This window comes from Streptomyces sp. NPDC002790, assembly GCF_040295505.1.
Classification (GTDB): Bacteria; Actinomycetota; Actinomycetes; order Streptomycetales; family Streptomycetaceae; genus Streptomyces.
Window position 1 is genome coordinate 1 of the sequence record NZ_JBEOVM010000002.1, and the last position, 56,526, is coordinate 56,526.

Below are 56,526 nucleotides of genomic sequence, written 5' to 3' on the forward strand. Positions count from 1 at the left end.
GGCGTTCTAGGGCGTGTATCGAAAGTCCCGTCGTCCGCCCGAAGGGCGGGCCACGCGGCGTCCGGTGCGTGCGATCGCAAGGCGCCGGAGCGCCCTAATAGCGGAGCTATTCGGGCGTTTCGGCAACGCCGCGAGCGTGCGTGCCAGACGCCGCGTGACAGGCGGGACTTTCGATACACGCCCTAGGGCAGTCGGGGCCGCGCGGCGCCCTGAGTGCCGGGGTGACGGCTTCCGCCCGTGGTGCGGGACGACGCGGCACGCACGGAACGAGCCCTTCTGCGGGTCCAGTTGGCCGTTCGCGCGGTGAACTGCTGCCAGGCGCGGGCGCGTCGGGAGGCGCGTAGGTCCTCGAAGAGGGTGTCGTAGCGTGCCACGACCGGTTCGGGGTCGTAGCGGTGCGCGGACTCCAGGGCGGCGGCGCTCATCTCCTTGCGGCCCGCCTCGTCCCCGATCAGGTCGAGCATCGCCGCGGCCAGGGCACGCGCGTCGCCGACGGGGACGAGCCGCCCGTCGACGCCGTCCGTGATGATCTCGGCGGGGCCCAGCGGCGCGTCCGTGGAGACGACGGGGACGCCGCAGCGCATCGCCTCGACCAGCGTCATCCCGAAGGACTCCGCATCGGAAGCGCTGACCACCAGCGAGGCACGGGCGAACTCGGGCTCCACCGGCGCGACGGCGCCCATCAGTCGGGCCCGGCCGCCGAGCCCGAGGGCGGTGACCAGCTCGCGCAGCCGCTGGTCCTCTCCCCCGGCCCCGTAGATCCGCAGCTCCCAGTCGGGCGCCTGCGCCGATACCTCGGCGAAGGCCTCGAGGAGCAGGTCGTAGCGCTTGCCCGGCGCCAGCCTGCCCGCCGCCGCGATCACCTTCGACGTGCCGTCAGAGGCCGGCACGGGCACCGACGGCACGATGTTCGGCACGCACCGCACGCCGACACCGGGCAGCGGCATCCGCTCCCGGTACACCCGCGCGTCCGCCTCCGTCATCGTCACCACCGCGTCGAGCGAGCGGTAGTGGCGGCGCAGCACGGCCCGCAGCTTCTTGCTGTGCGCGTCGTGGCGGAGGTGCTCCTGAGCGATCCGCAGCGCGCGCTTCGGGCCCCACAGCGACACGTACACATTGATGCCGGGCCGGGTGCCGATGACGACATCCGCGTCGCAGTGCCCCTCCAGGTACTCCCGTGCGCGCTGGTCGTGCAGGAGCGTGTACTGCTTGTGGCGCTTCTCGGCGGCCGGGAAGTCCCGCGCGGGGCTGCCGAACGCGGCCAGTCGGGTGTCCTCGCTGTCCGCGCGCGTGTCCACCAGCGGTACGAGGGTGATCCGGGGGTCGACCGCGAAGCGGGGGTTGGCCCGGTGCCGGGACATCGAGACGATCTCCACCTCGTGGCCGCCGTGCTCGGCGAGCGCGGCGGCGAGGTTGAGCGTGGTGCGCACCGTTCCGCCTATGGCGTACGCGTTGTGCAGCAGGAACGCGATCTTCATGTGCAAATGCCTTCCTCGGCGGGCGCACGGCGCGGGCCCGTACGGCTCCCGATGTCCCTCGACATCGGTGACAGCGTGCGCGGCGCGGGTAACGGAGCCGCCCCTCGCCGGTGAGAGGCGGGTAAGAAGCCCTCCGGTCGGCGGCCGAGCGGTCGATCCGGGCAGGCCACGGGGGCAGACTGGGGAATGTGTCGCCACAAGCCGTTTCACCAGCCGCCCGGCCGTCCGAGGCGCTCGCGCCCGCGGTGCTGCTCGCCGAGGACGACCGGGCGATCCGGCACGCCCTCGAACGCGCCCTGACCCTGGAGGGCTACACCGTCACCGCCGTCGCCGACGGTGTCGAGGCCCTGGCCGCCGCACACCGTGCCCGCCCCGACATCCTCGTCCTGGACGTGATGATGCCCGGCATCGACGGCCTGCAGGTGTGCCGCGTGCTGCGCGCCGAGGGCGACCGCACGCCGATCCTCATGCTCACCGCTCTCGTCGAGACCCCCGACCGGATCGCGGGGCTCGACGCGGGCGCGGACGACTACGTCGCCAAGCCCTTCGACGTCGAAGAGGTCTTCGCCCGCCTGCGCGCCCTCCTGCGCCGCACCGCTCCCGTCCCCGACGAGCCGGCCGACCACCGGATCACCGCCGCCGACCTGCGCATCGACCCCGCCGCCCGGCGTGCCTGGCGCGGCAGCCGCGAACTCGAGCTCACCCGAACCGAGTTCGACCTCCTCGAACTCCTCGCCCGCAACAGCGGCATCGTCCTCGACCACGCCACCATCTACGACCGGATCTGGGGCTACGACTTCGGGCCGGGCTCCAAGAACCTCGCCGTGTACGTCGGCTATCTGCGCCGTAAGGTCGAGGAACCGGACGGCCCGCCCCTCATCCACACCGTCCGGGGCGTCGGATACGTCCTGCGGGAGGCGTGAGATGCGGGAGCCCGAAGGCACCGGGGAGAGAGCTGTGCCCGTGGGCCGGCGGCCCAAGCGGTGGCGGGCCCGCAGCCTGCGCACGACGCTCGCCATAGCGTTCGCCCTCGTCGCGGCCGGTGTCACCGCACTGGTCGGCGTCCTGTCCTACGACTCCGCCGCCCGCCTCGTCCGCGTCGACCAGGAGGCCGTGTTCGACGAGGTCGTGCACGATCTGCGCTCCCAGGTGCGCCAACAGGCCCTCACACCAGGCGACTTCACCTCCGCCGACCCGGACCACGACGGCCCCCGCGACGACCTGACCCGCCCCGTAGGCACCGACGTCCAGATCCTCGGCCCCGGTGGCACACTGATCGACAAGGGCAGTCCGCCGCTCCCGGTCGACTCCGATGCCCGCCGGATCGCCGACGCGGACACCGCCGGTTCCCACGTCGAGGACGACGACGTGCCGGTCGCCGACGACGAGTACCGGATGGCGACGGTCGCGCTGGGTGACGGACGCGGCGCGGTGCAGGTGGCGCAGGAGTTCAGCGACACCGAGGACCTGCTGCGGGAGCTGCAGAAGCGCACGTTGCTGTTCGCCGCCGCGGTCGTCCTCGCGGCGGGCCTGTTCGGCTGGTGGCTGGCGCGCCGCATCACCTCGCGCCTCGTGCGCCTCGCCGAGACCGCCGAGCGCGTGGCGTCGACCGGGCGCCTGGACGTCGCGGTGCCGGTGACCGGCAGGGACGAGGTGGGCAGCCTGGGCCGCTCCTTCGACCGGATGCTCGGCCGGCTCGCCCGTTCCAAGGACGACCAGCGCCGCCTGGCGCAGGACGCCGGCCACGAACTGCGCACACCGCTCACCTCGCTGCGGACGAACATCTCCCTCCTGCGCCGCATCGACGAGCTGCCGCCCGCGTCCCGCGACGAGCTGGTGACCGACCTGACCGACGAGTCCCGCGAACTGACCGATCTGGTCAACGAGTTGGTGAACCTCGCGGCGGGCCACCAGGACGACGAGTCACCCGTCGACGTGTCGCTCGCGGAGATCGCCGAGGACATCGCGGTCCTGGCCCGCCGCCGCACCGGCCGCACGGTCACCGTAGGCGCCGATCCGGACACGACGATCACGGGCCGCCCCGCCCAGTTGCAGCGCGCCCTGACCAACCTGGTGGAGAACGCAGCCAAGTTCGACGCCGACGGCTCCGCCCCGATCGAGATCACCGTCACCCGCATTCCGGGCGCCGGGGTCCGTATGGAGGTCCTCGACCGGGGCCCCGGTCTCGCCGAGGTCGACACGGAGCGCATCTTCGACCGCTTCTACCGGGCCCCCGCCGCGCGCAGCCACCCCGGTTCGGGGCTCGGGCTCTCCATCGTGCGGGAGGCGGCGGCGGCCCACGGCGGCGTGCCGTTCGCGGCGCGGCGGGACGGCGGCGGCGCGGTGATCGGCTTCACGGCCCGCGAGGCGGCACCGGACTGAGCCGTGGGGCGGCGCGCCGCCCTCTCACAGGCTTTGGTGCTCCTTCTGCCTCAACTGGTCGGACGAACTCTCGGCCATCGGTGTCCAGTTGGGCTCCTGCTGCCGGACGTGTGCGCTGCCGGAGTTGATGGCCCAGCGGGCGATGACGAACGAGAGGGGCGTGGCCAGTACGCCCGCGACCAGCGCCGTGATGTTCTTGTCCGTCCCCAGCGAGTGCACGCCGAGGTAGAGGAGAGCGCCGCTGCACACCATGTTCACGAGGCTCGACAAGGGGAAGCGGAAGAAGCCCTGCCAGGTCGGCTTCGTGCGGCAGGTGATGTAGCTGTTCAGCAGGAAGGAACCGACGACGCTGACCATGAACCCGATGACGTGCGCGATCAGATACGGGATCAGGCGGTTGAGCGACACGTAGACGGCCATGTACACGGCGGTGTTGACGATGCCGATCAGGCCGAAGACGACGAACTGCCGGAAGGTCCGCAGACCGGCCGTTGACCGGACCGGCTCCGTCGGCCGGACGATCACGTCCACGGTGAGCGGGAGTTCACTTCCGGGAGCGGGCACGGTACCGCCCCCGCTCACCTTCTCCTCGGTCTCGCGCACCACATAGGGCGGGCGGCGCTTTGTCTCACCGTAGATCCGGCCCACGTATTCACCGATGACACCGAGCGTGGCGAGCTGGATTCCCCCCAGGGCCACAATGGCGATCAGCAATGTGGCGAATCCGGGTACGTCCACTCCGTGCATGACCACATTGGCGGCGATCCACAGCGCATACGCGAACGCGGCGAAAGCAAGCCCAAGGCCCATGTAGATGACCACGCGCAGCGGACGGCTGTTGAAGGAGATCAGTCCGTCGATCCCGTAGTTGAGGAGGCGCCGTCCGCCCCATTTCGACCGGCCCGCGGCGCGGTTGACATTGTGGTAGGTGAAACTGACGGTGTCGAAGCCGATCCAGGAGAAGATTCCCTTGGAGAACCGGTTGGTTTCCGGCAGGGCGAGCACCGCGTCGACGGCACGCCGCGACAGCAGTCTGAAGTCCCCCTCGCCGTCGACGACATCGACGTCCATGCAGCGTCCCATGGCCTGGTAGTACGCCGAGCTGACGGTCCTTCGCAGCAGTCCCTCGCCGGACCGGTCCCGGCGGGCAACGACCTGGTCGTAGCCGTGTCGGCGCAGTTCCAGCATCCGGTACAGGAGACCTGGGGGGTGCTGCAGATCGGCGTCCATGAGGGCCACGGAGGCACCGCGTGACATGCGAAGGCCCGCGAGCATGGCCGCTTCCTTGCCGAAATTCCTACTGAAGGATGTGTAGCGGACGCGATGGTCCTCGGCGGCCAGGGCGCGCAGTTGGGCACGGGTGGTGTCGCGGCTCCCGTCGTCGACGTAACAGATCTCGAAGGAGCGCCCCGTTCCTTCCAGGACATCCATCAACGCACAGTGGAATGTGTTGATCACTTCTTCCTCATTGAAGCACGGCACAACAACTGAGATCTGGCACGCTTCCATTCGCCACCCCGGCAGGTGTGATTCCAGCATTTGCGACTACGGCCACCACCATGACCCATCAGGTCAAGACAACGGTAAGAAGGCAGGCCGAACGCGCCGGGAGCAACCCGTACCGCGTTATCTTTCGATCAGGCGGACCGGCGAAACCGAACGCCAGCACACTGCAAACCGTATTTTCGTGCCGCGGGAGATTCTTTCCCGGCACCGACCGAGAAGGGGCGGCCTGTGGTGCACGCACCGGAGAAGGCTGTTCGAGACGAGCGAGCCGATGTCGCTCCGGAGGAACGGACGGCATGGTGGCGGACGGCCGCACCGCTGGGGATTCTCTCCCTGCTGCCGCTGGCCGCGCTCGGCTACGCCGCGTGGAACGCACGCCTGGTGCGCACCGGCGGGGACGACTGGTGTTTCCTGCCGGTGGTCCAGGACGGCGGACTGCCCGCCATAGTGGAGAAGTTCTACCTCCATGACAACGGACGGATCGTCAACGCCGTGCTGGTGTGGGCGTATGCGCGTTTCGGTGAGGCGGGCCAGCAGTGGTTCGCGCCGGTCAGTGGTGTGCTCGTACTCGTGCTCCTGTGGGCCTTCACGGCCGCCGTGCTGCGTGCCGCACGGCTGCGAGTCCCCCGGGGTGTGCCGCTTCTGGTGGCGGCCATGGTGACGGCCTTGTTCCTCTTCGGCTCCCCCAACACGTACAAGACGTTCTACTGGCCGGCCGCCTCCGTCTCGCACACCCTGCCGCCGGTGTTCGTCTGCGCGGCGGCCGTCCCCGTGCTGCGCGCGACATCACGGCGCGGCAAGTTTCTCGCGCTGGGCACGGTCGCCCTCGCGGGGGTGTTCCTGGGGCTCGTGTCGGAGGAGACGAGCGTCGTCGCGCTGACTGTCCTGGCGTGCGCGTTGCTGATCAGCGGCCGTGTCTTCCCTGGAGCACGGCGGCGGTTCCTGCGCCTGTGCTGCACGGCCGGCATCGCAAGCATCGTGCTCGGCACGCTGATCCTCTACACCTCCCCCGGTGCCACGCGCCGCCGCGAGCGCAAGCACGCGTCGACGATGTTCACCCCCGACTCGCTGCTGGGCGCCCTGCACGGCTTCCTCGAGATCGCCGCCACGGTGCTCACGACCTGGTGGTACCTGGGAGCCGTCGTGGTGGGTGTCGTCGTGGGCGTGGTGTCCCCCGGCGTCATGGGCCGGGTCGCGCCCGCAAGGAAGCAGCTGCCGGTCCTGGCCGCGGGTGTCGGCGCGCTGCTCGTCTCCGGCTACGTGTGCACGGTCATCACGTACCCCGTGTTCAAGCACCACATGGTGTCGTCGACCCGCCTGTGGAACGACTACCTGCTGCTGTACCTCCTGTTCCTCGTCTTCGTCGGCGCCCTCGCCGGGCACGGCGTGCGGGGCCGGGTGCGGCGGACGGCGCCGGTTCTGGCCGCCGGGGGCGTGCTGTACGCCGTCGTGTGCGTCGCCCTGACGGCGTCACTCGCGGGCCTCGGGACCACGATGCAGGCGCATGCCCAGGACTGGGACCGCCAGGACCGCTGGATGCGCGGTCTGGCCGCGACCGGCGCCGAGGTCCTGCCGTACAAGCGGCTCCCCCAGAGCAGGATGACCGAGCCGTTCCGGCACGGCGGGAGGGCGACGTGGCCCGCTTCCTGCATTGCCACCTATTACGGCGTGCAACGCATCGAGCAGGCCCACGAGTTGCCGTGACTCAGCCCGTCCGCCCGGCCCGGCCCAGGAGGCGTCGGGCCCGTTCCAGGACGGGCTTGTCGACCATCTGTCCGTCGACGGTGGTGACGGTGTCTCCCACGGCAAGTACGGAGCGCGCCCAGGTCAGTTCGGCTTCGGTGGGCGCGAACCCTGCCGCCACGGCAGGGAGTTGGGCCGGGTGGATGCACAGCTTGCCCGCGAATCCGAGACGGCGCCCGTGCGTGACATCGGCGGCGAGGGCGTCGGCGTCCCGTACGCCGGTGGTGACTCCGTCGATCGGCGGGCACAGGCCGGCGGCCGCTGCCGCGAGCACCACCTGTGAGCGGGCGTGTGCCAGCGCTAGGTGGTCGTCGTGCGCGACGCCGAGGTCGGCGGCGAGATCCACGTTGCCGAAGGCGAGACGCACCACGCCCGGCACCCGGCTCACCTCGTGGGCGCGCAGCACCCCGCGCGCGGTCTCGATGAGGGCGACGAGCGGGCAGCGCCCTGCGGTCCGCGCCGCGATGTCCGAAAGGGCCTCCGGATCCTCGGACTTGGGCACCATCACCGGGCAGCCGTGTTCCGCCGCCATGGCCAGGTCGTCCTCGGACCAGGGGGTGCCGGGGGCGTTGACGCGCACGACCGGGCGGCGGCCCGCGATCAGCCAGGCGGCGGCATGTGCGCGCGCCGCGTCCTTGTCGGCAGGGGCGACCGCGTCCTCAAGGTCGATGATGACCAGGTCGGCGCCGGAGGCGTGCGCCTTGGCGTAGCGGTCGGGGCGGTCGCCGGGGACGAAGAGGAGGCTGCGCGCGGCTGTTGTCGCCGCGCGGCCCTCGTCGAATGCGTCGGTCATACGAAGGTCACCTCCGCGGAGGCGTGCCGCGCCTCCCGGTGCGTGGCGACGGCGAGTTGGGCGTGCTCGCCCTCAGGGACCCCCGTGGCCAGCAGGTGTTCCCCCGCGAAGGCGGGGCGGTGCAGGCGGTAGGAGAGTGAGCTCACCTGCCGCTGCGGCGCGTTGCGACGCACCAGGTCCAGCATCAGCAGCGCGAGGAGCGGGCCGTGGACGACGAGGCCCGGGTAGCCCTCGACGTCGCGGCAGTAGGGGGCGTCGTAGTGGATGCGGTGGGCGTTCGCGGTCAGGGCGCTCACCCGGAACAGCTGGCGCTCGTCCGGCTGGGCGCGTAGTTGCCACGGCGCCTCGGAGTGCGGGAGGGTCGCGGCGTCGACCGTGGTGGGGTGGCCGGCCGCCGCGCTGCGGCCCGAGCGGTAGACGATGTCCTGCTCCTCGACGAGGCAGGTGCGGCCCGCCTGGCGGAACTCGCGGCGCTCCGTGACGAAGAGCAGCTCGCCGCTGCGGCCGCTCTTGGGTGTGACGGAGGCGAGGCTGCAGATGCGTTCGGCCGGTTCGCCGAGGCGCAGCGGCTCCTCTACGTTCACGCGGCCGCCCGCGAACATGCGCTGCCGGTCGGGGATCGGCGGCAGGAAGCGGGCGTCGGCGAGGTGTCCGTCGGGGCCGAGTTCGCTCTGCGCCGGCCACTCCAGGAAGTACAGCCACTGCCACAGCGGGGGCAGCACGTCCCCCGACTTGGCGGCCGGTTCGGGCAGGTCGAGGACGGCCGAGAGGGCGGCGGCCGGGCCCGGGGGCAGGGTGTCCTCGTCCGTCGTCGCGGAGGGCGCCCAGGACTCCACGTAGGAGCCGAGGGACGGTGTGGAGGCGGCGGGTTCCATGGCGGGGCTTGCCTTCCGTTGAGGGGCGGATGTCACGCGGGGGTCGTGGCGGAGGGCTTGGCGGTGGCGGCCGGTTCGGTCTCCAGCTGGGAGTCGCGGGACGGTTCGCGCACGAGGAACGTGGCCAGCAGTGTGAGGCCGACACACCCGGTGACGTACCAGAAGAAGACGGTCTCGTGCCCGTTCTGCTTGAGGGCCAGCGCGATCGGCTCGGTCAGTCCACCGAAGGTGGCGGTGACAAGGGCGTGCGGGAGGCCGACGCCCAGGGCGCGCACCTTGGTGGGGAACATCTCGGCCTTGACGATGGCGGCGAGGGCCGAGTACCCGGTGACGAAGGCGAGGGCGAGGGTCATCAGGAGGAAGGCGACCCACGGGTTGCCGGTGTGTCCCAGGAAGGTCATCACGGGGACCGTGAGCACCATGCAGCCGATCGAGAAGCCGAACATGACGGGCCGCCGGCCCACCCGGTCGGACAGCGCGCCGATCAGCGGTTGCAGCAGCATGTACACGAAGAGGGCGGCGAAGCCGATGACCGTGACGGTCGACTGGGGGATGCCCGCGGTGTTCACGAGGTACTTCTGCAGATAGGTGGTGTACGTGTAGAAGGCGACGGTGCCGCCGATGGCGAGGCCGAACACGGCGAGCAGTTGGCGCGGGTACTCCTTGAACAGGGCGAAGAGCCCCTTGCGTTCGCCCTCGGTGGCGCGGGCCTGCTCCTTCTGGAAGTGCGCGGACTCCTCCATGGTGCGCCGCAGGTACATGACGGTGAGTCCGGCCACCGCCCCGACGACGAAGGGGATGCGCCAGCCCCAGTCGGCCAGTTGGGCTTCGGTGAGTGAGTTCTGCAGGACGATCGCCACGAGCAGGGCGGAGAGCTGGCCGAGCACGATGGACACGTACTGGAAGCTGGAGTAGAAGCCGCGCCGTCCGGGAGGCGCCACCTCGGAGAGGTAGGAGGCGCTGGAGCCGAACTCGCCGCCGACAGAAAGTCCCTGGGCCAGCCGCGCCACGACGAGGAGGGCGGGCGCCCACAGGCCGATGACATCATGTCTCGGCGACAGGGCGATGACGAGGGACCCGGCGCTCATCAGCAGCACGGAGAGGGTCAGTGCCCGGCGTCGACCGAACCGGTCCGCGTAGGCGCCGAGCAGCCAGCCGCCGAGCGGGCGCATCAGGAAGCCGACCGCGAACACCACGGCGGTGGACAGGAGTTGGGCGGTCCGGCTGCCCTCAGGGAAGAACACCGGTGCGAAGTAGACGCTGAAGGTGGCGTAGGCGAACCAGTCGTACCACTCGATGAGGTTGCCCAGACAGCCGCGCACGACGTTCGCGGTGACGCGGGAGGGTGGGCTCGATGCTGGTGTCTGACTCATCCGTGGCGTCTCCGTACTCAGTGCTCGATACGCGGTGGTCGGGCGGCTCAAAACGCCACTCATCATGAGCGCTGATGTGGGATGCGGAACAATAGAAACTCGTGATGCGTCCATGCTGTCGGCGCATGGGAGTCGGCGGGCACGGCGGTCCACCGGGTTCCCTTACATCGGAGCCCCCTTGAGAAACGCGAGGACCATCTCCCCGGCCTCCTCACGGCACTCCTCGAAGTAGGCGTGGCGCGCGTCGGGGAACAGTCGCGTCGTGGCGTCGGGGATGCGGGAGGCGAGCAGCGGCACATTGTCCGGCGGGGTGAGCCGGTCCTGTTCGCCGTGCAGGATGAGGGTGGGCGCCATGATGTACGGCAGCGCGTCCCACGCGTCGTGGCCGGTGCTGGCGCGGAGGTGGCCGCGGCGGGCGTGCGGCGGCATGCCGGGGTCACCGAGCGTGCCGTACGGGCCGGGGTGGGCGGCGCGCCAGGCGGGTGTGTACATGAGGTCGGTCAGCGCCTCCTCGGCGGCGCCCGGTTCGGTGCGGGTCAGCGCGCGGCGCACCTCCTGGTCCCGCTCCACGGCGTGCAACCCGCCGGGCGACGTGCAGCCGAGGACGAGCCGCCGGATCCGCCCGGGGTGCCGTGCGGCGGCCCACTGCGCGACCCGGCCGCCCATGGAAGTGCCGTACAGGTCGGCGCGCTCGATGCCCAGCGCGTCGAGCACGGCGATCACGTCGTCCGCGAACTGCCAGGTGGAATACCCGTCTTGGGCCTCGGGCTTGCCACTGTCACCCGTGCCCCGGTAGTCGACGGTGATGGTGCGACGGGCCTGGTGGAAATCGTCGCGCACCGCGTCCCACCAGTGGTGGTTGTTGGCCTGTCCGGCGAGGAGGACGAGCGGGTGTCCGGTGCCACGTGTCTGGTAGGCGAGGGTGGTGCCGTCGGCGGCCGACGTGGTGGCTTCGAGGCGGTCGGTGTCCGGCATGGTTCTCCTGGGTTGCTGATCGTGGAAGGTTTCGTGGTCGTCTGGTGTCATCGTTTCGCCGCCTCGTCCTCCGCCTCGGGAAGCCGCGCCGAGGGCCATCTGCCGCTCTTCACGGCGGCGTTGACCTGGCGCACGAGCTCCAGCGCGACGACGTTCACCGCGGGTGGTGTGCGCCCGGTGCGGGGTGTGCCCAGCACGATGGAGCGCCATGCGGCGGGCTCGCACAGCGGCGCCGCGCTGAGCTCACCGGCCGCGACATCCTCGGCGACGCCCACTCCGGGCAGTACGGTCCAGCCGTGTCCGGCCCGCGCGAGCTGCTTCTGTACGGGCATCGAGTTGGTCTGCGCCGCCACCTCGATGCGGACGCCGGCGCGGGCCGCCGCCGATTCGATGAGCGCGCGCAGCGCGTGCCCGGACGTCGGCATCACCAAGGGGCGCGCCGCCGCCTCGGCGAACGGGACCGGGCGCTCGGCGCTCAGCCCGGCCGACGGCGGGGCCGCCACCCACAGCCGCTCGCGCACCAGGGGCCGTACGTTCAGGGAGGGCGCGCTGTCGAGGTTGTAGAGCAGCGACAGATCGAGGTCGCCGTCGTCGAGCCACTGCTGCAGATGGCCCGAGTACGCGGTCAGCACCCTCAGCTGCACCCCCGGATGGGCCTCGCGCATGGCCGTCACCAAGGGCTCCGCGAGCAGTCCGAGGGTGCTCTCCAGCAGGCCGACGGTCACGATGCCGGACACCTCACCGGGCGTCGGCCGCACTTCCGCGCGGGCCCGCTCCAGCTCGTACAGCGCCCGCCTGGCCCGCCCCACGACGACCGCCCCGGCCTCGGTCGGCCGCATGCCCTGCCGGGTCCGCTCGAAGAGCGGCACACCCAACTCCTCCTCCAGGGTGCGGATCTGGCGGGTGACGGCGGGCTGCACGAGGTGCAGGACCGTCGCGGCCCGCGTGACACTGCCCACCTCGGCCACCGTCACCAGCGCCTTGAGCTGTTTGATGTCCAACTCGCCCCGCCCCTCCCCTGCCATCCGCGCCACGCATGACGGCATCACGATTTGCTATTTCCCGAGCATTGCCATGAAGACCCATGATGTTAGTCGTCACGGAGCTGCCGCCGCCCGGCGCCCCGTGCACCCCACATGACCACCCTCGCACCTGGAGGTCACCGCATGACAGGGCCGACCGATCGCGCCGCCGCGCCGCCGCAGCACCCGCTGTCCGGGATCACCGTCGTCAGCCTCGAACAGGCCGTGGCCGCCCCCTACGCCACCCGCCAGCTGGCCGACCTCGGCGCCCGTGTCATCAAGGTGGAGCGGCCCGACGGCGGCGACTTCGCCCGCCGCTACGACACCACCGTGCACGGCGAGTCGAGCTATTTCGTCTGGCTGAACCGCGGCAAGGAGTCGCTGACACTGGATGTGAAGTCACCGGCAGGACGCGAGGTCCTCGACGAACTCCTCGCGGACGCCGATGTGTTCGTGCAGAACCTCGGACCGGGCGCCGCCGCCCGCCTCGGCCTGGACACGGCCGCGCTGGCCGCGAAGTACCCGCGCCTGATCCCGTGCACCGTCTCCGGCTACGGCACCAGCGGCCCCTGGGCCGACCGCAAGGCGTACGACATGCTGGTGCAGTGCCAGACCGGCCTGGTCTCGCTCACCGGCACGGCGCGGGAGGCCGCGCGGGCGGGTGTGTCGATCGCCGACATCGCCGCCGGGATGTATGCGTACACCGGCATCCTCACCGCCCTGTTCACCCGCGCGACCACAGGTGTCGCGCGCGCGGTGGAGGTGTCGCTGTTCGAGGCGCTCGCGGAGTGGATGGGCCAGCCCGCCAACTACACCCGCTACGGCGGGACGCAGCCGCCGCGCATCGGCACCCAGCACGCCACCATCGCCCCGTACGGCGCCTACACCGCCCGCGACGGCAAGCAGATCCTGATCTCCGTACAGAACGAACGCGAGTGGCAAGCGCTGTGCGAACAGTTCCTTGAGCAGCCGGAGTTGACCACGGACCCGCGCTTCGCCACCGGCTCCGAGCGCGTCACCCACCGCGACGAGCTGAACGTCATCATCGCCGAGCGCTTCCTGCGGTGCGACGGCGCCGACGCCGCCGAGGCGCTCGACGCGGCGGGCATCGCGAACGCGGGCGTCAACGACGTCGCCGAGTTCCTCGACCACCCGGTTCTCGCGGAACGTGGGCGCTGGCACGAGGTCGGCACGCCCGGCGGCGCCGTCCAGGCGCTGCGTCCCCCGGCGGACCTGGCCGGAATCGCCCCGCGGATGGACCCGGTCCCCGCCCTCGGCGAGCACACCGAACGACTCCTGGCGGAGCGGGGACGCACCGCCGAGCAGATCGCGAGCCTGCGCGCGGCAGGCGCGATCTGACACCGCGGGCACGATCGCACGCCGCCCCTCCCCGGACACCGCGACAAGACAGCAAGCAGAGGAGAAGAACCCGTGAGCACCCTGGACGCCCTGGACACCGACGAACGGTTCGTCGTCGAGACCGTGCACGACTTCGTCGACAAGCACGTCAAGCCGGTCGCGCAGGAGTTGGACCACTCCAACACCTATCCGGAAGCCCTCATCGAACAGATGAAGGAGATGGGCATCTTCGGGCTCGCCGTCCCGGAGGAGTTCGGCGGCACCCCGGTCTCCATGCCCGCCTACGTCCTGATCACTGAGGAGCTCGCACGCGGCTGGATGAGCCTCGCGGGCGCCATGGGCGGCCACACCGTCGTCGCCAAGCTGCTCACCCTGTACGGGACCGAGGAGCAGAAGGCGGCGTATCTGCCCCGCATGGCGACCGGCGAGCTGCGCGCCACGATGGCGCTGACCGAGCCGGGCGGCGGCAGCGACCTCCAGGCGATGCGCACCACGGCCCGCCGCCAGGACGACGGCACGTATGCCGTGAACGGTTCCAAGACGTGGATCACCAACTCCCGCCGCTCCGGCCTCATCGCCCTGCTGTGCAAGACCGACCCGGACGCCGCGCCGACCCACCGGGGCATCTCGATCCTGCTCGTCGAGCACGGTCCCGGCCTGACCGTCTCCCGTGATCTGCCCAAGCTGGGCTACAAGGGCGTCGAGAGCTGCGAGCTGTCCTTCGAGGGGTACGTCGCCGCCGCCGGCAGTGTCCTCGGCGGGGCGGAGGGCCAGGGGTTCGGCCAGATGATGAAGGGCCTGGAGACCGGCCGTCTACAGGTCGCCTCACGCGCACTCGGCGTCGGCCGTGCCGCTCTGGAGGACTCGCTCGCCTACGCGCAGGAGCGGGAGTCGTTCGGCAAGCCGATCTGGCAGCATCAGGCGATCGGCCACTACCTGGCCGACATGGCCACCAAGCTGACCGCGGCCCGCCAGCTGACCCTGCACGCGGCCCGGGAGTACGACGCGGGCCGTCGGGTCGACATGGAGGCGGGGATGGCGAAGCTGTACGCGTCCGAGGCGGCGATGGAGATCGCGCTCAACGCCGTGCGTATTCACGGCGGTTACGGCTACTCCACCGAGTACGACGTCGAACGCTACTTCCGCGACGCGCCGCTGATGATCGTCGGCGAGGGCACGAACGAGATCCAGCGGAACGTGATCGCGGCTCAGCTCGTCAAGCGAGGGGGCCTGGACTCGTAAGAGGGGCCCAGGTGTAGCGGACGCGCACGCCGTGGTCCTGGAGCCAGCTGGTCTCTCTGTGCCGCAGTTCGTGCGCGGACTCCGGGGCGATGGCGCTGGGCCACCGGACCAGGACCGCGGTGACGTCGCCGGTCTGCACCAGCTGCCGCACCCGGCGCCAGCCGGTGCGGCGGGCCGGGTCCGGCTCGCCGTAGGTGTCGGTGACGACCTCGGCGATCGTCAGGCCGCGCTCCTGGGCGAACGCGCGGCCTTCGGTCTGCGCGCACTGCACGGCCGCCCCGGAAGCGCCCGGGGCCCGGTCGGCACATACGTACAGCACGGCCGGTGAAGCGGTGTCGACGTGGGGGGTCATGGGCGCCTCCTGTAGATGGATCGAGGAGAATGGATTCCTCGCCGCGCGAAGGTGAAAGGGCGGGGCCGGGCGGCCCCTGCCGGTCTCCATGGGCTCAGGAAAAGGCCGTCAACTCGGCCCAGACGACCTTTCCTTCGGCCCGTGTCGAGCGCGCCGAGCCCCAGCGGTCCGCGAGCTGCTGGACGAGGAACAGGCCCCGCCCGCCCTCCTCGCCGGGTCCGGCACGGCGCTCGGGCTGCTGGACCGGAGTCGGGTTCTCGTCGTGGAGTTCGATCCGCAGACTCCGCTCGTCCCCGGTCAGTTTGAGGCCGCACAGGACCTGGTCGCTGTCGGTGTGCAGCAGCGCGTTCGTGGTCAGCTCGGACACCAGCAGCACCGCGTCGCAACAGGTGTCGCCGGGCACCTGCCAGGATCGGAGCCGCTCCCGCACGGTGTCGCGGGCCGATCTCGCGCTCGTGCGCAGCGCGGGCAGCCCGAACCAGAACTCCCGGCCGGGCGCGGTGGTGGCTAAGGCGGGGGACGGTGCCGGGGCCAGGGGCGTGGGGAGAGTCACGAATGTCGCCTTCCAGTGCCTTCCGCGGGGCGGGCGCGGTGTGGGGGTGCGGGCTACAGCTCGAGCTGTGAGCGGCGCAGGCCCAGGCGGGCACCCCGGGGTGGGACGCCCACGACGGCATCGGCATCGCGGGTCCCCGCAGGGGCGGATGCTGCGTCAGAGCCGTGACTTGACCGCTCACAGTGCAACTATGCGCGTGATCGTGCTCACGCTGCAACCGACTCCCTGATAATTTCATCTTGCGGGGTATCACTCTGGCGTCATCATCAAGTCGCTGCAAGAATGGTCTTGTTGATGAACTCTCAGGAGGTTGGGCGTGAGTGAGGCCCGTTCTGGTACCAGCGCACCGACAGTGCTGCGCATGATCCTCGGCCGCCGGCTGCAGGACATGCGACTGGCTGCCGGTGCCTCGTTGGAGGACGCGGCAAGAGCTCTACGTGTGAAAACGCTGACGATCCGTCGGCTCGAAAAGGCCGAAGTCGCCCTGAAGCCTCTCTACGTGGAGAAGCTCCTGGAGACCTTCGGCGCGGACCGCCAGGAGATAGACGAGTTCGTCGACCTGGCCGAGCGGGCCAACGAGCCGGGCTGGTGGCACTCCTACCGGGACGCCGTCCCCGGCTGGTTCACCGCCTACGTCAGCCTGGAGACCGACGCCAAGACTCTGCGCACCTACGAACCCCAGTACGTCACGGGCCTCTTGCAGACCCCCGACTACGCGCGCGCGGTGCTGCGCGGCGGACTGCCGAACGGCAGCGAGGAGGACCTCGATCGCCGCGTGGAGCTGCGGCTGCGCCGCCAGGGCCTCCTGGACAAGGAGGACGCCCCCACGCTGTGGGTGGTCATGGAGGAGGCCGTCCTGCACAAGGAGGTGGGCAGCGCCGACGTGATGCGGGAGCAGATCGAGCGCCTCCTGGACTTGTCCGAACTCGCCCACATCAGCCTGGACGTCGTGCCCTTCTCCGCGGGCGCGCATGTGGGGGCTTGCGCCCCGTTCACGTACTTCCGGTTCGAGGAACCCGAGCTGCCCGACATCGTCTACAGCGAACTCCTGTCCGCATCCGTCTATTTGGACCAGCGCGCGGACGTGGTCGCCCATCTTGAGGCGCATTCGCGTATGTCGCTGCTGACGTCGTCGGATGACAGCAGGGCGCTCTTGAACCGTATGCGCAAGGAGTACTCAACATGACGGTCGTCGAAGAGGGCGTCTACAACGGGATGCCGGCCCGCCAACTCGGCGAGCAGGGCTGGGAGCGTCCCTGGAGCGGGCCCAACGGTGGGCAGTGCGTCGAGACGAAACTGCTCGCCGACGGCCGCGTGGCCGTACGGCAGTCGACCGATCCGGCCGGCCCCGCACTGATCTACACGCCTGACGAGATCGCCGCGTTCGTCCGCGGCGTCAAGCAGGGCCTGGCCGATCACCTGGCCGCCGGATGAACGGGCGGGCGGCGACGGGGACGCCGACACCGGTCGCGTTCCCGGCCCGCGGATCGACCGACATACAGCCGACAGTCACACCTATGAAGGGGAGCACATGACCACCAGGCAGTCCGGCCGGGACCTCGACACGAGCAAGGCCCACTCGGCCCGGATGTACGACTACTTCCTCGGTGGCAAGGACCACTTCGAGGTCGACAAGGAGGCGGCCATGGTCGCCGCCAAGGCCCACCCCGGCCTGCCTGTCACCGCCCGCGAGAACCGCGCGTTCATGCACCGCGCCACGCGCGTGCTGGCGCGGGAGCACGGCATCCGCCAGTGGCTCGACATCGGCACCGGCATCCCCACCGAGCCCAATCTGCACCAGGTCGCCCAGTCCCTCGTCCCCGAGGCCCGCGTCGTGTACGCCGATAACGACCCGCTCGTCCTCAAGTACGCCGAGCGCCTCATGCGCAGCACCATCCAGGGACGCACGGCCTACGTCGAGGCCGATGTCACCGACCCGGACTCGCTGATGGACGCCGTGCAGGACGCCGAGGTCCTGGACTTCGACCGGCCCATCGCCCTCACCCTCAACGCGCTGATGCACTTCGTCACCGACCCGCACGACCCGTACGCCATCGTGCGCCGGCTGCTCGAGCCGCTCGCGCCGGGCAGCGCCCTGGCCATGAACCACTGCACGCCCGACTTCGACCCCGAGACGTGGAACGGGGTGGCGGAGGCGTACACCAACTCCGGGACGCCGGTGCAGTTCCGCTCGCACAGCGACGTCCGCCGGTTCTTCGACGGGCTCGACCTGATCGAGCCGGGCATCATCTGCTGCCACCGCTGGCGCCGCGACAACCCCGAGGACGGCACGGAGATCGCGGACGCCGAGATCAGCCTGCTGGCGGGCGTGGGCATCAAGCACTGAGCGGGACGGGGGGGCGGGGCCGCGTGTGCGGCCCTCAGCCGCGCCGGTTCCTCACGTACCGGCGCGCCAGCACCGCACCGGCCGCGAAGACCACGACGCCGCCCGCGACCGCCCCGCCGATCGCCAGCGGGGAGGTCCGCTCGCGGCCGTTGATGTCGGTCGACAGCGTGACGCTGTCGTTGCCATGGGTTCGGTCGTACTTGCCGATGACTCGGACTGTGCCGCGCGCACCGGGCATGTTGTCGTCGATACGGATGCGGACGGTCACGGTCGTGCGCGCGCCCTTGCGGCCGTCGATCTGCTCGAACGCGTCACTGCTCAGGCCGCACCGCCACGCGCGCGATCCCTTGGCCGGGCGCTTGCACCCGTTGTCCATCGGATCGCCGTCCACCGTGTAGGGCGTGCCGGTGATCGTGGTGCCCTCGGGCGGGACGATCTCGAAGCGGTCCGGGCTGATGCCGGGCAGCTTGCCTCCGTTGACGTTGCGTGCCCCGATGCGCACCGTCACGGTCTGTCCGACCTTGCCGCGGACGGCGCCCTCGACGACGGGGGCGTAGTCCAGCTGCGCGGTGCCGCGAACGATCAGTGAGCCCGAGGTGGTGTCCGACGTGATGTCGCCCGCGGGAACGCGTTCCAGCTTCAGCTCGGGACCGCTCCCTCGCCGCGAGTAGGTCGCCTTGTCCCGTACTTCGTAGGGCAGTTGATAACGGACACTCTCCGCAGGCATGTCCTTTTGCAGGTGGCCGATCATCGGCTGGGCGATCCGCCAGGCGCTGTGCGGAGGCAGTGGTGTGTCGAACTCGCACCAGGCGAGGTCATTCCCATGGGGCTCCTCGTCCACGGGCCCGTCGTTGCCGGCGGTGTACCAGCAGTTGCGATACTTCCGATCCACTGTCATGTGGCCGCCATAGGTGCCCAGCTTCAGCGCGAACCGGTCGGCCCGCCGGCTGCTCTCGTTGGCGAGGCCCGGCCGCAGTTCGATCGGCTCCCCGGGCTTGACGAGACCGGGCACCCGCTCCACCCCGGCGGAGGTCAGGTCCGGAGGCTGGACCTCCATCCGCACGTCCGCCCGCACCGCTTCGGCGTTGTCGGCGCGCGCGGTGAGGTGCACGGTCCCGCCGTCCCCCGGGGCGGCGCCGTCCTTGCCGCGCAGATGGAACGGGCTGAAGTGCGTCGCGTAACGCAGGGAGCGCGGGTCGAAGCGGCAGCGGAACACGTCGTCGTCACCTGTGCACCGGTGCCCGGGAGTCATCGTGCCGGCGTCCCTCAGTTCCCGGGCGTCCACGGTGATCTCGACGTTGCGGGCCACGCCGCCGTGCGGCTCCACCAGCATCTTGGGAGCGTCGAATCTCGCGTCGGCGCCTTCGTCCGCGTCGTACAGTCGGGACGCCTCGGGCACGTCGAGCGTGAGCCGGGCCCGGCCGTCCGGGCTCTCCGCGGCGAGGACCGGTGCCACCGCCGCGGTCGTGGCCAGCAGCGCCCCTGTGACCAGTGCCGCGGCCCGGGCCCCGAAGCGTCGGCCATGTCCGCGTATCCGCAATGCCACTCCCCCCGTGCTCACTCCTTCAACAGCCCTGTTGATCCACGAGGCTTCAGAGCACCCTACGAGACACCGTCCGGGCAACCGATGACTTTCGGCGCACCGGACGGTCCACACCTTCGAACGACTGGAACGCGCGACAGCGCCCGCATCCTCCGGAGGTCCCATGTCCACCACCACCGGCAACGCCCTGCCGCCCGTCGTCGACCGCTCCACGTGGGAGAAGGAACTGGCGGCGCTGCGGGTCCGTGAGAAGGCCGCCACACGGGAGCTCGACGCCATCGCCGCGCAGCGGCGCCGACTGCCGATGATCGAGATGCCCGACTACGTACTGGAGGGCGAGGACGGCCCGGTGCGGCTCGCCGACGTCTTCGGTGAGCACCCGCAGTTGATCGTCTACAACCACATGTGGCACGAGGGCGAGGAGTGGCAGTGCGGCGGCTGCACCGGCTTCACGTCCCAGTTCACGCGGCTCGCGGGGCTCGAGAAGTTCGACGCCCGCTTCGTGATCGTCACGCAGGGGCCGATCGACGAGGCGCTCGCGTACCGGCGCAAGGTCGGCAACACGATGGACTGGTACTCCACCGCGAACAGCCCGTTCGGCGCCGACGTCGGCGCACCGCCGAACGCCGGGTTCGCGGTCAACGTGTTCCTGCGCGACGGCGACACCGTGTACCGCACCTGGCACACGGACGGTCGCGGCACCGAGCAACTGAGCTATCTGTTCGGCCTGGTCGACCTGCTGCCGTACGGCCGGCAGGAGGAGTGGCAGGACTCCCCCGCGGGTTGGCCCAAGTCACCGACGTACAGCCGGTGGGCTTCACCGCAGGAGATCGCGGCGGCGTACGGCGAGCACGCCTGAAGCCGGGCCGACGTCAGGCGTCCTCGACACCGAGCACGCGGTGCACGGTCTGCTGGGCTTCGTAGAAGTCGGTGTCGGAGACGTCCGGGTCGTCCTCGGTCTGCTCGAGCCAGTCCGACATCTCGTCGGGCGACCAGCGGTCGAAGTCCTTGGGGATGTCCAGTGTCGTGGTGTTCATGCGCAGCCGGGCGACGGCTGTCGCTTCCTCGACGCTGATGGTGTTCACTTCGGTCATCGCGCCCCTCCCATCGGGTCTTCACGGGATCGGACGGGTGACCTTGCCAGACGCGCCCCACGAGTGTCCAACTGTGACGTCACGCACAGTGAGGAGCGTCCGCCGAGTCCCGGCCCGGAGTGCCCGGTTGACCTCCACAAAGCCCGTTGGCAGCCCTGCCCGTGATCATCCGCGCAGATAGCGCGTGAGCATGGCGGCCAGCTCGTTCTCCAGCCGGTCGACCGGTACCGGGTGCGGGTCGGCCATGAGCTGATGCGTATTCAACTCGACCGTTCCCACCACCAATTGTGCGGCCACGTCGAGGTCCAGTACGCAAACGTCCGGGTGCCGGTCGAGCACGTCACGGATCTGGGCGACCCGCGCCTCGCCGTGCCGGTCCATCGCCTCGATCAGCTCGCTCGAGACCGGCGCCTGCTCGATCATGATGCGCAGCAGTTCCGGGTCGTCGCGATGATGGTCGATGGCGTCGCGGACCAGGGCCCGCACCGTCTCCTCCAGGCTGCCGGGGGCGAGGTCGAGCTCATCGGCCCCCGTCCAGGCGCCTCGGTCGATGTGCCGCACCAGAAGCTCGGCGAGGATCGCGTCCTTGTTGGGGAAGTACTGGTACAGCGAGCCGATGGACATACGGGCGTGGTCGGCGATGCGGTTCGTGGTCCCCGCCGCGTAGCCGTACTCCGCGAAAACGTGAGCAGCGGCGGCGAGGATGCGCTCGCGGGTGAGCTCGGCACGCACCTGGGTGGGCCTGCGACGTGGGGTGAGACGGCGGTCGGAGGACGACATCCACTGATCCTTCCGGGGCGCGAAAAGCGAGTGGCGAAAGAGGTGAGCTTTTACTCAGAATACTGCCATGACCTGCGAAAACAAGAACATCAGCGCAACCGGGCCCCGGCCGTGAACCCCACCGAGCGCCCCCGAACCGGCGACGTCCCTCCACCGCACCCCACGCATCGCCTCACCTCCGCCGAAGAGGTCGAGGCCGTCATCGGCCGGCCCGCCGCGATGATCCTGCGCAAGGAGATCGGCGCCCTGGACGAGGGCTGCCGCGCCGTCCTCGCCCACAGCCCGATCGCCGCCTTCGGCTACCGGGACGCCGACGGCGCCGCCCGGACCACCTTCGTCGGTGGCACGCCCGGGTTCACGCGCGTCCACTCCTCGGCCCGGATCTCCTTCGCCGTCCCTGGACCGCGTGTCTCGCGCGGCCCGGTCTCGCTGTACTTCCTGCTGCCGGGCGTGGGGGAAGTGCTGCGCGTCAACGGCACGGCGACGGCCGGCAGGGGCGCGGAGACGACCGTGAGCGTCGCTCAGGCCTATGTGCACTGCGCGCAGGCGGTCATCCGCTCCGGCCTGTGGGAGCCGCCCTCCGGCGCCGCGGTGGCCGCACCGGTGTCCGGGGAGGGCCCGTTGAGCAGTCCCGGCGTGGCCGACTTCCTGGCGGCCTCCCCCTTCCTCGCCCTGTCCACCTGGGACACCCGTGGAGGCAGCGACACCAGTCCGCGCGGGGACCGGTCGGCGGTGGCCCGCACCCTGGACGGCCGTACGCTCGTCCTCGCCGACCGCAAGGGCAACAAGCGCGCCGACTCCCTGCACAACCTGCTGGAGGACGACCGGCTCTCCCTCGCCGCGCTCGTGCCCGGCCGCAGCGGCGTGCTGCACCTGCGCGGACGCGCCGCGATCACGGACGATCCCGCTCTGCTCGAGACGATGGCACTGCGCGGGGCGCCGCCCCATCTGGCGCTCCTCATCGACGTCGAGCACGCCGAGGTCGGGACCAGCGAGGCCGTGGCGGCGGCGCGCCTGTGGGCCCCGGAGGGACGGCGCGGTCGCGGCCCGGCGCTCGACATGATGGCCGTGGGCAGCGCCCACCTCTCCGCCAACTCCGGCCGCACGTCCGCACGCCTGGTCGGGCTCGTCACCTCCCTCCCCGGCGTCAACCGGCTGCTCCGCAAGGCGATCGACCGCGCCTACGTCGCCGGTCTGCGCAAGGAGGGCTACGACGGCGTCCGCTCCCCCATGGGTGCCGGGCACGGCGACGGCGCACCGGAGGCCGGGACACCCGAGAGCCCGCTGCGGCAGGTGCGCATCGCCGAGGTCCGTGAAGAGACGCCGAGTGTCCGCACCCTCGTACTGGAGGACGCGGCCGAGGACCGGAAGCCGTTCGACTTCCGTCCCGGCCAGTACTTCACCCTCGTCACGGACATGGAGGGCACTCCGGTGCGGCGCGCCTACTCGGCCTCCTCGGCTCCCGGCAGCACGCGCCTGGAGATCACCGTCAAACAGGTCGAGGGCGGCCGGGTCTCCACCCACGTACACCGCGCTCTACGCACCGGGGACCGCCTCGCCCTGCGCGGACCCTCCGGCACCTTCCACACTCCGGAACGGCCCGCCGGACAGCTCGCCCTCATCGCGGCGGGAAGCGGCATCACCCCCATGATGAGCATGCTGCGCGCCCACCTGTCCGCCCCAGAGGCCGACGCCCGCATCGCCCTCCTGTACAGCAGCCGCACCTCCGAAGATGTCGTCTTCGCGGCGGAGTTGGCCCGCATGGAGCGGGAACACCCCGACCGGCTGACGGTCACCCACGTGCTGAGCCACCGGGACGGCCGCCTCGACGCCGACAGCGTGTGCCGATGGGTCATCGCCCTGCCCCCGGACAAGGACACCCACCACTACGTCTGCGGACCCGAACCGCTGATGGACACCGTCCGCGACGTGTTGCAGAACCTCGGCGTACCGGACGAGCGCATGCACCGAGAGCGGTTCACGGGTGCCGCAGCCGTCGCCCCAGCGGAAGCCACGACACCACAGGAGTTGACCATCGAGCACGATGGCGACCTCGTGGGCACCGCCGTGGTCGAGCCCGGCCAGACCCTGCTGGACGCGGGCCTCGCCGCAGGACTGTGGATGCCGTACTCCTGCACGATCGGCAACTGCGGCGAGTGCCTGGTGCGCCTGCTCAGCGGGAAGGTCACGCAGCCCGAAACCACGAGTCTCACAGCGGAGCAGCGGGCAGCGGGGTACGTGCTCGCGTGTGTCGGCTGCCCGCTGACGAGCGTGACCCTCGACGTGGCGGACCCGTCGGGCTCCGACTGACGGCGGACCCGCGCTCCTGCCGAGTGCCGACCTCACACACTCGACAACCAGGCGCAACTGCCAAGGCTTGTGCACCGATCGAGGTGTCGGCGCACCGCCCTGGGCGACCCCATCGCCCCGCACGACGCGGTCACCGTCGAACAGGCCCTGTACGCCCACACGGTGGGCTCAGCGCACGCCGTCCGCGAGGAGCACCGTGGGGCGCCCTGCGTCGCGGCATGCTCGCCGACTTCGCGGTCCTCGACGACGACCCACGCGTCGCGCCCGAACGCATCCAGGCCGTGGGGGTCGTGGGCGACGGTGGTCGGGCGGGGAGGTCGCGTACGCGGAGGAGCGGCTCGCTACGGGGGGACGCAAGGACCGTGGCGTTGGGGCGTGCCCGCGCTGCCGGGTCAGCGGTGCTTGATGCCGGGCCGGGCGTTGGGGGCGAGGGTCGGCCGGGTGACGGGCGCGTCGCCGAGGGCCTCGTCGACGGCGACCAGCAGGTCGGCGGACAGGTCCACGCCGGAGGCCGCGGCGTTTGCGTGGACCTGTTCCGGGCGGGAGGCGCCGGTGATGGCGGACGCGACCTCGCCGCGGCGCAGGACCCAGGCCAGGGCCAGGGTGGGCATGCTGATCCCGGCGTCCTCCGCGATCGGGACGAGCCGCTGGACGGCTTCGAGGATGGCGTCGCTGTAGACGAGGTCCTGCGAGACGGCCATGTCCGCGGAGGCGAACCTGCTGCCCTCGGGGACGGGCTGTCCGGGCTTGTACTTGCCGGTCAGCACGCCTTGGGCGAGCGGCGACCAGACGATCTGGGAGATGCCGTTGCCGGCGCACAGGCCGAGGACCTCGGTCTCGGGGGCCTGCCAGAGCATGGAGTACTGCGGCTGAGAGGAGACGAACAGGTCGGGTCCCGCGATGTCGATCGCGGCCTGGATCTGCTCGGGGGTCCACTCACTGAAGCCGAGGTGGCGCGCCTTGCCCTGTTCGACGACCTTCTGCAATGCCTCGATCGTGTCCTCGATCGGAACGTCGGGGTCGAAACGGTGCGCCTGGTAGAGGTCGACGTAGTCGGTCTTCAGGCGGGTGAGGGAGGCGTCGATCTGCTTGGCGATCTGCGCCGGGGACAGCCCCTGGTCGGCCGGGTCGTCGGACATCCGGCCCCACACCTTGGTTGCCAGGATGTACGAGTCGCGGGGGTGGCCGGAGAGGATCTCGCCCCAGGCCGTCTCCGCGGCGCCCTGCCCGTAGACGTTGGCGGTGTCGAAGAAGTTGATGCCCGCGTCGAACGCCGCCTCCGTGCAGGCACGGGTCTTGTCGGCCTCGATCCCACCGGCGAAGGTGAGCCAGGATCCGAGCGAGATCTCCGACACCCGGAGGTCCGAATCGCCGAGCTTGCGGTACTGCATGGTTGCTCCTTCTTACTTGTGCAATGGCGCGGTGGCGGTGCGGTGCCGTGCGGTGGGAAGAGTCGGGCCGTGAACCCGTCCAGCGACATCGCCCTGTTCATGACCACTTTGCCGGTGCCTGGTGCAGGGCGAGCATCGCCTCGCCGACCGCACCGACGTCCGCGTCGCGGATCGCGGTGGCGGCCTCATCGAGGACGAGTAGCCGTGCCCCGGGAATCTCGCGCGCGATCGCCTCACCGTTGCCCACAGGGAAGAACGGGTCGCAGCGGCCGTGGACGACGAGCGTGGGCACCTTGATCTCCGGCAGGCGCTCGCGCCAGCGGGGTGTGCAGTCGAGCCGGGAGAACACCATGCCCAACTGGTTGGCCATCTGGACCTGGGGCGCGGTGCCGGGCGTGCGGTCCCAGACACGCGCGGCTACTGCGCGCGCGGCGGCGGGGTCATTGCCGAGGACCTCCGCTCCTGCGGCGGCGAACTCCGCGACCGCCTCCCGGTCGGCCCAGTCGGGCATCGGACTGGAGAACATCCGGCCCATCGTCGCCTGGTCGTGATCGGGGAGGTCGTCGTCGACCGGTCCGGGCGCGACCGCGCGGGTGCCTACCAGGGTGAGCGCCGAGAACGCTTCCGGATGGTCGAGCGCGCCGACCTGCGCGACCATTCCGCCGACACCGATCCCCGCGAGGTGCGCGGGGCCGCCGCGTCGGCTGCCAGGTCACGCAGCGTGTAGGCGGGCGCTTCCGGGTCCCCGGTCGTGGACTCGCCGCTGTCGCGCAGGTCGTAGCGCACCGCACGGCGCCCGCCCGCGGCGAGGCGTTCGCACAGCGCGTCGGGCCAGGACAGCATCGTCGTGCCGCCCACGAGCAGGACGAGTGGCGCGTCGTCGGCCCCGAACGACTCGATACCCAGGGTGATGTCATTGGCGTTGACAGTGGTCATACCAGGGCAGACCCCGTCCGATGCCCGAAATCATCGCTCGGTGTCGTACTGACCCTTTGACCTAGGTCTTCGGGCCTCGTCCGGAAGTCCGCGGCCATCGTTCACGGGGCCGATGCAGTGCGCGGCCGGAGCGGGCAACCTTGCGGTGGATCGGACCTGCCGACAAGGAGCACACCATGTCGTACTTCCCGAACATGCAGTACCCGGAGCCCCGCTACCACGGCGACAAGGGAGAGGTGAGCGCGTCCTTCCGCCCGGCCGACACCCCGCCGGAGGTCTCCTCACCCGGCGGATCCACCGGCTACCTCGCCACCCAGGAGTCGACCGGCGGCGAATTCGGGCTCTACAAGGGCGTGTTGGGCCCGCGGTCCGCGGGCGCGAAGACCCACTTCCACCGGGCGATGTCGGAGTCGTTCTATGTCCTGTCCGGCGAACTCGAGCTCTATGACGGCGACAAGTGGGTGACGGGCCGGGAGGGCGACTTCCTGTACGTACCGGCCGGCGGTCTGCACGCCTTCAAGAACGTGACCGACGACCCCGTGTCCATGCTCATGCTCTTCGCCCCCGGCGCTCCGCGCGAGGACTACTTCGAGCGGGTCGCGGAGATGTCGCAGCGCAGCCCCGAGGAGCTCAAGGAGTTCCGCGTCCGGCACGACAGCTACTTCGTGGAGGACTTCGACTTCGGGGCAGGGCGGGCGCCGTCCTGAACCGCGCGCGGTGAGCGCGCATGGCGTAGGCAGACTGGCCCGCCCGGGCGACGGCACGGAGGCTGAGGGGCACCGACCCCGTCGCGCACAGGAGGCACTCCCCCGTATGGACGCCACCTCACCGGTGCCCGACGCCCGCACACACCTGGCGCTCCAGTCCATCCGGGAACTCCTGCGGGCCCAGCGACGACGGATCAGGAAGTACGCGGAGTCGTATCAGGAACATGCGCAGGACCAGGAGCAGGAGCAGGAGCAGGAGCACGACCGGGATCGGGACCAGGGCCACGGCCATGAGCACGACACGGTCGCGTCGACCGCCCCCGTCTCGTCCACCCCCCTGCCGCCCTCCCCCTCCGACCGCGAGGTCCTCGACGCCATGCCCGTGCCGACGCTTCTGGTGGCCCCGCTCCGGGACGGCGAAGGCCGCATCCGAGACGCCCTCTACGTCGCCCAGAACGCGGCGGCCCGCACCTACGCCGCCGACCGCCTCCCCCATGGGGGTCTCCCACGGTGGCAGGGCCCCTTGTCGCTGTTCGAGCGGTTCCCCTCCCTGGCCGGGACTGCGCTGCCCGGCATGCTGGCCGATGCCCTGAACGAGCGTTCCCCGCAAGGGCCCACATTGATCGAATGGGTCGTGAGCACGTCGCGCGGGCCGGTCCGGGTCAATGATCAGGTCCGGGTCGCCCCGTGCGGAGAGCAGCACCTGCTGATCACCTGGGACCGCGGCCACCGCGTACACATGGCGGCCGCCGCCCAGCAGCTGGTGCGGACCTGCTGGGCGGAGTGGAACCTGGGTGACGGCGGCGTCGACCCCTCGCGCGGATTCCGGCGGGTGCTGGGCCTCGGCAGTCAGGCGGCCGTCCCCACGCTGTCCGGCCTGGCGGCGGCCGTGGCTCCGGACAGCCTGCCCGACCTGTACCGGACGCTCTACGACGTCATCCTGCGCAAACGCACGGGCGTCTGTGAGCTGCGCCTGAACGGAGCCGGTTCCCGCGTGATCCGGATGACCTCCGAGCCCGTGAGCATCGCCCCCGGCAGCCTGGTGTGGGCGCTGCGGGCCGTGCTCACCGACGTGACCGCCGAGCGGCGCCGCCGCGCGAGCGCCGAGCGTGCGGAACGCGAGGCGCGGCGCCAGCGCGAGCGCGCCGAGGCCGTCGCCGAGGTCGCAGGCGTGCTGCGCGAGGCGATCCTCCCGCATTTCCAGGGCGAACCGGCCGCCTCCGGCCTCGAGGCCACCGCCGTGTACCGGCCCGACGCCCGGGAGGCCGGGGTCGGCGGCGACTGGTACAAGGCGCGCACGCTCCCCGGCGGTCGCCTGCTCGTCGCGCTCGGCGACGCCCGTGGGCACGGTCTGGCCGCGGTCACCCTCATGGCGAAACTCCGCTACGCGCTGGCGGGCCTCGCCTACACCGAGCAGCGCGTCGAACAACTCACGCAGTGGCTCAACGAGTTGGCCTGCGCCGACGGCGTCGAGTCCACCGCGACCGCGATCATCGCCAGCTACCACCCGGAGCGGGCCCTGCTGCGCTGGACCTGCGCGGGCCATCCGCGCCCGGTCCTCGTCCGCGACGGTACGGCCTGCCAACTGCCGGACCCCGAGGGCGGCCCCGGCCTTCCGCTGGGTGTCCTGCCGGGTACGCCGTACACGGCGGCGGGGGCGCACCTGCGCGTGGGCGACATCGTCCTGATGTACTCCGACGGGCTGACCGAGCGCCGCGACAGCGACCCCGACCTCGACACGCGCCGCTTCCTCGACGCGGCGCAGCGGTGCCTGGACGGCGCCGCTCCCGGTGCGGGGCACGAAGCGCTCCAGGAGTACGCGGAGTGCCTCGTCGGCGAGCTCGACGGCCCGCACCGGTCCGACGACGCGACACTCCTGGTCCTCCGGCGTACGTCGACGTCCCCCTCGGCGCCTTAACGACCGCTCAGCACCCACCCCCGCGACGTCGGCCCACCTGGCCGGAACAACCACCTTTCGCGCCATGGGGGTTGTCGGGGGGCCGTGGGCCTCTTAACGTTCGATCAGTCCTGGATCGGGCCCCCGCACAGGCCGTCGCGGCGGGGTGACCCGGGCCGTCCGGCAGCCGTCGACGGGAGACCGCGTGTCCTTCGTGCCCGACACACGTGACGCAAGTGCCGCAACTCATGCAGCCGACGCAACCGACTCCTCAGGTTTCACGACTTCGCTCAACGCCGGTCGCCGCCTCTCCCTCGCCCACCAACTGGCGCGCCAGGCGCGGAGAACGCCCACCGCCCCCGCCTTGCGCCACCGCGGCCGGGAGATCGTCTACGCCGCCCTCGACGCGCGGGTGAACCGCCTCGCGCGCGCCTACGCGGCGCGTGGCGTCGGGCGAGGCGATCGGGTCGCAGCGCTCACCACCAACCGGATGGAGACGGTGGAGGTGTGGTTCGCCGCGCTGCGGCTCGGCGCGATCGCCGTGCCGATCAACTTCCGCCTGGTGCCCGCCGAAGTGGCCCACGTCCTCGTCGACTGCACGCCGACCGTGTTCGTGGTCGACGAGCAGCTGACCGAACTCGGCCTTGAAGCGAGGCGCCTGGCGGGCTCCGACGACTGCCGCGTGCTGCACCTCGGGGACGGCGAGGACAGCGCGCCGGACGGCACGGAGAGCCTCACCGCGGTGCGCGACGCGTACGACGACGGGCCCGTCGAGGCCGACGTCGACGAGAACGATCCGGCGTTCCTGATGTACACCTCGGGAACCACGGGACGTTCCAAGGGCGCCGTGCTCAGCCACCTCAACCTGATCGTGAACACCCTGCACATGGTGGAGGTGCAGGCACCGCAGCCCACCGACCGGAGCCTGCTCAACATCCCGATGTTCCACATCGCGGGCGTCGACTCGGTCGTCGCTTCCATGCTCTACGGCACCTGCACGGTCATCGGCGCCACCGTCGGCTTCGACGCCGCCGAGACGGTCGACCTGCTGGAGCGGGAGCGGATCACCGGCTGCTTCCTCGTGCCGAGCCAGTGGAAGGCGATCTGCGAGGTGCCGGGCATCCGGGACCGCAAACTCGTGCTGAACAGCCTGAGTTGGGGTGCGTCCGTCGCCCCGCCGTCCGTCCTTGAGGCGATGAACGAGACCTTCCCCGGCGTCGTGATCCGCAGCGCCTTCGGCCAGACCGAGATGGCTTCGGTCACCTGCTACCTCGGCGGCGAGGACGCGGTGCGCAAGCTCGGCTCCGTCGGCAAGCCCGTGCGCCACGTGGACGCGCGGATCGTCGACGAGGAGATGCGGGACGTGCCCGTGGGCGAGGTCGGCGAGATCGTCTACCGTGGCGGCAACCTCATGCTGGGCTACTGGAACAACCCGGAGGCCACCGCCGAGGCCTTCGAAGGGGGTTGGTTCCACTCCGGCGACCTGTGCCGGATGGACGACGAGGGCTACATCTACGTAGTCGACCGCAAGAAGGACATGATCATCTCGGGCGGCGAGAACATCTACTCGGCGGAGGTCGAGTCCGTCATCGACCGGCACCCGAAGGTCGCCGAGGTGGCCGTCGTGGGCGTGCCGCACCCCGAGTGGGTGGAGACCCCGCGCGCGTACGTCGTGCCGAGGGATCCGGCCGACCCGCCCACCGAGGCGGACATCACCGAGCACTGCCGCGAGCGGCTCGCCTCGTACAAGAAGCCGACCTCGGTCGCCGTCATCGAGGCACTCCCGCGCAACGCCGCCGGGAAGGTGCTCAAGGTGCGGCTGCGCGAGGCCGCCCGCGACTGACGGCACATCCCCTCCCTCTTCCCGGCTGATGGGAGGCACCCGCCCCCGCTCCCGCCCTCCGACTGGACGGATCCGCATGCCTGACCGGACACATGAAGACCTGACGGAACTGCGCTCCCGCATGGCCGCCTTCATCAACGACGAGGTGATCCCCGCCGAGAAGGCCCTCGGCGGCCGCACCCCCGAGGCCCGCGCCACGCTCGCCACCTTGCAGGAGCGGGCGAAGAAGCTGGATCTGTGGATTCTCGGCCACCCGGTCGAACTCGGCGGCAAGGGACTGCCGTTGTACGACTTCGCGCTCCTCAACGAGATCATCGGGCGCTCCGAGTACGGGCAACTGGCCGTCGGCACGTACACCATGCAGGACTCGATCATGCTCGACCTGTACGCCTCGCGGGCGCAGCGCGAGCGCTGGCTGGGGCCACTCGCCAACGCCGAGCTCAGTCCTAGCGTCGGCCTCACCGAACCGGAGGTGGCCGGGTCCGATCCCACCCGGATCGCGACGACCGCCGTGCTCGACGGCGACGAGTGGGTGATCAACGGCCACAAGTGGTTCACCACCGGGGCCAGCCGGGCCGCCTTCACCACGGTCTTCGCGCGCACCGACGAGGACGCCGCGAGCCCGCACGGCACGGTCTCCGCGATCATCGTGCCGGCCGGTACACCGGGCCTGGAGATCTCCCGCGTTCTGGAGACGATGGGTGACACCGAGGGTGACCACTGCGAGCTGCGCCTGACGGATGTGCGGGTGCCCGCCGACCATCTCCTCGGCGAGCGCGGCGAGGGGTTCACCATCGCGCAGCGCCGGCTCGGGCCCGGCCGCATCTTCCACTGCATGCGCTGGCTGGGACAGGCCCAGCGCGCCTTCGAGTTGATGGTCGCGCGCGCCAACACTCGTTACGCGCACGGCTCGTTGCTCGCCGAGAAGGGCGAGATCCGGCGTTACGTCGCCGAGTCGGCCGCCGAGATCCAGGCGGCCCGGCTGATGACCCTGGACGCGGCACGCCGCTACGACCAGGACGGGCAGGCCCGCCTGGAGATCAGCATGGTCAAGTTCTGGGGCGCCCAGGTGCTGCACAACGTCGTCGACCGTGCCATCCAGGTGCACGGTGCGCTCGGTGTCACCGCCGACACACCGCTGGAGGCCATGTACCGGCGGGCCCGCTACGCGCGCATCTACGACGGTCCCGACGAGGTGCACCGCATGGTCGTCGCGCGCAAGCTGCTCGCCGATGTGAGCAGGGCGCCGTGGGCGGGGCTGCCCGCGTGAGTGAACGGTTGGAGGAGGGACTGCGGGCCAGGCTGGCCGATTTGTGGGGCGAACCCGTGTCCGTGGAGGGCTGGCGGCGCCTGTCCGGTGGCGCCAGCCGGGACACCTTCTCCCTCGATGCCACGGTGGCCGACGGCGCCTCGCACCCTCTGATCCTGCGCTGCGACCCGCCGGTCAAGCCGAGTCCCGAGGTGATGGCGCGCGAGGCCGCGGTGCTGACCGCCGCGGCGGAGGCGGGGGTACCCGTGCCCCGCCTCGTCGACCATGGCACGGGGCTCGGTCGCGCCTACCTGGTCATGGAGCGCGTCGAGGGCGAGACGATCCCGCGCCGCCTGCTGCGGGACGCCCGGTTCGCGGCCGTGCGACCGAAGCTGGTGCGGGAGCTAGGCCGGATCCTCGCGCGCATCCACACGATCCCGGCCACGTCCGTCCCCGATCTGCCCGAGGTCGACCCGCTGAACCAACTCACCGACCTCTACGGCCAGTTCGACGACCCGCGTCCGGCGGTCGAACTCGGCCTGCGTTGGCTGGCCGACCACCGCCCACCGAACGCCCGCCCCACCTGCGTCGTGCACGGGGACTTCCGCAACGGCAACCTGATGGTCGACGAGACCGGCGTACGCGCCGTCCTCGACTGGGAGCTCACCCATCTCGGCGACCCCGTCGAGGATCTCGGCTGGCTGTGCGTGAAGGCCTGGCGGTTCGGCTCCGCCGAGCCGGTGGGCGGCTTCGGACCGCGCGAGGAGCTGCTCGCCGGGTACGCCGAGATCGCCGGGACCCGCCCGAGCGAGGCCGAACTCCACTGGTGGGAGCTGTACGGCACGCTCCGCTGGGCAGTGCTGTGCCGCATACAGGCGGAGCGGTTCCTGTCCGGCGCCGAACAGGCCGTGGAGTGGGCCGTGTTGGGGCGCAAGGTCTGCGAACAGGAGTACGACGTGCTGCTCGCGCTCGGCGTCACCGAACCCGCCCCCGTACCCGACGTCCTCACCGGCCGCGACGGGACCGCCGCCGCTCCCCCGCACGACCGGCCCGGCGCCGACGCACTGCTGCGCTCCGTCCAGACCTTCCTCACCGAGGAAACGGCGGGCGATCCCCGACTGCGCTTCCTGTCGAAGGTGGCGGGCAACGCGGTCGCCATCGCCCGCCGCGAGGCCCTGCTCGCGCCCGCCCAGGCCGAGGCGCACGCCCGCCGCCTGTCCGCGCACGGCCTCGCCGACGATCGCGCCCTCGCCGAGGCGATCCGCGACGGCGCCGTGGCGGCGGACGACGCGGCGGTGGTCGACGCCGTACGCGGGGGCGTCCTGGACAAGCTGACGGTCGCCAACCCGGCGTACGCGGCACAGACGGCCGGGTGAGCACACATACCCGTACACGCACAGAGAGCTTGAGGACCCACGCATGACAGACACCCACCAGGCCGCCACCGCGACCGGCACCGAGCCCGACTTCACGGAGATCCGGTTCCAGGTCGCCGACCACATCGCCACCATCACCCTGCACCGGCCCGAGCGCCTGAACGCCTTCACGCACACCATGGCCGCCGAACTCATCACCGCCTTCGACCTGACCGACGCCGACGACGACGTGCGGGCCGTGGTCCTGACCGGGTCGGGGCGTGGCTTCTGCGCGGGCGCGGACCTGGCGGGCGGCGCGGCCACGTTCGACCACGACGCCGCCGGGCGCGCCGGCGGGCGCACGGACTTCGGCACCATCGACGGCGTGCCGCGTGACGGCGGCGGGTGTGTGGCGCTGCGCATCGCCGAAAGCGTCAAGCCGGTCGTCGTGGCGGTCAACGGCCCGGCAGTGGGCGTCGGTTCGACGATGACGCTGCCCGCCGACATCCGCATCGCCGCAGAGTCGGCCCGCTTCGGCTTCGTGTTCGCACGGCGTGGCTTGGTGCCGGAGGCGGCGTCGAGCTGGTTCCTGCCGCGGGTCGTGGGGATCTCGCAGGCGATGGAGTGGGTGGCGACGGGCCGCGTCTTCGACTCGGCGGAAGCCCTTGCCGGGCGCCTCGTCTCACGCGTCGTCCCCGACGCCGAACTCCTCACCACCGCCTACGCGTTGGCTGCGGAGATCGCCGAGAACACCTCGGCCGTCTCGGTCGCGCACTCACGCCGGCTGATGTGGTCGATGCTCGGCGCGTCCTCCCCCTGGGACGCGCACCGTCTCGACTCGGCGGCCATGCAGCGACTCGGCCAGGGGCCCGATGCCGCCGAGGGCGTCATGTCGTTCCTGGAGAAGCGGCCCGCGAAGTTCCCTGCGATGCTCGCCGACCACGAGGACACCCTGCCGTCCTGGCCCGGCCGCCCGGAGGACGTGCGGTGAGCGCGGCACCGGAGCGGTGACCTACCGGCCGTCGAGGTCGCGCACCGCCTCGTGCGCGGCCTCGCTCTGCCGCAACACCTGCCGCCGCAACTCCCCGACCGGAAGCTCGTTCTCGCCCATCACCCCGGCCGCGAACCGGGCCGCCACCCCGGATCCGATGCACGCCGAACGCCACCGTGAGAACGCCACGTAGTACGGCAGGTCCGACACATCGAGCCCCGACAACTTGGCGTAGGCGTCGACGAGTTCGGCCCGGTCGCAGAAGCCGGGCGCCGCACTCGGCCCGTCCGTCGTAGGCGGCACCGTGTCGCCCGGCTGCTCCCACGTGGAGACGAGCCAGCCGAGGTCCGCCAACGGGTCGCCCAGCGTGGCCAGTTCCCAGTCGAAGACGGCGACCACCGTGCCGTCGGGACCGAAGGACAGGTTGCCGGGCCGGAAGTCACCGTGCACGATGCCCGAGCGCTGCTCCGGCACCCGGGCGAGCAGCGCGTCGTGCACCGTGTCGAGGAGCTCCAGGTCGGGTGCGCCGGAGCGGTGCACCTGCCTTTGCCAGCGGTGCAGTTGGCGTTCCACGTAGCCGCGGGGGCGGGCCATGTCGCCGAGGCCGGCCGCGAGCGGGTCGATCCGGTGCAGGTCGGCGAGGACCTCGACGAGGCTCGTGCCCGCCCGGCGCCGGGCGTCTTGCGGCCAGTCCTCCACGGCGTCCCGGTCCGCGCCCACTGTGCCGTCGACGAAGTCCATGACGTAGAACTCCGCGCCGGTCACCGAGGCGTCCGCGCAGTAGGCGAGCGGTTCGGGCACCGGTACCGCGGTCGGCGCGAGAGCGGTCTGGAAGCGCCACTCGCGGCTCATGTCGTGCGCGGTGCTGAGCACGCCGCCGGTCGGCGGCCTGCGCAGCGCCCGTACGGTGCCGATGGCGTCGGTGACCCGGTAGGTGAGGTTGGATCGGCCGCCGGAGACGAGGTCGAAGGTGAGCGGTGGCACGAGGCCGGGGACGTGCGCGGCCAGCCACTCGCCGACCGCGGGCTCGACACCCGTGCTCATGAGTACCGCGCCTTGAGTTTTCCCTTGACCAGCTTGCCTGTTGGGGTGCGTGGCAGCTCGTCGACGAAGTCCACGCTGCGGGGCGCCTTGTAGTGGGCGATCCGTTCCCGTACGTACGCGATCAGGCGCTCCTCCAGGTCGGGGTCCGGTGTCACGCCGGGGGCGGGCTGTGCCACGGCCTTGACCGCCTCGCCCATCACCGGGTCGGGGACGCCGATCACCGCGACATCGGTGAGGTCGGGGTGGAGCGCGAGGACGTTCTCGATCTCCTGCGGGTAGATGTTCACCCCACCCGAGATGATCATGAAGCTTCTGCGGTCGGTGAGGAAGAGATAGCCGTCCTCGTCGAGGTGGCCCACGTCGCCGAGGGTCACCCAGTCCGCGTGCTGCGGGTGCTGCGCGCCCTTGGTCTTGTCGGGGTCGCCCAGGTACTCGAAGCTGCCGTCGCCCTCCCGAGCGAAGTAGACGGTGCCGGTCTCCCCCGCGGGCAGCACGTGCCCCTCGTCGTCGCAGATGCGCGGCTGTCCGAGGATGGGCCGGCCGACCGAGCCCGGTTTCGTGAGCCACTCCTCGGAGGTGATCAGCGTCATGCCGATGCCCTCGGTCGCGGAGTAGTACTCGTACAGCTTCGGGCCCCACCAGTCGATCATCGCGCGCTTGACGTCCGGCGGGCACGGCGCGGCGGCGTGCACGACGACCTTGTGGCTGGAGAGGTCGTAGGCGGTGCGGGTCTTTTCGGGAAGCCGCAGCAGACGGATGAAGTGGGTCGGCACCCATTGGCTGTGCGTGATCCGGTAGCGCTCGATGGCGCGCAGCGCGTCCTCGGGGTCGAAGCGCTCCATCATGACGACCGTGCCGCCGAGCGCGTGCACGGAGGCGCCGTAGCGCAGCGGCGCGGCGTGGTAGACGGGCGCGGGCGACAGGTACCTCGCGTCCTGGTCGAAGCCGTAGAACAGGCGCAGGAGTTCGACGAGCGTGTCGCCGGGCTCGCCGACCTGGCGGTCCGGGAGTTCGGGGCGGATGCCCTTGGGGCGGCCCGTGGTTCCGGAGGAGTAGAGCAGGTCGGCGCCGCGCGGCTGGTCGGCGGGCGGTTCGGCGGATGCCCCGGCGAGGGCGGTCGCGTAGTCGTCGTAGCCTTCGACGGCGCCGCCGTAGGCGAGCCGTACGCGGACGGAAGCGGGGACCTGCCCGGCGACGTCCCGGGCGAGGTCGGCCAGGGCGCCCGACACCACCAGGGCCGCGGCTCCCGAGTCGCCCACGATGTACGCGATCTCGGGCGCGGAGAGGTGATGGTTGACGAGGGTGATGTAGAAGCCGGAGCGGACGGCCGCCCAGTACACCTCGTACGCGTGGATCGAGTTGTCGGTGAGCAGAGCGACCGCGTCGCCGCGGCGCAGGTCCGCCTCCCGGAACACGTGGGCGAGCCGGATGGAGCGTTCGTCCAGCTCCCCGTATGTCAGCTGTTCGCCGGTCGACGCCATGACGACGGCGGGGCGCTGCGGATCGGTCTGGGCATGGGCACCTGGATACACGGGACGCCTTTCGCATGGACGTGAACGCCGGTGGCCGTGGACTCTTTCTAAGTCACCCCGCGAGGCGGCAGCAAGACATGCGACGCAATGAATTGATCGTTCGTTCAGGGCGGACGCGCGGGTCTCAACTCCCGTCGGAGCGGCCGGAGTCCGCGGCCGTCCAGCGGCGGAAGGCCCGCATGAAGCTCGACGGCTCCGAGTAGCCGAGCCGGTGTGCCAGCTCGGCGGCGGACAGCCGCTCGTGCCGCAGCCCGTCCTGTACGAGGGTGAGCCGTACGTCGTCGAGCAGCCGCCGGTAGGTGGTGCCCTCGGCGGCGAGTTTGCGGCGCAGGGTGCGCGAGGTGACGTTCATGCGGCGGGCGATGTGCTCGATGCCGGGGTCGGGTCCGCCGCCCGCCAGCAGGTGTCTGCGCACCGTGCGGGCCGCGCCGCTGCCGCTCGCCCGCTGTGCCACGAGGCGCTCGCACAGCTCCTGGCAGATCTGCGCGGTGTGCGGATTGCCGTGCGGCAGCGGACTGTCGAGGATGCCGCTGTCGTAGACGAGGGCCGTCGTCCCGGCGCCGTAGCGGACCGGCGCGTCGAGCACCGTGGGCGGCGCGGCGCCCGGCGGCCCGGGGAAGGCGAGGTCGACGCGGCGCAGCGGGACGGGCGGGCCGCCCGCGAACACCTGGCGGCCGAGGACGATGTTGGCGGCGCAGTCCCGTTCGACGAGGAAGCGCCGGACGTCGGCGGGGATCCGGCCGCCGTCCATCCGGTGCTGGACGTCGCCCGCCGCGTCCACCACGGCGCTGTGCCGGGCGAAGCCGAAGGTCAGCGCCGAGTACCGCAGCCCGTACCGGAACACCTCGCGCATCGTCGGGGCGCTGAGCAGCGCGTAGCCGAACAGGCCGAACGTGGTGACGTGGTAGCGGGCGCCGACCTCGATGCCGAGCCCCGGGCGGTCGCCGAGCGCGTGCAGGAGGTTGCGGACGACGGCGATCTCCTGCGAGGCCTCGACGAGATGGTGCGGATCACGCAGCGCGGCCGTGTCGATGCCCGAGCCGGCGAGGCAGCCGGCCGCGCCCAGGCCGCGTTCCGCGGCGAAGTCGAGGAGCAGGACGACGCCCGAGGCGGCGCGCGGGAAGTCCCAGTCGGTGAAGCCCTCGGCGATGACCTTCGGCTGCGCGGCAGCCGTGTCCACCGACACGGTCATGACCGGCCCTCCGTTTCCCGCCGTCACGCTGCCAACGCCCCTATCCGTCAGGGGAGTTCATGACAGCACGGGCTCCCGGCGGCCACAACCCGGCTGCGTGTCCGAATCTGTCCCGGCGTTGTCCGCTTTGGTCATGGAGGCGGTCGGGCGTGCCGCCATAACTTGAGGCAAGTGTGTCCGGCCCTGTCCGACCGTCCGGTTTGGTGACGAGGACGCGGTCGGGCGCGGCAATGGTGCCGAGGCAAGGAGAATGCGCATGCAGACCAAGGGAGCCCTGCTCCACAAGCCCGGCGAGGACTGGACGGTCGAGCCGATCGAGGTCGGCGACCCGGTCGCGGGCGAGGTGCAACTGCGCCTGGCTGCTTCGGGTTTGTGCCACTCCGACGAACACTTCCGGGGCGGGGCGAACCTTGCCGCCACCTATCCGCTCCTCGGTGGTCACGAGGGCGCGGGCGTCGTGACGAAGGTCGGCCCCGGTGTCTCCGGCGTCGAGGTGGGCGACCACGCGGTCCTCGGCTTCATCCCGGCCTGCGGTGTGTGCCGCCCCTGTTCGCAGGGCCTGCAGAACCTGTGCGACCAGGGCGCCAACCTGCTCACCGGGCAGTCCATCGCCGACAACACGTACCGCACGCGCACGGCGGGCGGGGACCCGGTCACGCCGATGTGCCTGCTGGGCACGTTCGCCCCGTACGTCACCGTCAGCCAGTCCTCCGTCATCAAGATCGAGAAGGATGTGCCGCTGGAGACGGCGGCGCTCCTTGGCTGCGGCGTCTCCACGGGCTGGGGCTCCGCCGTCTCCATCGGCGACACCCGGCCCGGCGACACGGTCGTGATCGTCGGTGTCGGCGGCGTCGGCATCAACGCGGTGCAGGGTGCGGCGGCGGCCGGGGCGCGGTTCGTGATCGCGGTGGACCCGGTCGAGTTCAAGCGGGACAAGGCACGGGAGTTCGGCGCCACGCACACCTTCGCCTCGATGGAGGAGGCCGCGGGTCCCGTCGCCGAGCTGACCTGGGGCGCGCAGGCCCACACCGTCATCCTGACCGTCGGCGAACTCCAGGGCGACCAGCTGGCCCCGGCGCTCGCCATGACCGCCAAGGGCGGCCAGGTGATCGTGACGGCCATCGCGGACATGACGCAGATCGACGCCAAGGTCGGCCTGTTCGACCTGGCGCTGATGCAGAAGCGGATCCAGGGCGCCATCTTCGGCGGCATCAGCCCGCGCACCCAGATCCCCCGCCTCCTTGAGCAGTACCGCGCCGGGCTGCTCAAGCTGGACGAACTCACCACGCGCACCTACCGCCTGGAGGAGATCAACCAGGGCTACCAGGACATGCGGGACGGCAAGAACCTGCGCGGCGTGGTCCGCTATACCGACGCCGACTACTGAGCCACCACAGGACCGATACGGGCAGGCCGAAGTCGGCCCGCCCGCTCCCCATCCACGTACCGTTCACCACCCCGAGGGAACCCGCAGATGCCCGACACCAGCAAGCTCTACATCGGCGGCCGCCCGACCGCCTCGGCCGGCACCGGCACCATCGACGTCATCAGCTCCAGCACCGAAGAGGTCATCGGCGCCGTCCCGGACGGTGTGCCCGCCGACGTGGACCGTGCGGTCGCGGCGGCCCGCGAGGCGTTCCCCGGGTGGTGGGCCACGCCGGTCGAGCAGCGGGCGAAGTATCTGGAGGAGATCGCGGGCGGTCTGATGGCGCGCGCCGACGAGTTGGCCGCGCTGATCTCCTCGGAGATGGGCGCGCCGCTGTCCTTCGCCAAGGCGATCCAGGTGCCGCTGCCGGTCAACAGTTTCGCGCAGGCCGCGGCGGTCGCCCGCACGTTCGCGTTCGAGCGGGAGGAGGGCAGCACGACGATCGTGCGTGAGCCGTACGGCGTCGTCGGCGCGATCACCCCGTGGAACTATCCGCTGCACCAGATCGCCGCGAAGGTCGCGTACGCGCTCGCCGCGGGCAACACCGTCGTCGTCAAGCCCAGCGAGGTCGCGCCGCTGAACGCCTGGGTGCTTGCCGAGATCGTCGACGCGGCGGGCCTGCCTCCGGGCGTCTTCAACCTGGTCTCCGGCACGGGCCCGGTCGTCGGCGAAGCGATCGCCGCGCACCCGGACATCGACGTGGTCTCCTTCACCGGCTCGACCCGCGCGGGCAAGCGCGTGGCGCAGCTCGCGGCCGACACCGTCAAGAAGGTGGCCCTGGAACTCGGCGGCAAGAGCCCCAACGTTTTGCTGCCCGACACAGACTTCGGGGCCGCCATCCCACAGGCCGTACAGGCCGCGATGATCAACTCCGGTCAGACGTGCTCCGCCCTCACCCGCCTCCTGGTGCCGCGCGAACGCCTCACGGAGGCCGAGGAACTGGCCCGTACGATCGTCGAATCGATCCCGGTCGGCGCCCCTGGCGACGACAAGACCGTGCTCGGCCCGCTTGTCTCCGCGACTCAACTGGAGCGCGTACGCGGCTACATCGACCGCGGCGTCGCCGAAGGCGCTCGGCTGGTCACCGGCGGCAGCGACCCGCTCCCCGGCCTGGATGCGGGCTACTACGTCAAGCCGACCGTGTTCTCCGACGTCACCACCGACATGGTGATCCACAGGGAGGAGATCTTCGGCCCGGTCCTGTCCATCGAGCCGTACGACGACGAGGACGACGCCGCCCGCATCGCCAACGACACCCCGTACGGACTCGCCGGCGGAGTCTGGTCGGCGGACCCGGACCGCGCCCGCGCCTTCGCGCGCCGCATCCGCTCGGGTCAAGTACAGGTCAACGACGGCCAGTTCAACCCGAACGCCCCCTTCGGCGGCTACAAGCAGTCCGGCATCGGCCGCGAGTACGGCAGCCTGGGCCTCGAGGAGTTCCTGGAGGTCAAGGCGATCCAGCACTGAGCGGGCGGCCGGCGGGGCGCGCCCTGGAAGGTCACAGGCCGCCCCGTTCGCTCACCTGACGGGCCACGTCACGGAGCTTGATGTTCTTCTCCTGCGAGTAGCGGCGCAGCGTGGCGAATGCCTCCGCTTCGGTCAGGTTCTGGCCGGCCATCAGGATGCCCATGGCCTCGCCGATGACGTGGCGGGTCTCCACGGCGCGGTGCAGGGAGGCGTGGTCGCGGGCGCTGGAGAAGGCCACGGCGGCGTGCGAGGCGAGGAGCCAGCCGGCGGTCTCGCTGGCCTCCGTGAACGCTCCCGGCTTGGCGGAGTAGAGGTTGAGGGCGCCGAGGTCGCCGTCGACCTCGCCGTCGGTGTAGAGCAGGAAGCCCATCATGCTGCCGATGCCGAGATCATGGGCGCGGGGGGCGTACGAGCGCCAGCGGGTCGTCTCGGTCGACAGGTCCTTGATGCGGAACACGGGGTGCCCGGTGCGGGCCGCGTCGAAGCACGGGCCCTCGCGAACGCGGCCCTGGAGCCGGTCGCTTTCGACGACGAGCTGATCGGTGGCGACCAGCGTGTCGACCTCACCCTTGCGCAGCACGAGGATGCCCGCCGCGTCGCAGCCCTCGAGCTGGTCGACGGCCCATGCGGTGATCTTGTTCAGCGTCGCGTCCACAGACTCCTGGGCCAGGAGCTCGCGCGCCATGGACGCCATATTCAGGGCAAACTCACGCCATTCCACGTCGCGCTCCTCGGCTTCGGGGTACATGACTCACTTACGTGGGCCAAGCCTGCCATGTCCGCCCCGGCCGGAACCCGTCGCGGGTGGGATGGGTGGCTCGCACACCCTTGACAGCCCTCGCCCCGTCTTGATTGCTTGACCCCACCACGCACACCGAATGGTCGGTCGGCAGGACCGGCCGGAGAGGATGATGCCGGAGTGACGGATTCCGCCGAACCGGGCCCCGCTGAGCGCATGTTCGCCGCGGACCTGGCCTCCCAGCTCCTCGGCATCGAACTCCTGGAGCACGGCGCGGGACACGCCGAACTCCGGATGAAGGTGACACCGTCCATGGTCAACGGGCACGACATCGCGCACGGCGGCTACGTCTTCCTTCTCGCCGACACGGCCTTCGCCTGCGCCTGCAACAGCGAAGGACCCGTCACCGTCGCCTCCGGAGCCGACGTCACCTTTGTCGCCCCCGCCTACGAGGGCGACGTGCTGGTGGCCACCGCCCGCGAGGTCACCCGCTTCGGCCGCAGCGGCCTGTACGACGTGCGGGTGACGCGCGGGGAGTCCGTGATCGCCGAGTTCCGGGGGCGCAGCCGCAGCGTCGCTACAGGCCCAGCTCGCTGAGGCCCGGGTGGCCGTCGGGGCGGCGGCCGGGCGGCCAGTGGAACTTACGCTCCACCTCAGTGATGGGCAGGTCGTTGATGGAGGCGTGGCGCCTGCTCATCAGACCGTTCTCGTCGAACTCCCAGTTCTCGTTGCCGTACACGCGCTTCCAGTTGCCCGCGTCGTCGTGGCACTCGTACGCGAAGCGGACCGCGATGCGGTCGCCGTCGAACGCCCACAGCTCCTTGATCAGCCGGTAGTCGAGCTCCTGGTCCCACTTGCGGGTGAGGAACGCGACGATGTCGGCGCGCCCGGAGGGGAATTCGGCGCGATTGCGCCACTGGCTGTCGGGCGTGTACGCGAGCGCGACGCGCTGCGGGTCACGGGTGTTCCAGGCGTCCTCAGCGAGCCGCACCTTCTGCACGGCTGTCTCGCGCGTGAAGGGCGGAAGCGGCGGACGGGCGGCGGCAGGCTCGGACGCGGGGCCGGTGTGGTCGGTCATGGTGTGGATCCTCCCCCGTCAGAGCAGTTCCAGCACCGTCGCGTTCGCCATGCCGCCGCCCTCGCACATCGCCTGCAGGCCGTAGCGGATGCCGTTGTCCTTCATGTGGTGCACCAGCGTGGTCATGAGGCGGGCGCCGGAGCCGCCGAGGGGGTGGCCGAGGGCCATGGCGCCGCCGTTGGGGTTGAGGCGCGCGTAGTCGGCGCCGGTCCGGCGCTGCCAGCCGAGGGAGACGGAGGCGAAGGCCTCGTTGATCTCGTACGTGCCGATCTCGTCGAGCCGCAGGCCCGAACGCTCAAGTACCTTGGCCGTGGCCGGAATCGGGCCCTTGAGCATGGTGATGGGGTCGACGCCGGTGACGGTGCCGGTGTGGAAGCGGGCCAGCGGTGTCCAGCCGTTGCGCGCGGCCACCTCGGAGGTGGTGACGAGCAGCGCGGCGGCGCCGTCGGAGATCTGCGAGGCGTTGCCCGCCGAGATGACACCGTCCTCCTTGAACGGTGTCTTCAGCCCGGCCAGCTTCTCGACCGTGGTGCCGCGCCGGACCCCCTCGTCGGTGTCGAAGAGTGTGCCGTCGGCGAGGGTGACCGGGGTGATCTGGTTCTTGAAGCGGCCCTCGTCGATGGCGCGGGCGGCCTTCTCGTGCGAGTCGGCGGCGTGCTGGTCGAGTTCGGCGCGGGTGAGTCCGAACTCCTCGGCGATCATCTCGGCGCCGACGCCCTGGTTGAACACGACGTGGTCGTAGCGCTCGCCGACGAGCGGGCCGAACGGCTTGCCGATCTGGCCGCCCGCGCGCGTGGAACCCATCGGGACGCGGGACATGGACTCGACGCCGCCCGCGATCGCGATGTCGTACTGTCCGGCGATGACCCCGGCGGCGGCCTGGTGGACGGACTGCTGCGAGGAGCCGCACTGGCGGTCGATGGTCAGGCCCGGCACGGACTCCGGCCAGCCGGCGGCGAGCACCGCGAACCGGCCGACGCCGCCCGCCTGTTCGCCGACCTGGGACACGCAGCCCCAGATGACGTCGTCGACGGTGGCCGGGTCGAGGCCGTTGCGCTCGGCGAGGGCCTTCAGGACGTGGGCGGAGAGGTCGACGGGGTGGATGTCGGAGAGCGTGCCGCCCGGCTTGCCCTTGCCGACGGGGGTCCGTAGGGCATCGACGATGACTGCGTCACGCATGCGGGAACTCCTTGGTGAGGTACGGGGGTTGGCGTGCGGTCTACTTCGGGGCCATGCGGATCGCGCCGTCGAGGCGGATGGTCTCGCCGTTGAGCATCGGGTTGGTGACGATCGAATCGACCATGTGCGCGTACTCGGCGGGCTGCCCGAGGCGGGCCGGGTGCGGGACCTGCGCGCCGAGCGAGTCCTTGGCCTCCTGCGGAAGCCGGCCGAGCAACGGGGTCTCGAACAGGCCGGGCGCGATGGTCATCACGCGGATGTTCATGCGCGCCAGGTCGCGGGCGATCGGCAGTGTCATGCCGACGATGCCGCCCTTGGACGCCGAGTACGCGCACTGGCCGATCTGCCCGTCGAACGCTGCCACGGAGGCGGTGTTGACGATGACACCGCGCTCGCCGTCGGCCGGTTCGTTGCCGGTCATGGCCTGCGCGGCGAGGCGGATGACGTTGAAGGTGCCGATCAGGTTGATCTCGACGACCTTGCGGAAGGTGTCGAGGACGTACGGGCCTTCCTTGCCGACGGTGCGCCCGGCGGAGCCGATGCCCGCGCAGTTGACGGTGACGCGCAGCGGGGCGAGCGTGACGGCGGCCTCGACGGCGGCGGTGGCGTCCGCCTCGTTGGTGACATCTCCGGCCACGAAGGTGGCGCCGAGCTCCTTGGCTACGTTGGTGCCGTCGGAGGTGGGCAGGTCGAAGATGACGACCTTGGCGCCCGTGGCGGCGAGCCGCTCGGCGGTGGCGCGGCCGAGGCCGGAGGCGCCGCCGGTGACGAGGGCGGAGGACTGGGCGTCGAGTTGCATGGCAAGTCCCTTGTTCGTAGGGGTGGTCAGGATCGGTCGGGGTCGGTCGGGGAGGGTCAGAGGCCGAGCGACTTGGCGATGATGGTCTTCATGACCTCGTTGGTGCCGCCGTAGATGCGTGAGACGCGGGTGTCGGCGTACAGGCGGGCGATCGGGTACTCGGTGACGTAGCCGTAACCGCCGTGCAGTTGCAGGCACTTGTCGATGACGCGGCCCGCGACCTCGGTGCAGAACAGCTTCGCCTTCGCGGCGTCGGAGACGGACAGCTCGCCGTCGTCGTGCAGCTCGAGCGCCCGGTCGGCCATCAGCTGGGCGGCCTCGACCTCGGTGGCGCACTCGGCGAGCACGAACTTGGTGTTCTGGAAGTGGGCGACCGGCTTGCCGAAGACCGTGCGTTCCTTCACGTAGTCGGTGGCGAAGCGCAGCGCCGCCGCGGCCGTCCCCGAGCCGCCCAGAGCGATCATCAGGCGTTCCTGGGCGAGGTTGTGGGACAGGTAGGAGAAGCCCTTGCCCTCCTCGCCGAGCAGGTTCTCGGCCGGCACCTTGACGTCCACGAAGGCGAGTTCGGCGGTGTCGGAGGCCTTGAGGCCGATCTTCTGGAGCTTGCGGCCGACAGTGAAGCCCTCGCTCGCGGACTCCACGACGAGGATCGAGAGTCCGCCGCGGCGGTCCTCGGGATCGTAGGGCGTGGTGCGCGCGACGACGAGGACCAGGTCGGCGAGGGCGCCGCCGGTGATGAACGTCTTGGCGCCGTTGAGGACGTAGTGCGTGCCGTCGGCGGAGAGTTCGGCCCTGGTCTGGATGTTGGCGAGGTCGGAGCCGGTGCCGGGTTCGGTCATGGCGATCGCCGTCATGAGGTCGCCGGAGGCGAAGCCGGGCAGCCAGCGCCCCTTCTGCTCCTGCGTGGCGTACCGCAGCAGGTACGGCAGGATCAGGTTGGCGTGCACCGAGTAGTTGCCGAAAGTGACTCCGGCGCGGGTGGTCTCCTCGACGGCCACCGCCGCGAACTTCAGGCTGGCCTCGCCCGCGCCGCCGAACTCCTCGGGCACCTGGATGCCGAGCACCCCCAGCTCACCTAGGCGGCGGTAGAAGTCGCGCGGCGGGTGACCCTGCTCTTCCCACTCCTGGTGGACGGGGGTGACTTCCTTGGCGATGAAGTCCCGCAGCATCCGGCGGAACGCCTCGTGGTCCTCGTTGAACAGCGTACGGCGCACAGCGGCCCCTTCTGCCTGTGTAGAACGATCGTTAAGTTACGTCGGCGTGTCGAGCCCTGACAACCCTTCCGCGAGTCCGCGCGTCACCGGGGAGCGGGCACGTGGAGCAGCGCCTCCTGGGTGACGGAGGCGACCAACTCCCCTTTCCTGCTCCAGAATTCGCCGTGCGCCAGGGTCCGCCCGTCACCGGCCACGACGCTGTGGCACGCGAACAGCAGCCACTCGTCGACGCGTGCCGGGCGGTGGAACCACATGGCGTGGTCGAGCGAGGCGAGCGCGATGCCGCGCGGCCGTGGCTCGCCGTAGGTGACCAGGGCGGTGGGGGCGAGCGGGGCGTCGCAGATGTAGGCGAGGACGCAGGCGTGCGGGCCCGGCTCGTCCGGCATCGCGCCGACCGTGCGCATCCAGGCGTAGCGGTCGATACGTCCGGCATCCGGGTCCCGCTCCAGCGGCACTTCGCGGTACTCGACGGAGGTGCTCAGCGGATGGTCCTGCGGCCGGTGCGCCCAGCCGTTGCCAAGCCCCTCGGGGCCCGGCACGTCGGGCATGCCGGGCTGGCGCCAACTCCCGCCGCTCTGCGGCTGCTTGAACGAGACGCTCATGGTGAGCGACTCCTTGCCGTTCTGGAACGCGGTGACCTGTCGCATCGAGTAGCTGCGGCCGTCCCGTACGACCTCGGGCTCGTAGCGCACTGGCCGCTCAGGCGACAGGGCACGCAGGAAGTAGGCGTGCAGCGAGTGCACCACCCGGTCGGCCTCCACAGTGCGGTGCGCGGCGTCCAGGGCCTGGGCGAGGACGGCGCCGCCGTAACTGCGGGCGGCCGCGCGGCCGGAGTGGCAGTGCCCGTGGAAGACACCGCCGTCGGACGCCTCGACCTGGATGTGTCGGCCCTTCCCGAGCTCACCGAGCGCGGCAGGGGGCGCCTTCCCTACCCCCCGGGACGCACTCCGGGCCGTCGCCTCGTCGACCATGCCGCCACTCACGTTCCAGTCACTCCCGTTCCGTCGGCGGCCGCGTACCGCTGCCGCAGGTCCGTCTTGAGGATCTTCCCGGCGGCCGACACCGGCAGCGCCTCCAGGAAGTGGATCTCCCGCAGCCGCTGGTACGGAGCGACGTGCTCGGCCACGAACGCCATGAGTTTCTCGGCCAGTTCGGGCCCCGCCCGATGCCCGGCGCGCGGCACGACGTACGCGACGGGGATCTCGCCGACCCCGGCACGCGGCGCGCCGATGACACTGGCGCCCGCGACGGCGGGGTGCCGGTGCAGCAGGTCCTCCAGCGGCGTCGGATAAACGTTGTACCCCTTGTAGATCAACATGTCCTTGGCCCGTCCGACCAGGTACAGCCAGCCGTCCCCGTCGACGCGCCCCAGGTCGCCGGTGCGCAGCCAGCCGTCCTGGAACTGCTCGGCCGTCAGGTCGGGGTGGCCCTGGTAGCCGTCGGTGATCTGCGGGCCGCGCGCCCACACCTCACCCGTCTCGCCGACCGGCAGGGCGGGGCCGCAGCCGAGGTCCCTGATCTCGACCTCGGTGTCGAAGACCGGCGCACCCACGCTGCCCTCCGGCACCGGGTTGTCGTCCACCAGCGGGTGCGCGGCGAGCGCCATGGTGGCCTCGGTGAGCCCGTATCCCTCGACGATCGTCGCGTTCGGGAAGAGTGCGCCGAGACGGCGCATGGTGTCCGTATCGACGGGCGCGGCACCGGAGTTGACGCTGCGTACCGAGGACAGGTCGAGGTCCTCGACGCCCGGCAGCGCGAGCAGGGCGTGGAAGAGGGCGGGCGAGCCGGGGACGGACGTGACGCCGAACTCCTCGATGAGCCCCACGAAGCGGCGGGGTTCGAAGCGGCCCGCCATCACGACCGTGCTCGCCACCGCCACACTCACGGACTGGCCGACCAGGCCCATCGCATGGAAGAACGGCGCCAGCGCCACGGCGGTCGACGTACCCAGGTCCATCGTGTGCGCGGTGCGCGCCCCAGGCACGGAGTCGAGCGCCACCCGCCCCTCGTCGTCGGTGCCGGGCACGGCGGCGCCGCGCCAGCAGGCCATTTGCAGGGCGTTGGCGAGGACGTTGCGGTGCAGCACGCGGACCGCCTTGGAACGCCCTGTCGTGCCGCCGGTGAAGGCCAGGTGCGCCAGATCGTCCCCGCGCACAGCAACCCGCTCCCCCGGGTCGTCACCCGACAGCAGCTCCTCCAGGGGTACGCCGCCGGGGTCGGTGTCCTCGGCGGGTGCGGTGGCCGTGGCCGGGACGAGGACGGTCAGGCGGACGTCCGGCGCGGCGGCCTTCGTGAGCGCGGCTGCGGTCGCCGGGTGGGTGAGCGCGGCGACGGCGCGCGCCTCGTCGAGCTGGTCCCGCAGCGCCGTCGGTGGCAGCGCCGGGTTGAGGGGGACGACGACCGCGCCGGCCAGCAGGATCGCGTAGTACGAGACGGTGAACCAGGCCGAGTTGGGCTGGTGCAGCGCGACGGCGTCGCCCTTGCCGACGCCGCGTGCACTCAGCCCTCCGGCGAGCCGCAGCGCGGTGTCGTACATCTCGCGGTAGGTGAAGGTGAGTTCGCCGTCGCGCAGGGCGGTGCGGTCGGGGTGGCGGTGGGCGGTTCCGGCGAGCAGGTCGCCGACGGCGGCGTCGGGGTAGCCGAGGCTCTGGGGCATGCCCGGAGGCACGTAGCGCGTCGTCAACCGACGACTCCCTTCTCGCGGAGTGTGCCGATGTCGGCGGGGTCGAGCCCGGCCAGCGTGGCGAGTACGCGTGTGGTGTCGGCGCCGACGCACGGGGCGGGGGCGGGCTCGCCGGTTGGTGTGGTGGTGAAGCGCGGGGCGGGCGAGGGTTCGTGGCCGCCGTGGGCGCCGCGTCGGTAGGTCGAGCGGGCGCTGTTGTGGGGATGGTCGGGCGCCTCGTTGAGCGACAGGACCGGGGACACGCAGGCGCCCTGCCCGTCGAAGACGCGGGCCCACTCGTCGCGGGTGCGCGTGGCGAAGAGACGGGTCAACTCGTCCTTCATAACCGCCCAGTTGGCGCGGTCGTGCTGGCGCGCGAACCGCTCGTCCCCTTCGAGATCGAGGACGCGCAGCAGCGCAGCGTAGAACTGCGGCTCGATGGCGCCGACGGCGATGTGCCGATCATCGGCGCAGCGGTACACGGCGTAGAACGGGGCGCCGCCGTCGAGCATGTTGACGCCGCGGCGGTCCTGCCAGCCCCCCTTGGCCAGGAACCCGTACGTCATGGCGAGCAGCAGCGCGGTGCCGTCGGTCATGGCGGCGTCGACGACCTGTCCGACTCCGCTGGTGCTAGCGTGCAGCAGCGCGCTCACGAGGCCGAGCGCGAGCAGCATGCCGCCCCCGCCGAAGTCGCCCACCAGGTTGAGCGGCGGCACGGGGTCGCCGTCGGCGGGACCCATGGCGTGCAATGCCCCTGCCACGGCGATGTAGTTGATGTCATGGCCGGGCTCCTGGGCGAGCGGCCCGACCTGTCCCCAGCCGGTCATCCGCCCGTACACGAGTTTCGGGTTCGCGGCGAGCAGGACGTCGGGGCCGAGGCCGAGCCGTTCGGCGACGCCGGGCCGGAACCCCTCGATCACGGCGTCGGAGCGCGCGATCAACTGCCGTACGACGGCGGCCCCTTCGGCGTCCTTGAGGTTGACGGCGACGGAGCTGCGACCGCGCAGGATGACGGGGTGCGGGCTGTCCTTGCCGGCCTCGGCGGGGCGATCGACCCGGATGACCTCGGCCCCGAGGTCGGCGAGCAGCATGCCGCAGAACGGGGCGGGCCCGATGCCGCCCAGCTCCACGATCCGTATCCCGGCGAGCGGTCCGGCACTCACCGGCCGGTCCAGCGCGGGGCGCGCTTCTCGGCGAACGCACTGGCGCCTTCCCGCGCGTCGTCGGATGTCATCACCGGGCCCGCGATCTCCCGCATCCGCTGCCACTCCTCGTCGGCGGGCCAGTTGGGCGCGTTGGCGACGATCTCCTTGGTGGCGCGGACCGCGAGGGGGCCGTTCGCGGCGATGGCGCGGGCGAGCGCGAGCGCGCCGTCGAGGGCGGCGCCGGGTTCCGTGACGCGGTTGACGAGGCCGTAGGTGTGGGCGCGTTCGGCGTCGAGGAAGTCGCCGGTCAGGGCGATCTCCAGGGCGACGGAGTACGGGATGCGCCGGGGCAGCCGCAGCAGTCCGCCCGCCGCGGCGACGAGCCCCCGTTTGACCTCGGGTATCCCGAACTTGGCGTCGCGGGCCGCCACGACCATGTCGCAGGCGAGCGCGATCTCGCAGCCGCCGGCCAGGGCGTGCCCCTCGACGGCGGCGATGACCGGCTTGCGCGGGGGTGCCTCGGTGATTCCGGCGAGGCCGCGCCCCTCGACGGTCGGGGTCTCGCCCTTGAGGAACGCCTTGAGATCCATTCCGGAGCAGAAGCTGCCGCCCGCGCCGGTGATCACACCGACCACCTGGTCGTCCCTGCGGTCGAGTTCGTCGAGCGCGGCGGCCACGCCTTCCGCGACGACACGGTTGACCGCGTTGCGGGCCTCGGGGCGGTTGAGCGTGATGACGGTGATCCCGTCGGCACGGAATTCGCTGAGCACGGCGTCGGTCATTGCGGGCTCCCGGAGTGGGTCGCGGACTGCGTACGCTGCGACGGAGCGACCGTCGACCGCTCCGCCCGGCACGGCTCGGCCTCACCCACCCCGCATTGAACAATCGTTAAGCTACGAGGGTGGGAGCGGGGCTGTCCATACCCTTGATCAATTCCGGTGGGCGGCAGGGGTGTTCGCCGCGCGCATATCGGCACGTGTCCGGTCGCAGAGTCGCCCACGCCTCGGGCTCCACCCCGGACCCCGCTGCTCAATCGCCGCAGGGGCTTGACATGCCCGTCAGCGACGCATGACCAGGACCGGGCAGTCCGCGTGATGCAGCATCGCCTGGCTGACCGAACCGAGCAGCAGCCCATGGAACCCGCCCCGCCCACGCGCACCGACCACGAGAAGGCTCGCCTCCCGCGACGTCTCGATCAGGCTCTGCCGCACCCGGCCATGCACCGAGCGCCCCTCGACCTCGACATCGGGGTGCCGCCCCCGCCCCGCGGCCAACGCCCCGGACAGCGTCGCCTCACTGTCCTCGCGCAGCTTGTCCGTGTCGAACCAGAGCGGCGCGGGGCCGCCGGGCCCCGCGGGCCCCGTGCCGCTCCAGGTGTTCCACACGTGCACGGCCAGCAGCCCCGTCCCGCGGCACGCGGCATCGTCGAAGGCCTCCTCGACCGCGGCCTTCGCGGCGTCCGAGCCGTCGACGGCGACCGCCACCGGCCCTTCGGGCCCCGGCCGCCCGCGTACGACGAGGACGGGGCAGTCCGCGTGCGCGGCCAGGTGCACGGCGACCGAACCGATCAGCAGGCCGGAGAAGGCTCCCAGACCACGGCTGCCGACGACGACCAGGTCCGCGTCGCGTGACCGGGCGGCGAGGACGGTGAGCGCCTCGCCCGTGACGACCTCGCCCTGGACCGAGCCGAGGTCAGGACCCTCGGTGCGGGCCACCTCGACCGCCTCCGCCACGACGGCCTCGGCCCGGCGGCGCAGGGCAGGCTCGGCGGTGGACTCGGACGTCGAGCCGTGCCGGACCTTCAGCATCGGCCAGGTGAACGCGTTCACGATGCGCACGCCGAGCCCGCGCCGCCGCGCTTCGTGCGCGGCGACCGCGACCGCCTCCAGGCTCGATTCCGACCCGTCGGCCCCGACCAGCACGTGGCCCGCCATGTGTGCGCTCCCTCGTCGGCTCTGCCGTCCTGCCTCTGCGGCTCCACTCTCCAGACTGGCCCGACGAGCGGCCCTTCGCACGGCGGGACGGCACTGAGCCCGCCGCACGTCACACGCTCACTCGTGCCCCTCGATCTCGATGCCTCCCGCGCGCGTCGGTACGGCGTCGAGCTCGGCCAGGGTCGCCGCGTCGAGCGCGAGCGCACCGGCAGCGACGTTCGCCGCGAGGTGGTCGGGGCTGGCGGTACCCGGGATCAGGAGGACGTTCGGGGCGTGGTGCAGCAGCCAGGCGAGGCCGACCTGGGCCGGTGTCGAGCCCAGCGTCTCGGCGGCCGCGGTGACGGCGGGCTCGTCCGTGACCTTGGGCATGCCGGGGAAGGCGCTGCCCAGCGGGAAGTAGGGCACCCAGGCGATGCCCTCGGCGAGGCAGAGTCGCAGCAGCTCCTCGTCGTCGCGGGCCACGAGGCTGTACGCGTTCTGTACGCAGGCGATCCCGGCGGGCAGGCCACGGCGCAGTTCGTCGAGGCCCACATTGCTGAGCCCGATGGCGCCGATCTTGCCCTCGTCGCGCAGGGCGGTCATGACGGCGAGCTGGTCGTCGATGTCGACCACCTGGTCACCCTCGGCCCGCAGCCCGGGGCCCGTCTCGGCGCGGCGCAGGTTGACCAGCGGGACCTGGTCGACGCCGAGGCTCTTGAGGTTGTCCTCGACGCCGGCCCGCAGCTCCTCGGGCCGTTGGGCGAGCCGCAGCGGCAGCGGTCCGCCGGAGTCGGGGGTGGCGCCGACCTTGCTGACGACGAGGACGTCGTCCTCGGGGCGCAGCGCCTCGCGGATGATCTCGTTGGAGAAGCCGTCCCCGTAGAACTGGGCGGTGTCGATGTGGTCGACGCCCAGCTCGACGGCGCGGCGCAGCAGCGCGACGGCCGCGGCGCGGTCCGGGTCCAGGCGGGGCAGCTGCATCGCGCCGAACCCGACACGCGAGACGTCGCGGCCGACGAGCCGTCCGGCGCCACCGGGGCGCGGGGCGCCGTGCGCGGTGACGGCGGATGCGGATGAGGAGGAAGCAGAAGAAGACGCGGAAGAGGTCATGGGAATCCCGCCTCGTGCGAAGATGGATGAAACGGAGGAGCCTCCGTTACACCGAAGGTAGCACAACCGGAGGAGCCTCCGCTTTGCCCGCGTCACCATCCGACCCGCCTGCCGCGTCCCCGTCCGATCCGCCTGCGTCCCCACCTGCCGCGACCTCGTCGCCCAGCGGGGGCAAGGCCGACCGCCCCGCCCGCGCGGACGCGCGCCGCAACCGGGAGAGGCTCCTCGCCGCCGCCCGCACCGCCTTCACCCGGGACGACACGACGGTGGCCCTGGAGGCGATCGCCCGCGAGGCGGGGGTCGGCATCGGCACCCTCTACCGGCACTTCCCGACCCGCGAGGCCCTCGTCGAGGCCGTCTACTCCGCCGAGCTGGACGCCGTGACCTCCGCCGTCGAGCCCCTGCTCGGCGAGCTGCCGCCGCACGAGGCGCTGCGGGCGTGGATGGACCGGTACGCGGAGCTCGTCACGGCCAAGCGCGCGATGGCCGGCAGCCTCACCCTCGCCCCGGCCTCCGGGCGCGGCGTCACCGCGAACACCCGGGAGCGTCTGACCGCTTCGGTCGCCGCGCTCCTCGACGCGGGGTCGCGCACGGGCACGTTGCGCGGCGACGTGCCCGCCGACGACGTGATCACCATGCTGCTCGGCGTGTTCCTGTCCACGACGGCAGGCGACCGCGCGGACCGCGTCCGCCCGCTGCTCGACCTCGTGGTGGACGCGCTGCGCCCGCGCGAGGAGACGGAGCAGCCCCACACCCCGGAGCCGCGTGGCTGATCAGCACCGCCCCGTCCCCCGCACACGTTTCGCCCCGCACACCTCGGCAAGGCACCCCAAGAATGGTGATCACTGCGTGGGGAGGCCAGATGCGGACAGTCGGTCACGGCACCGGCCGCGACGACAGCACGGACCCCGGGGCGGGCGGTTCGCGGCGGCGGGCACTGCTCGCCGCGGGGCTCACGTCAGCGGGCGCGCTCATCGGCGGCTGCGGCAGGTCGGGGACCGACGACCGGCCCTCCGGCACCGAGAAGGCCGCACGCGGCCCCTCGGAGTCCTCGCGCTCCCCCTCACCCTCGCCGCGCCCCACCCGCCACCGCCCCGAACTGCCGCGCGGCGGGCGCCGGTTGTTCCCCAGGCACCGGCTGGTCGGCTACTGCGGGCTGCCGGGCGCGAGCGCGCTCGGCCGGCTCGGCACCGGTGACCTCGACGACCGTGTCACCGAGCTCGAACGGCGCGGGCGCGCCTACGCCGATGGCCGCCGTGTGCTGCCCGTCCTGGAGCTGCTGGCCACCGTCGCCAACCCCGGCGCGGGCCCCGACGGCACGTACCGCACGCGTACACCCGACGCGACGATCCGCACCTTCCACGAGGCCGCGCGCCGACACAAGGCGCTGCTGCTGCTCAACATCCAGCCCGGCCGCGCGGACGTCCTCGGCGAGGTCAAGGCCCTGGAGAAGTGGCTCGTCCAGCCGGACGTGGGCATCGCCCTCGACCCCGAGTGGGAGATGGATCCCGGCCAGATACCCGGCGACACGTACGGACACACCAGCGGCCCCGAACTCACCCGGGTCGCCGCCCATCTCGCCTCACTCGTGGACCGCCACGACCTGCCGGAGAAGGCCCTCGTCTACCACCAGGTCGCCGAATCGGTCGTCCACGACGAGCAGGCGCTCGACGTTCCCCAGGGCGTCGCCGTGATCAAGTCCGCCGACGGCATAGGCAGCCCGCAGCTCAAACGGCACACCTGGGACCGCCTGGTCGACCCGATACCCGACCGGCTCCACACCGGGTTCAAGCTGTTCTTCGAGGAGGACACCGAGGGCGGCACCCGCCTGATGACCCCCGACCAGGTCCTCGGCCTGCGCCCGCGCCCGTCGTACGTGATGTACGAGTGAGACCGGAGCGCGGGGCTCTAGGCCTGATCACCGCTCTCGTCCGACTCCCGGAAACGCGCGGCCAGTTCACTTCGTGAGCGGATGCCGAGCTTTGAGTAGACGTGCGTCAGGTGGTACTGGACCGTCTTGACGGAGATGAACAGTTCCAGAGCCGCCTGCTGGTTGGTGGCTCCGGCGGCGACCACCTTCGCCACCGCCCGCTCTTGCGGCGTGAGCCGTGCCAGGCCCGCGGCGGACTGCCCGGATTGCAGGCCCCCTGCCTGGAGTTCGCGGTCGCACCGTTCGACGTAGGTGCGGGCGCCCAGCGTGGCGTAGGCGTCCCGCGCGTTCCTCAGGACGGTGTCGGCCTCGCGCCGCTTGCCGACCCGGCGCAGGGTCTGGCCGTACGCGAAGTTCACGCGGGCCCGGTCGTACGGCAGCGGCAGCCCGTCGAGCTGCGCCAGGGCCCGATCGAACTGGCCCCGTGCCGCGTCGATGTCGCCGCTCGCGGCGGTCAGCCGGCCCCGCACGAGGCCGAGCCGTGCCTGCGCCGAGCGCTGTCGGCGGGCATCGGCGCACTGTTCGTGCGGGCGCAGGAAGCGGTCGGCCTCGTCGATGCGGCCCGTCATGACCAGGGCGTTGGCGTAGACGTCGGGCCAGGGCCAGAAGCCGGGTTCGTCGACGGAACCCCGCGGGTCGAGGTGCACCACCGGTGTCAGCGCCTCGACGACGCGCTCGTACTCGCCGCGCGCCTCCGCGACCTGGGCGCGTGCCAGGCACGACGGCACCAGCATGCAGGCGTACGGGTGGACGTCGGCCAGGGCCAGGCCGAGATGGTGGTCGGCGGCTGCCGCGTCGCCGCGCAGGGCGTGGATCTGTGCGGCGGTCCAGTGCACCAGCGGGCGCACGAGTTCGATACGGACGACGCCGAGCCGGTCCGCCGCGCGCTGCACCGTCTCCAGCGCCTCCGACCAGGCGCCGAGGGCGAACTGGGTGCGGGCCAGCCAGCCCTGCGCCCACAGGGAGATACGGGTCGAGCCCATCCGGTACCCGGTGGGGACGGCGGCCTCGAGCCTGCGGCGGGCGGACTCGGGGGCGTCGGTGGCGAAGTCGACCCAGCCGAGGCCCAGTTGGAAGCGCTGCGGCTGGGCGCCCGCCGGGTGTCCTGCGGCGGCCTCCTCGTAGGCGGCCGCGGCTTCCTCGTGCCGTCCCGTCATCGCGAGCCCGAGGCCGAGCACCGCTTCGGATTCGATGCCGGAGGGGTCCTGCGCCTGCGCCAGGCCGACGGCGCGCCGGGCCCAGGTGACCAGTTCCTCCCCGTCCCAGCGGGCGAGGGCGTGCAGCACGCGCCGCTGGCTGATCTTCGCCATCAGTTCCGGTCTGCGCGCGGCGTCGCAGTGTGCCTCGGCCGTATTCAGGAGGGACTCGGCCTCGGCGGGGCGGCCGCGCATGATGGCGAGGTAGGCGAGCACGGTGTCCCGCAGGGCGCTTGCCGGGAAGCTCTCCAACTCGGCGGCGAACATGGCGGCTTGGGGGATGTCGCCCGCCCCGATCATGGCGTCGACGGCGCGCAGCAGCCGGTCCTCGCGGATCGCGCGTCCGGTGCTCAGCCGTCCTGCCCGTACGAGGGTGTCGGCCACGGCGGACCACTCCCCGGCGCTGGCCCGCCGGGTCGCGTACCGGTCGAGTTCACCTGCGAGCGCCTCGTCGGGGGCCGCGAGGGCGGACACCCGGTGCAGCAGGGCGCGCCCTGTGTCCTGGACGAGGTCGGCGGCCCGCCGGTGCAGGGCGGCCCGGTCCGTCAGGCCGATTCCGGTGAGGACCGCGGCGCGTACGAGGGGGTGGGAGAAGGCGAGTTGGGCGCGCCCGGGGTCGACGGCCGCGGTGAGGAGTCCGGCGGCGCGGGCCTCGTCGACGGCGGGCAGCGGGTCGCCGGTCAGTCCCGCGAGCGCCGACGCCTCGCTCAGGGACGCCTCGTCGCCGAGCACCGCGCAGGCTTCGACGAGGCCGCGGGCGGCCGGGCCGCACCGGTCGAGCCGGTGGCGTACGGCATCGGCGCT

General features: G+C 71.5%; 51 protein-coding genes (1 of these 51 only partly in view). 21 read left to right on the plus strand and 30 right to left on the minus strand.

Features of this window, described 5'->3' with window-relative positions; genetic code table 11:
- Window positions 1-182: 182 nt before the first annotated feature.
- A complete protein-coding gene (locus tag ABT004_RS01385) occupies window positions 183-1,478 on the minus strand; it encodes a glycosyltransferase family 4 protein (protein WP_351330661.1) in 1,296 nt (431 codons plus the stop codon).
- A gap of 245 nt (window positions 1,479-1,723) precedes the next feature.
- On the opposite strand from ABT004_RS01385, the gene ABT004_RS01390 reads away from it, so the two are divergent.
- The gene (locus ABT004_RS01390; RefSeq protein WP_351330955.1) at window positions 1,724-2,401 is read left to right on the plus strand and encodes a response regulator transcription factor; all 678 of its coding nucleotides are present in this window, start codon (window positions 1,724-1,726) and stop codon (window positions 2,399-2,401) included.
- Between the two features lies 1 nt (window position 2,402).
- Window positions 2,403-3,860: a sensor histidine kinase gene (locus tag ABT004_RS01395; RefSeq protein ID WP_351330663.1), complete on the plus strand. Its 1,458-nt coding sequence runs from the start codon at window positions 2,403-2,405 to the stop codon at window positions 3,858-3,860.
- A gap of 24 nt (window positions 3,861-3,884) precedes the next feature.
- Here ABT004_RS01395 and ABT004_RS01400 read toward each other — a convergent pair whose 3' ends face one another.
- Entirely contained in the window at window positions 3,885-5,369 is a 1,485-nt protein-coding gene (locus ABT004_RS01400; protein ID WP_351330664.1) for a glycosyltransferase, read from the minus strand.
- 225 nt (window positions 5,370-5,594) lie between these two features.
- Here ABT004_RS01400 and ABT004_RS01405 point away from each other — a divergent pair, with 225 nt between their 5' ends.
- Window positions 5,595-7,070 carry a DUF6056 family protein gene (locus ABT004_RS01405; protein WP_351330666.1) on the plus strand — a complete coding sequence of 492 codons (1,476 nt, stop codon included), beginning with the start codon at window positions 5,595-5,597 and terminating at the stop codon, window positions 7,068-7,070.
- A 1-nt stretch (window position 7,071) separates the two neighbouring features.
- Here ABT004_RS01405 and ABT004_RS01410 read toward each other — a convergent pair whose 3' ends face one another.
- The 5 genes from ABT004_RS01410 to ABT004_RS01430 form a co-directional block, all read right to left on the minus strand.
- Window positions 7,072-7,902: an HpcH/HpaI aldolase/citrate lyase family protein gene (locus tag ABT004_RS01410; RefSeq protein ID WP_351330668.1), complete on the minus strand. Its 831-nt coding sequence runs from the start codon at window positions 7,900-7,902 to the stop codon at window positions 7,072-7,074.
- Window positions 7,899-8,777 carry an HTD2 family dehydratase gene (locus tag ABT004_RS01415; protein ID WP_351330670.1) on the minus strand — a complete coding sequence of 293 codons (879 nt, stop codon included), beginning with the start codon at window positions 8,775-8,777 and terminating at the stop codon, window positions 7,899-7,901. Before ABT004_RS01415 ends, ABT004_RS01410 begins: the two co-directional genes overlap by 4 nt.
- A gap of 32 nt (window positions 8,778-8,809) precedes the next feature.
- Window positions 8,810-10,150: an MFS transporter gene (locus ABT004_RS01420; protein ID WP_351330672.1), complete on the minus strand. Its 1,341-nt coding sequence runs from the start codon at window positions 10,148-10,150 to the stop codon at window positions 8,810-8,812.
- A gap of 162 nt (window positions 10,151-10,312) precedes the next feature.
- Window positions 10,313-11,125, minus strand: a complete 813-nt coding sequence (locus ABT004_RS01425; RefSeq protein ID WP_351330674.1) for an alpha/beta fold hydrolase — start codon at window positions 11,123-11,125, stop codon at window positions 10,313-10,315.
- A gap of 47 nt (window positions 11,126-11,172) precedes the next feature.
- The gene (locus ABT004_RS01430) at window positions 11,173-12,171 is read right to left on the minus strand and encodes a LysR family transcriptional regulator (protein ID WP_351330676.1); all 999 of its coding nucleotides are present in this window, start codon (window positions 12,169-12,171) and stop codon (window positions 11,173-11,175) included.
- Window positions 12,172-12,291: 120 nt separating this feature from the next.
- Between ABT004_RS01430 and ABT004_RS01435 the strand changes: the two genes are divergently transcribed.
- Window positions 12,292-13,506: a CaiB/BaiF CoA transferase family protein gene (locus tag ABT004_RS01435; RefSeq protein WP_351330677.1), complete on the plus strand. Its 1,215-nt coding sequence runs from the start codon at window positions 12,292-12,294 to the stop codon at window positions 13,504-13,506.
- Window positions 13,507-13,578: 72 nt separating this feature from the next.
- Window positions 13,579-14,748: an acyl-CoA dehydrogenase family protein gene (locus ABT004_RS01440; protein ID WP_351330679.1), complete on the plus strand. Its 1,170-nt coding sequence runs from the start codon at window positions 13,579-13,581 to the stop codon at window positions 14,746-14,748.
- On the opposite strand, the gene ABT004_RS01445 is transcribed toward ABT004_RS01440, so the two are convergent.
- Together ABT004_RS01445 and ABT004_RS01450 are read right to left on the minus strand one after the other, a co-directional pair.
- Window positions 14,723-15,100: a recombinase family protein gene (locus tag ABT004_RS01445; protein WP_351330681.1), complete on the minus strand. Its 378-nt coding sequence runs from the start codon at window positions 15,098-15,100 to the stop codon at window positions 14,723-14,725. The genes ABT004_RS01440 and ABT004_RS01445 overlap by 26 nt on opposite strands.
- A 94-nt stretch (window positions 15,101-15,194) precedes the next feature.
- Window positions 15,195-15,653, minus strand: coding sequence for an ATP-binding protein (locus ABT004_RS01450; protein ID WP_351330683.1), 459 nt, complete (start codon window positions 15,651-15,653; stop codon window positions 15,195-15,197).
- 316 nt (window positions 15,654-15,969) lie between these two features.
- Between ABT004_RS01450 and ABT004_RS01455 the strand changes: the two genes are divergently transcribed.
- The 3 genes from ABT004_RS01455 to ABT004_RS01465 all read left to right on the plus strand — a co-directional run bounded on the left by ABT004_RS01455 (window position 15,970) and on the right by ABT004_RS01465 (window position 18,000).
- Window positions 15,970-16,839, plus strand: coding sequence for a Sco1979 family transcriptional regulator (locus ABT004_RS01455; protein WP_351330684.1), 870 nt, complete (start codon window positions 15,970-15,972; stop codon window positions 16,837-16,839).
- On the plus strand, window positions 16,836-17,087 hold the full coding sequence (locus ABT004_RS01460; protein WP_351330686.1) for a DUF397 domain-containing protein: 252 nt from the start codon (window positions 16,836-16,838) through the stop codon (window positions 17,085-17,087). Before ABT004_RS01455 ends, ABT004_RS01460 begins: the two co-directional genes overlap by 4 nt.
- A gap of 97 nt (window positions 17,088-17,184) precedes the next feature.
- Window positions 17,185-18,000 (plus strand): SAM-dependent methyltransferase, encoded by an 816-nt coding sequence (locus tag ABT004_RS01465; protein ID WP_351330688.1) that lies wholly within the window; start codon window positions 17,185-17,187, stop codon window positions 17,998-18,000.
- Between the two features lie 34 nt (window positions 18,001-18,034).
- Here the strand turns inward: ABT004_RS01465 and ABT004_RS01470 are convergent, their stop codons facing one another.
- Window positions 18,035-19,546 (minus strand): hypothetical protein, encoded by a 1,512-nt coding sequence (locus ABT004_RS01470; RefSeq protein ID WP_351330689.1) that lies wholly within the window; start codon window positions 19,544-19,546, stop codon window positions 18,035-18,037.
- A 160-nt stretch (window positions 19,547-19,706) separates the two neighbouring features.
- Here ABT004_RS01470 and ABT004_RS01475 point away from each other — a divergent pair, with 160 nt between their 5' ends.
- The gene (locus tag ABT004_RS01475) at window positions 19,707-20,402 is read left to right on the plus strand and encodes a DUF899 domain-containing protein (protein ID WP_351330691.1); all 696 of its coding nucleotides are present in this window, start codon (window positions 19,707-19,709) and stop codon (window positions 20,400-20,402) included.
- A 13-nt stretch (window positions 20,403-20,415) separates the two neighbouring features.
- Here ABT004_RS01475 and ABT004_RS01480 read toward each other — a convergent pair whose 3' ends face one another.
- A complete protein-coding gene (locus ABT004_RS01480) occupies window positions 20,416-20,637 on the minus strand; it encodes a hypothetical protein (protein WP_326016114.1) in 222 nt (73 codons plus the stop codon).
- A 165-nt stretch (window positions 20,638-20,802) separates the two neighbouring features.
- Window positions 20,803-21,417, minus strand: coding sequence for a TetR/AcrR family transcriptional regulator (locus ABT004_RS01485; RefSeq protein WP_351330693.1), 615 nt, complete (start codon window positions 21,415-21,417; stop codon window positions 20,803-20,805).
- A 111-nt stretch (window positions 21,418-21,528) separates the two neighbouring features.
- Here ABT004_RS01485 and ABT004_RS01490 point away from each other — a divergent pair, with 111 nt between their 5' ends.
- Window positions 21,529-23,727: a 2Fe-2S iron-sulfur cluster-binding protein gene (locus ABT004_RS01490; RefSeq protein ID WP_351330695.1), complete on the plus strand. Its 2,199-nt coding sequence runs from the start codon at window positions 21,529-21,531 to the stop codon at window positions 23,725-23,727.
- 392 nt (window positions 23,728-24,119) lie between these two features.
- Here ABT004_RS01490 and ABT004_RS01495 read toward each other — a convergent pair whose 3' ends face one another.
- The 3 genes from ABT004_RS01495 to ABT004_RS36350 form a co-directional block, all read right to left on the minus strand.
- Window positions 24,120-25,118 (minus strand): aldo/keto reductase family protein, encoded by a 999-nt coding sequence (locus tag ABT004_RS01495; protein WP_351330697.1) that lies wholly within the window; start codon window positions 25,116-25,118, stop codon window positions 24,120-24,122.
- 97 nt (window positions 25,119-25,215) lie between these two features.
- A complete protein-coding gene (locus ABT004_RS01500) occupies window positions 25,216-25,776 on the minus strand; it encodes an alpha/beta hydrolase (protein WP_451187199.1) in 561 nt (186 codons plus the stop codon).
- On the minus strand, window positions 25,716-26,054 hold the full coding sequence (locus ABT004_RS36350; RefSeq protein WP_451187198.1) for an alpha/beta fold hydrolase: 339 nt from the start codon (window positions 26,052-26,054) through the stop codon (window positions 25,716-25,718). Before ABT004_RS36350 ends, ABT004_RS01500 begins: the two co-directional genes overlap by 61 nt.
- Before the next feature lie 176 nt (window positions 26,055-26,230).
- Between ABT004_RS36350 and ABT004_RS01505 the strand changes: the two genes are divergently transcribed.
- The 6 genes from ABT004_RS01505 to ABT004_RS01530 all read left to right on the plus strand — a co-directional run bounded on the left by ABT004_RS01505 (window position 26,231) and on the right by ABT004_RS01530 (window position 34,096).
- Complete coding sequence (locus ABT004_RS01505) at window positions 26,231-26,761, plus strand: cupin domain-containing protein (protein WP_351330698.1); 531 nt, start codon at window positions 26,231-26,233, stop codon at window positions 26,759-26,761.
- Window positions 26,762-26,867: 106 nt separating this feature from the next.
- The gene (locus tag ABT004_RS01510; protein WP_351330699.1) at window positions 26,868-28,679 is read left to right on the plus strand and encodes a PP2C family protein-serine/threonine phosphatase; all 1,812 of its coding nucleotides are present in this window, start codon (window positions 26,868-26,870) and stop codon (window positions 28,677-28,679) included.
- Between the two features lie 193 nt (window positions 28,680-28,872).
- Entirely contained in the window at window positions 28,873-30,501 is a 1,629-nt protein-coding gene (locus ABT004_RS01515; protein ID WP_351330701.1) for an AMP-binding protein, read from the plus strand.
- 76 nt (window positions 30,502-30,577) lie between these two features.
- The gene (locus ABT004_RS01520; protein ID WP_351330703.1) at window positions 30,578-31,771 is read left to right on the plus strand and encodes an acyl-CoA dehydrogenase family protein; all 1,194 of its coding nucleotides are present in this window, start codon (window positions 30,578-30,580) and stop codon (window positions 31,769-31,771) included.
- Entirely contained in the window at window positions 31,768-33,126 is a 1,359-nt protein-coding gene (locus ABT004_RS01525) for a phosphotransferase family protein (RefSeq protein WP_351330705.1), read from the plus strand. The genes ABT004_RS01520 and ABT004_RS01525 overlap by 4 nt, the downstream gene beginning before the upstream one ends.
- Before the next feature lie 43 nt (window positions 33,127-33,169).
- Window positions 33,170-34,096 carry an enoyl-CoA hydratase-related protein gene (locus ABT004_RS01530; RefSeq protein WP_351330707.1) on the plus strand — a complete coding sequence of 309 codons (927 nt, stop codon included), beginning with the start codon at window positions 33,170-33,172 and terminating at the stop codon, window positions 34,094-34,096.
- A 21-nt stretch (window positions 34,097-34,117) separates the two neighbouring features.
- Here the strand turns inward: ABT004_RS01530 and ABT004_RS01535 are convergent, their stop codons facing one another.
- The 3 genes from ABT004_RS01535 to ABT004_RS01545 form a co-directional block, all read right to left on the minus strand.
- The gene (locus ABT004_RS01535) at window positions 34,118-35,140 is read right to left on the minus strand and encodes a phosphotransferase family protein (protein ID WP_351330709.1); all 1,023 of its coding nucleotides are present in this window, start codon (window positions 35,138-35,140) and stop codon (window positions 34,118-34,120) included.
- Window positions 35,137-36,672: an acyl-CoA synthetase gene (locus ABT004_RS01540; RefSeq protein WP_351330710.1), complete on the minus strand. Its 1,536-nt coding sequence runs from the start codon at window positions 36,670-36,672 to the stop codon at window positions 35,137-35,139. The genes ABT004_RS01535 and ABT004_RS01540 overlap by 4 nt, the downstream gene beginning before the upstream one ends.
- Before the next feature lie 124 nt (window positions 36,673-36,796).
- On the minus strand, window positions 36,797-37,864 hold the full coding sequence (locus tag ABT004_RS01545) for an AraC family transcriptional regulator (RefSeq protein WP_351330712.1): 1,068 nt from the start codon (window positions 37,862-37,864) through the stop codon (window positions 36,797-36,799).
- Between the two features lie 256 nt (window positions 37,865-38,120).
- Between ABT004_RS01545 and ABT004_RS01550 the strand changes: the two genes are divergently transcribed.
- Complete coding sequence (locus ABT004_RS01550; RefSeq protein WP_351330714.1) at window positions 38,121-39,251, plus strand: NDMA-dependent alcohol dehydrogenase; 1,131 nt, start codon at window positions 38,121-38,123, stop codon at window positions 39,249-39,251.
- Between the two features lie 87 nt (window positions 39,252-39,338).
- Complete coding sequence (locus tag ABT004_RS01555; protein WP_351330715.1) at window positions 39,339-40,757, plus strand: aldehyde dehydrogenase family protein; 1,419 nt, start codon at window positions 39,339-39,341, stop codon at window positions 40,755-40,757.
- Window positions 40,758-40,788: 31 nt separating this feature from the next.
- Here ABT004_RS01555 and ABT004_RS01560 read toward each other — a convergent pair whose 3' ends face one another.
- Window positions 40,789-41,451, minus strand: coding sequence for a GAF and ANTAR domain-containing protein (locus ABT004_RS01560; RefSeq protein WP_351330956.1), 663 nt, complete (start codon window positions 41,449-41,451; stop codon window positions 40,789-40,791).
- Window positions 41,452-41,712: 261 nt separating this feature from the next.
- Here ABT004_RS01560 and paaI point away from each other — a divergent pair, with 261 nt between their 5' ends.
- Window positions 41,713-42,093, plus strand: a complete 381-nt coding sequence (gene paaI / locus ABT004_RS01565; RefSeq protein WP_351330957.1) for a hydroxyphenylacetyl-CoA thioesterase PaaI — start codon at window positions 41,713-41,715, stop codon at window positions 42,091-42,093.
- Here paaI and ABT004_RS01570 read toward each other — a convergent pair.
- The 10 genes from ABT004_RS01570 to ABT004_RS01615 form a co-directional block, all read right to left on the minus strand.
- A complete protein-coding gene (locus ABT004_RS01570) occupies window positions 42,074-42,574 on the minus strand; it encodes a nuclear transport factor 2 family protein (protein ID WP_351330716.1) in 501 nt (166 codons plus the stop codon). The genes paaI and ABT004_RS01570 overlap by 20 nt on opposite strands.
- A gap of 18 nt (window positions 42,575-42,592) precedes the next feature.
- Window positions 42,593-43,753, minus strand: a complete 1,161-nt coding sequence (locus ABT004_RS01575; protein ID WP_351330717.1) for a thiolase family protein — start codon at window positions 43,751-43,753, stop codon at window positions 42,593-42,595.
- A gap of 40 nt (window positions 43,754-43,793) precedes the next feature.
- The gene (locus tag ABT004_RS01580) at window positions 43,794-44,552 is read right to left on the minus strand and encodes a 3-hydroxyacyl-CoA dehydrogenase (protein WP_351330719.1); all 759 of its coding nucleotides are present in this window, start codon (window positions 44,550-44,552) and stop codon (window positions 43,794-43,796) included.
- 56 nt (window positions 44,553-44,608) lie between these two features.
- Window positions 44,609-45,766, minus strand: a complete 1,158-nt coding sequence (locus ABT004_RS01585; RefSeq protein ID WP_351330721.1) for an acyl-CoA dehydrogenase family protein — start codon at window positions 45,764-45,766, stop codon at window positions 44,609-44,611.
- Window positions 45,767-45,849: 83 nt separating this feature from the next.
- Complete coding sequence (locus ABT004_RS01590) at window positions 45,850-46,749, minus strand: acyl-CoA thioesterase (RefSeq protein ID WP_351330723.1); 900 nt, start codon at window positions 46,747-46,749, stop codon at window positions 45,850-45,852.
- On the minus strand, window positions 46,746-48,449 hold the full coding sequence (locus ABT004_RS01595; RefSeq protein ID WP_351330725.1) for a class I adenylate-forming enzyme family protein: 1,704 nt from the start codon (window positions 48,447-48,449) through the stop codon (window positions 46,746-46,748). Before ABT004_RS01595 ends, ABT004_RS01590 begins: the two co-directional genes overlap by 4 nt.
- Window positions 48,446-49,591, minus strand: coding sequence for a CaiB/BaiF CoA transferase family protein (locus ABT004_RS01600; RefSeq protein WP_351330726.1), 1,146 nt, complete (start codon window positions 49,589-49,591; stop codon window positions 48,446-48,448). Before ABT004_RS01600 ends, ABT004_RS01595 begins: the two co-directional genes overlap by 4 nt.
- Window positions 49,588-50,355 carry a crotonase/enoyl-CoA hydratase family protein gene (locus ABT004_RS01605; protein WP_351330728.1) on the minus strand — a complete coding sequence of 256 codons (768 nt, stop codon included), beginning with the start codon at window positions 50,353-50,355 and terminating at the stop codon, window positions 49,588-49,590. Before ABT004_RS01605 ends, ABT004_RS01600 begins: the two co-directional genes overlap by 4 nt.
- A gap of 276 nt (window positions 50,356-50,631) precedes the next feature.
- Window positions 50,632-51,507 carry a universal stress protein gene (locus ABT004_RS01610; RefSeq protein ID WP_351330730.1) on the minus strand — a complete coding sequence of 292 codons (876 nt, stop codon included), beginning with the start codon at window positions 51,505-51,507 and terminating at the stop codon, window positions 50,632-50,634.
- A 117-nt stretch (window positions 51,508-51,624) separates the two neighbouring features.
- Window positions 51,625-52,596 (minus strand): aldo/keto reductase, encoded by a 972-nt coding sequence (locus tag ABT004_RS01615; protein ID WP_351330731.1) that lies wholly within the window; start codon window positions 52,594-52,596, stop codon window positions 51,625-51,627.
- An 83-nt stretch (window positions 52,597-52,679) separates the two neighbouring features.
- On the opposite strand from ABT004_RS01615, the gene ABT004_RS01620 reads away from it, so the two are divergent.
- Window positions 52,680-53,369 carry a TetR/AcrR family transcriptional regulator gene (locus ABT004_RS01620; protein ID WP_351330732.1) on the plus strand — a complete coding sequence of 230 codons (690 nt, stop codon included), beginning with the start codon at window positions 52,680-52,682 and terminating at the stop codon, window positions 53,367-53,369.
- Window positions 53,370-53,458: 89 nt separating this feature from the next.
- On the plus strand, window positions 53,459-54,487 hold the full coding sequence (locus tag ABT004_RS01625; protein ID WP_351330734.1) for a hypothetical protein: 1,029 nt from the start codon (window positions 53,459-53,461) through the stop codon (window positions 54,485-54,487).
- A gap of 17 nt (window positions 54,488-54,504) precedes the next feature.
- Here ABT004_RS01625 and ABT004_RS01630 read toward each other — a convergent pair whose 3' ends face one another.
- Window positions 54,505-56,526, minus strand: partial view of a helix-turn-helix transcriptional regulator gene (locus ABT004_RS01630; protein ID WP_351330735.1) — the 3' portion only. The gene runs 804 nt beyond the window's last position; only the last 2,022 of its 2,826 coding nucleotides appear in the window; its start codon lies off the right edge, out of view — the gene reads right to left on this strand; the stop codon is at window positions 54,505-54,507.

Excerpts from the sequence above, each read along its gene's own strand:
- ABT004_RS01430 (WP_351330676.1), bottom strand. The coding sequence starts at position 12,171 with ATGCCGTCATGCGTGGCGCGGATGGCAGGGGAGGGGCGGGGCGAGTTG.
- ABT004_RS01435 (WP_351330677.1), top strand. The coding sequence starts at position 12,292 with ATGACAGGGCCGACCGATCGCGCCGCCGCGCCGCCGCAGCACCCGCTG.
- ABT004_RS01520 (WP_351330703.1), top strand. The coding sequence starts at position 30,578 with ATGCCTGACCGGACACATGAAGACCTGACGGAACTGCGCTCCCGCATG.
- ABT004_RS01495 (WP_351330697.1), bottom strand. The coding sequence starts at position 25,118 with ATGCAGTACCGCAAGCTCGGCGATTCGGACCTCCGGGTGTCGGAGATC.
- ABT004_RS01460 (WP_351330686.1), top strand. The coding sequence starts at position 16,836 with ATGACGGTCGTCGAAGAGGGCGTCTACAACGGGATGCCGGCCCGCCAA.
- ABT004_RS01475 (WP_351330691.1), top strand. The coding sequence starts at position 19,707 with ATGTCCACCACCACCGGCAACGCCCTGCCGCCCGTCGTCGACCGCTCC.
- ABT004_RS01535 (WP_351330709.1), bottom strand. The coding sequence starts at position 35,140 with ATGAGCACGGGTGTCGAGCCCGCGGTCGGCGAGTGGCTGGCCGCGCAC.
- ABT004_RS01415 (WP_351330670.1), bottom strand. The coding sequence starts at position 8,777 with ATGGAACCCGCCGCCTCCACACCGTCCCTCGGCTCCTACGTGGAGTCC.
- ABT004_RS01420 (WP_351330672.1), bottom strand. The coding sequence starts at position 10,150 with ATGAGTCAGACACCAGCATCGAGCCCACCCTCCCGCGTCACCGCGAAC.
- ABT004_RS01570 (WP_351330716.1), bottom strand. The coding sequence starts at position 42,574 with ATGACCGACCACACCGGCCCCGCGTCCGAGCCTGCCGCCGCCCGTCCG.
- ABT004_RS01545 (WP_351330712.1), bottom strand. The coding sequence starts at position 37,864 with ATGACCGTGTCGGTGGACACGGCTGCCGCGCAGCCGAAGGTCATCGCC.
- ABT004_RS01500 (WP_451187199.1), bottom strand. The coding sequence starts at position 25,776 with ATGGTCGCGCAGGTCGGCGCGCTCGACCATCCGGAAGCGTTCTCGGCG.
- ABT004_RS01575 (WP_351330717.1), bottom strand. The coding sequence starts at position 43,753 with ATGCGTGACGCAGTCATCGTCGATGCCCTACGGACCCCCGTCGGCAAG.
- ABT004_RS01510 (WP_351330699.1), top strand. The coding sequence starts at position 26,868 with ATGGACGCCACCTCACCGGTGCCCGACGCCCGCACACACCTGGCGCTC.
- ABT004_RS01465 (WP_351330688.1), top strand. The coding sequence starts at position 17,185 with ATGACCACCAGGCAGTCCGGCCGGGACCTCGACACGAGCAAGGCCCAC.
- ABT004_RS01395 (WP_351330663.1), top strand. The coding sequence starts at position 2,403 with ATGCGGGAGCCCGAAGGCACCGGGGAGAGAGCTGTGCCCGTGGGCCGG.
- ABT004_RS01560 (WP_351330956.1), bottom strand. The coding sequence starts at position 41,451 with ATGGCGTCCATGGCGCGCGAGCTCCTGGCCCAGGAGTCTGTGGACGCG.
- ABT004_RS01530 (WP_351330707.1), top strand. The coding sequence starts at position 33,170 with ATGACAGACACCCACCAGGCCGCCACCGCGACCGGCACCGAGCCCGAC.
- ABT004_RS01480 (WP_326016114.1), bottom strand. The coding sequence starts at position 20,637 with ATGACCGAAGTGAACACCATCAGCGTCGAGGAAGCGACAGCCGTCGCC.
- ABT004_RS01425 (WP_351330674.1), bottom strand. The coding sequence starts at position 11,125 with ATGCCGGACACCGACCGCCTCGAAGCCACCACGTCGGCCGCCGACGGC.
- ABT004_RS01385 (WP_351330661.1), bottom strand. The coding sequence starts at position 1,478 with ATGAAGATCGCGTTCCTGCTGCACAACGCGTACGCCATAGGCGGAACG.
- ABT004_RS01610 (WP_351330730.1), bottom strand. The coding sequence starts at position 51,507 with ATGGCGGGCCACGTGCTGGTCGGGGCCGACGGGTCGGAATCGAGCCTG.
- paaI (WP_351330957.1), top strand. The coding sequence starts at position 41,713 with ATGTTCGCCGCGGACCTGGCCTCCCAGCTCCTCGGCATCGAACTCCTG.
- ABT004_RS01485 (WP_351330693.1), bottom strand. The coding sequence starts at position 21,417 with ATGTCGTCCTCCGACCGCCGTCTCACCCCACGTCGCAGGCCCACCCAG.
- ABT004_RS01505 (WP_351330698.1), top strand. The coding sequence starts at position 26,231 with ATGTCGTACTTCCCGAACATGCAGTACCCGGAGCCCCGCTACCACGGC.
- ABT004_RS01605 (WP_351330728.1), bottom strand. The coding sequence starts at position 50,355 with ATGACCGACGCCGTGCTCAGCGAATTCCGTGCCGACGGGATCACCGTC.
- ABT004_RS01580 (WP_351330719.1), bottom strand. The coding sequence starts at position 44,552 with ATGCAACTCGACGCCCAGTCCTCCGCCCTCGTCACCGGCGGCGCCTCC.
- ABT004_RS01625 (WP_351330734.1), top strand. The coding sequence starts at position 53,459 with ATGCGGACAGTCGGTCACGGCACCGGCCGCGACGACAGCACGGACCCC.
- ABT004_RS01410 (WP_351330668.1), bottom strand. The coding sequence starts at position 7,902 with ATGACCGACGCATTCGACGAGGGCCGCGCGGCGACAACAGCCGCGCGC.
- ABT004_RS01555 (WP_351330715.1), top strand. The coding sequence starts at position 39,339 with ATGCCCGACACCAGCAAGCTCTACATCGGCGGCCGCCCGACCGCCTCG.
- ABT004_RS01445 (WP_351330681.1), bottom strand. The coding sequence starts at position 15,100 with ATGACCCCCCACGTCGACACCGCTTCACCGGCCGTGCTGTACGTATGT.
- ABT004_RS01550 (WP_351330714.1), top strand. The coding sequence starts at position 38,121 with ATGCAGACCAAGGGAGCCCTGCTCCACAAGCCCGGCGAGGACTGGACG.
- ABT004_RS01615 (WP_351330731.1), bottom strand. The coding sequence starts at position 52,596 with ATGACCTCTTCCGCGTCTTCTTCTGCTTCCTCCTCATCCGCATCCGCC.
- ABT004_RS01400 (WP_351330664.1), bottom strand. The coding sequence starts at position 5,369 with ATGGAAGCGTGCCAGATCTCAGTTGTTGTGCCGTGCTTCAATGAGGAA.
- ABT004_RS36350 (WP_451187198.1), bottom strand. The coding sequence starts at position 26,054 with ATGACCACTGTCAACGCCAATGACATCACCCTGGGTATCGAGTCGTTC.